34 protein-coding genes and 1 pseudogene are annotated in these 44,857 nt (G+C 38.0%); 26 read left to right on the plus strand and 9 right to left on the minus strand.

Translation table 11 applies throughout. The annotated features are described in order from the left end of the window. A partial coding sequence (locus F596_RS0106820) for a transposase (RefSeq protein ID WP_019036362.1) occupies nucleotides 1-252 on the plus strand: 252 nt, incomplete at its 5' end. Nucleotides 253-341: 89 nt separating this feature from the next. On the opposite strand, the gene F596_RS0106825 is transcribed toward F596_RS0106820, so the two are convergent. Next, nucleotides 342-2,720 carry a mechanosensitive ion channel family protein gene (locus F596_RS0106825; RefSeq protein ID WP_019036363.1) on the minus strand — a complete coding sequence of 793 codons (2,379 nt, stop codon included), beginning with the start codon at nucleotides 2,718-2,720 and terminating at the stop codon, nucleotides 342-344. Nucleotides 2,721-2,884: 164 nt separating this feature from the next. Between F596_RS0106825 and F596_RS0106830 the strand changes: the two genes are divergently transcribed. The 4 genes from F596_RS0106830 (at nucleotide 2,885) to F596_RS0106845 (ending at nucleotide 8,870) form a co-directional block, all read left to right on the plus strand. Continuing rightward, nucleotides 2,885-3,772 (plus strand): ATPase, encoded by an 888-nt coding sequence (locus F596_RS0106830; protein ID WP_019036364.1) that lies wholly within the window; start codon nucleotides 2,885-2,887, stop codon nucleotides 3,770-3,772. A 312-nt stretch (nucleotides 3,773-4,084) separates the two neighbouring features. Further along, the gene (locus F596_RS0106835; protein WP_008446780.1) at nucleotides 4,085-4,378 is read left to right on the plus strand and encodes a glutaredoxin; all 294 of its coding nucleotides are present in this window, start codon (nucleotides 4,085-4,087) and stop codon (nucleotides 4,376-4,378) included. A 74-nt stretch (nucleotides 4,379-4,452) separates the two neighbouring features. Next, nucleotides 4,453-7,041 carry an endonuclease MutS2 gene (locus F596_RS0106840; protein WP_019036366.1) on the plus strand — a complete coding sequence of 863 codons (2,589 nt, stop codon included), beginning with the start codon at nucleotides 4,453-4,455 and terminating at the stop codon, nucleotides 7,039-7,041. Between the two features lie 92 nt (nucleotides 7,042-7,133). Beyond that, nucleotides 7,134-8,870: an LTA synthase family protein gene (locus tag F596_RS0106845; RefSeq protein WP_019036367.1), complete on the plus strand. Its 1,737-nt coding sequence runs from the start codon at nucleotides 7,134-7,136 to the stop codon at nucleotides 8,868-8,870. 6 nt (nucleotides 8,871-8,876) lie between these two features. Here the strand turns inward: F596_RS0106845 and F596_RS0106850 are convergent, their stop codons facing one another. Then, on the minus strand, nucleotides 8,877-9,491 hold the full coding sequence (locus F596_RS0106850; protein ID WP_019036368.1) for a DUF4738 domain-containing protein: 615 nt from the start codon (nucleotides 9,489-9,491) through the stop codon (nucleotides 8,877-8,879). A gap of 338 nt (nucleotides 9,492-9,829) precedes the next feature. Here F596_RS0106850 and F596_RS0106855 point away from each other — a divergent pair, with 338 nt between their 5' ends. After that, on the plus strand, nucleotides 9,830-10,435 hold the full coding sequence (locus F596_RS0106855) for a riboflavin synthase (protein ID WP_019036369.1): 606 nt from the start codon (nucleotides 9,830-9,832) through the stop codon (nucleotides 10,433-10,435). Between the two features lie 123 nt (nucleotides 10,436-10,558). Here F596_RS0106855 and F596_RS0106860 read toward each other — a convergent pair whose 3' ends face one another. Both F596_RS0106860 and F596_RS0106865 read right to left on the minus strand, forming a co-directional pair. Further along, nucleotides 10,559-12,508, minus strand: a complete 1,950-nt coding sequence (locus F596_RS0106860) for a polysaccharide biosynthesis protein (protein ID WP_019036370.1) — start codon at nucleotides 12,506-12,508, stop codon at nucleotides 10,559-10,561. Between the two features lie 160 nt (nucleotides 12,509-12,668). Further along, nucleotides 12,669-13,856 carry a toxin-antitoxin system YwqK family antitoxin gene (locus F596_RS0106865; protein ID WP_019036371.1) on the minus strand — a complete coding sequence of 396 codons (1,188 nt, stop codon included), beginning with the start codon at nucleotides 13,854-13,856 and terminating at the stop codon, nucleotides 12,669-12,671. A 142-nt stretch (nucleotides 13,857-13,998) separates the two neighbouring features. Between F596_RS0106865 and F596_RS0106870 the strand changes: the two genes are divergently transcribed. From F596_RS0106870 to F596_RS11885, 14 genes are all read left to right on the plus strand, one after another. Next, nucleotides 13,999-14,922: a phosphate acyltransferase gene (locus F596_RS0106870; protein WP_008451246.1), complete on the plus strand. Its 924-nt coding sequence runs from the start codon at nucleotides 13,999-14,001 to the stop codon at nucleotides 14,920-14,922. Beyond that, nucleotides 14,912-15,976, plus strand: coding sequence for a butyrate kinase (gene buk, locus F596_RS0106875; protein WP_019036372.1), 1,065 nt, complete (start codon nucleotides 14,912-14,914; stop codon nucleotides 15,974-15,976). The genes F596_RS0106870 and buk overlap by 11 nt, the downstream gene beginning before the upstream one ends. A 36-nt stretch (nucleotides 15,977-16,012) precedes the next feature. Beyond that, entirely contained in the window at nucleotides 16,013-17,146 is a 1,134-nt protein-coding gene (sucC, locus tag F596_RS0106880; RefSeq protein WP_019036373.1) for an ADP-forming succinate--CoA ligase subunit beta, read from the plus strand. A 21-nt stretch (nucleotides 17,147-17,167) separates the two neighbouring features. After that, a complete protein-coding gene (gene sucD, locus F596_RS0106885) occupies nucleotides 17,168-18,037 on the plus strand; it encodes a succinate--CoA ligase subunit alpha (protein WP_019036374.1) in 870 nt (289 codons plus the stop codon). A gap of 428 nt (nucleotides 18,038-18,465) precedes the next feature. Continuing rightward, entirely contained in the window at nucleotides 18,466-18,810 is a 345-nt protein-coding gene (gene rpsF / locus F596_RS0106890; RefSeq protein ID WP_008451230.1) for a 30S ribosomal protein S6, read from the plus strand. A gap of 3 nt (nucleotides 18,811-18,813) precedes the next feature. Next, a complete protein-coding gene (gene rpsR / locus F596_RS0106895) occupies nucleotides 18,814-19,083 on the plus strand; it encodes a 30S ribosomal protein S18 (RefSeq protein ID WP_008451235.1) in 270 nt (89 codons plus the stop codon). 16 nt (nucleotides 19,084-19,099) lie between these two features. Next, nucleotides 19,100-19,624 carry a 50S ribosomal protein L9 gene (rplI, locus tag F596_RS0106900; protein WP_008451257.1) on the plus strand — a complete coding sequence of 175 codons (525 nt, stop codon included), beginning with the start codon at nucleotides 19,100-19,102 and terminating at the stop codon, nucleotides 19,622-19,624. A gap of 113 nt (nucleotides 19,625-19,737) precedes the next feature. Further along, nucleotides 19,738-20,811 carry an AAA family ATPase gene (locus F596_RS0106905; RefSeq protein WP_019036376.1) on the plus strand — a complete coding sequence of 358 codons (1,074 nt, stop codon included), beginning with the start codon at nucleotides 19,738-19,740 and terminating at the stop codon, nucleotides 20,809-20,811. A gap of 431 nt (nucleotides 20,812-21,242) precedes the next feature. Beyond that, nucleotides 21,243-21,440 carry a helix-turn-helix domain-containing protein gene (locus F596_RS11520; RefSeq protein WP_026302375.1) on the plus strand — a complete coding sequence of 66 codons (198 nt, stop codon included), beginning with the start codon at nucleotides 21,243-21,245 and terminating at the stop codon, nucleotides 21,438-21,440. Continuing rightward, nucleotides 21,431-23,074 carry an SNF2-related protein gene (locus F596_RS10940; RefSeq protein ID WP_019036377.1) on the plus strand — a complete coding sequence of 548 codons (1,644 nt, stop codon included), beginning with the start codon at nucleotides 21,431-21,433 and terminating at the stop codon, nucleotides 23,072-23,074. Before F596_RS11520 ends, F596_RS10940 begins: the two co-directional genes overlap by 10 nt. 203 nt (nucleotides 23,075-23,277) lie before the next feature. Next, complete coding sequence (locus F596_RS0106920) at nucleotides 23,278-25,254, plus strand: site-specific DNA-methyltransferase (RefSeq protein WP_019036378.1); 1,977 nt, start codon at nucleotides 23,278-23,280, stop codon at nucleotides 25,252-25,254. A gap of 6 nt (nucleotides 25,255-25,260) precedes the next feature. Beyond that, nucleotides 25,261-26,262, plus strand: coding sequence for a virulence RhuM family protein (locus tag F596_RS0106925; protein WP_019036379.1), 1,002 nt, complete (start codon nucleotides 25,261-25,263; stop codon nucleotides 26,260-26,262). Next, entirely contained in the window at nucleotides 26,252-29,320 is a 3,069-nt protein-coding gene (locus tag F596_RS0106930; RefSeq protein ID WP_019036380.1) for a type III restriction-modification system endonuclease, read from the plus strand. The genes F596_RS0106925 and F596_RS0106930 overlap by 11 nt, the downstream gene beginning before the upstream one ends. A gap of 407 nt (nucleotides 29,321-29,727) precedes the next feature. Continuing rightward, complete coding sequence (locus tag F596_RS11885) at nucleotides 29,728-29,919, plus strand: hypothetical protein (protein WP_154648187.1); 192 nt, start codon at nucleotides 29,728-29,730, stop codon at nucleotides 29,917-29,919. Between the two features lie 104 nt (nucleotides 29,920-30,023). On the opposite strand, the gene F596_RS12235 is transcribed toward F596_RS11885, so the two are convergent. After that, entirely contained in the window at nucleotides 30,024-30,149 is a 126-nt protein-coding gene (locus tag F596_RS12235) for a hypothetical protein (RefSeq protein ID WP_262499136.1), read from the minus strand. Nucleotides 30,150-30,269: 120 nt separating this feature from the next. Here F596_RS12235 and F596_RS0106940 point away from each other — a divergent pair, with 120 nt between their 5' ends. Together F596_RS0106940 and F596_RS0106945 are read left to right on the plus strand one after the other, a co-directional pair. Then, on the plus strand, nucleotides 30,270-34,592 hold the full coding sequence (locus F596_RS0106940) for a CusA/CzcA family heavy metal efflux RND transporter (protein ID WP_019036382.1): 4,323 nt from the start codon (nucleotides 30,270-30,272) through the stop codon (nucleotides 34,590-34,592). Between the two features lie 3 nt (nucleotides 34,593-34,595). Beyond that, complete coding sequence (locus F596_RS0106945; protein ID WP_019036383.1) at nucleotides 34,596-35,756, plus strand: efflux RND transporter periplasmic adaptor subunit; 1,161 nt, start codon at nucleotides 34,596-34,598, stop codon at nucleotides 35,754-35,756. A gap of 164 nt (nucleotides 35,757-35,920) precedes the next feature. Here F596_RS0106945 and F596_RS12145 read toward each other — a convergent pair whose 3' ends face one another. After that, complete coding sequence (locus F596_RS12145) at nucleotides 35,921-36,082, minus strand: hypothetical protein (protein WP_238293006.1); 162 nt, start codon at nucleotides 36,080-36,082, stop codon at nucleotides 35,921-35,923. 366 nt (nucleotides 36,083-36,448) lie between these two features. Between F596_RS12145 and F596_RS10945 the strand changes: the two are divergent. The 3 genes and pseudogenes from F596_RS10945 to F596_RS0106965 all read left to right on the plus strand — a co-directional run. After that, a pseudogene (locus F596_RS10945) lies at nucleotides 36,449-36,833 on the plus strand (relaxase/mobilization nuclease domain-containing protein); the annotation flags it as partial. 319 nt (nucleotides 36,834-37,152) lie between these two features. Next, nucleotides 37,153-39,084, plus strand: a complete 1,932-nt coding sequence (locus F596_RS0106960; protein ID WP_026302377.1) for a peptidase U32 family protein — start codon at nucleotides 37,153-37,155, stop codon at nucleotides 39,082-39,084. 21 nt (nucleotides 39,085-39,105) lie between these two features. Further along, nucleotides 39,106-40,197, plus strand: a complete 1,092-nt coding sequence (locus F596_RS0106965; protein WP_019036387.1) for a hypothetical protein — start codon at nucleotides 39,106-39,108, stop codon at nucleotides 40,195-40,197. Between the two features lie 286 nt (nucleotides 40,198-40,483). Here the strand turns inward: F596_RS0106965 and F596_RS0106970 are convergent, their stop codons facing one another. Beyond that, nucleotides 40,484-42,796, minus strand: coding sequence for a TonB-dependent receptor (locus F596_RS0106970; RefSeq protein WP_024992781.1), 2,313 nt, complete (start codon nucleotides 42,794-42,796; stop codon nucleotides 40,484-40,486). 10 nt (nucleotides 42,797-42,806) lie between these two features. Further along, a complete protein-coding gene (locus F596_RS0106975) occupies nucleotides 42,807-43,556 on the minus strand; it encodes a ThiF family adenylyltransferase (RefSeq protein ID WP_019036389.1) in 750 nt (249 codons plus the stop codon). A gap of 301 nt (nucleotides 43,557-43,857) precedes the next feature. Between F596_RS0106975 and F596_RS0106980 the strand changes: the two genes are divergently transcribed. Further along, nucleotides 43,858-44,397, plus strand: a complete 540-nt coding sequence (locus F596_RS0106980) for a hypothetical protein (protein WP_008451232.1) — start codon at nucleotides 43,858-43,860, stop codon at nucleotides 44,395-44,397. 176 nt (nucleotides 44,398-44,573) lie between these two features. On the opposite strand, the gene F596_RS0106985 is transcribed toward F596_RS0106980, so the two are convergent. Further along, nucleotides 44,574-44,857, minus strand: a 284-nt coding sequence (locus tag F596_RS0106985) for a transposase (protein WP_019036391.1), incomplete at its 5' end; no start/stop codon positions are given.

The following is a 44,857-nucleotide window of genomic DNA, read 5'->3' on the forward strand; positions in this document are numbered from 1 at the left end:
TACTACCAAAAGAAAAAGAAACACAAACTATTTTGTAAACGAGCAGGTATAGAACCAACAATAGGACATCTTAAAGCAGACCACCGATTATCTCGCAACTTTTATAAAGGTGTGAAAGGAGATGCTATCAATGTATTATTAGCTGCGGCAGCATATAACTTCAAAAGAGCTATGAGAGCTCTTTTGTGCCTTATAAAAAGAATCAGCATAAAGCTTGTCAGTACAAACTTTATGCTGAAATATAGTTTTTAAGGGACGACTATATATGTATATGCTTTTTTTTTAGTGAGTGAATATTTATGGTTTTGTCAACGTGTTGTATTTGTTAGTAAAATAGCTTATTAGTCATTGACGTTAGGCTCTTCAGAAATTTTTTTAATGGTAATCTCACGTTGTGGGAATGGTATTTCTATGTTGTTAGCATTGAGCGTTTCATATATACATTCCATAACCATACTGTCGGCAGCAAAATGTGTAAGTACGCTAACCCAAACATAGATTTGTAGAGTTATTGAGCTATCATCAAAACTTTTAACTCCCACAACTGCAGGCTTATTTTTGCGCACACAAGGTAGTTTGGAAATAGCATCTATAAGTAGCTTTTTAACCTCTTTTAAGTTAGAGCCATAAGCAATGCCCACCTGCATACCATCTAATTCATACCCATGATTTTTTGTCATGTTTTTATAGCTTTTCGTAAATAATTGAGAATTTTGGAAAGCTATAATTGAGCCATCTGTGGCTTCAAGTAGGGTAGAGGTGTAACTAATGGAGCTAACTCGTCCGCGTATGCCATCGCATATAATATAGTCGCCTATCTTAATACGCCCTGCCATTAAAGATATACCATAGTAAATATTTTCAAGTATATCTTTCATAGCAAATCCGATACCTGTAGACAAACCACCAGATACGACAACTATCCACGTACTGCTTATTTCAAGAATGTTTAGGGAAATAAGTAGCCAGCCACCCCATACTATTACTTGCACTACGTTTATAAGCATAACACTGCGTGAGGAAGCGGAGGTAGGATATTTTATTTCAAGATATAGCCTAACACCATCGCATATTGTTTTATTAATGTAGTTGAATAAAAACCACAGTGATGTTACTATGGCAAGAGAATAGAAACTTACTTTAAAATTAGAGCCATTAATAAAGTTTACATTAAATAGATGTTTTGAAATTTCGCCCAGATTGAAAACATCAGCAGCCCATAGTATAGACACGATGAAAGAAATAATTAAAGCTATAGGTAAAATGACATAATATATAAAGCGTAAAGCCCATCTTTTTTGCACAGGAACGTTTTTAGAATCGTATTTTTCTCTGTATATATCGAGATAATTGCGAAAGCAAGTTAATGTAAGAATACATGTTTGCTGCATCATCCACCATATAATACATTGTACGGCTAAGAAAGAATATCCTATCCATGAGCAACAAAGAGCAAACACAAAGACTGCTTGTGATGTATATGCTAAATAAAGATCTTTGTTAGAAACATGAGAATGGTATCTATAAAGTAAGGTAGCTTGCCAAAGTGTAGCAATAGCAAGGATAATGGGGAAAGAAAAAATAACTAACGCACTGGGCATAAAAGTTATGCGGTAGATAATAACAACACCACTAACGAGCATGACCGGGAAGTAAAGCCTGTTAGTATATCTTACTTCTTTTGATCTTACGCGTAGTAGTAGTGAGCCAAAGATGACTGCAGTTAGCCAGATAAATTCTAATAACAAGCCACTTGCCATGTATACTAAATCATTAGTTGCTAAAAAGCGTACGATTAGCAGTATAACACCAAAAAATATTAAAGTGGATGTTATAAGTATGTCGCGTCTTCTTGTTAGAAACCCTTCTTGTAGTGATTTGAAACGTTTAAGATTAAAGAGACGTGTAAGGATATATTTTATAAATAGAAGATTGAGGATAAATATGATTATACCATATAAGGCTAAAGAAAGCAAGAACATACTTATTCGTCTTACGTCCCATTGAGAGTAGACCATATTTTGTGGGGTATACTTTTCGAGTAAGTTGTTTTTGAGCTGTGAAAGCTTATAAGTAAAGGTACTTAAGAATTTGATATAGTTTTGTCCATTACTTGTAAAAATGCTTGCTTGTATTTCAGAATAACGTTTCTGTGCATAAGTTTCAAGTGATTGTAATTGTCCTTTATTGTAGTCATAATATTGTATAAATTCGCGATAAGAGTCGTTGCGTTCGATGAGCATTCTTCTATTGCTTGTTGCAAGAGTAAGGCACACATTACGATCTATCTTCATGTGTTTATCCATATTAAAGGTGTACATTGTACTAAGTACATTTATAAGAGAGTCGTAGCGGGCAATATCTTCATTGCTTTTTATAACAACCTCATGGAAAGGGTGAGTTTGTATTTGGAAATTTTGCCAAAGGTCTATGGCTTTTTGGCAAGCATAAGTAAGGTCAAAGATATTATCATTACTTTGAGAATATAACATCAGTGAGACTTGAGAAGACATATCTCCAAACTCTTTAAGCTGACTTATGACGCGTTCATTAAATATTTTAGATGTGTTTAACTGCTTTGTTAGCTCTAAATGTTCGTTGATAAGCTCATGGCGAAGTACAGATAGCGAATTTTTTAAAGAATCCTCCTGTAATACAGCCTTAGAGGGCAAACATAGTAGTGTTATAAAAAAGCAAAGAATATATAAACGTCTTAGCATAACTGAATGTGGTTTTAAGTAAGTTGCAAAGGTAAGCAAAGTATTATTTTTAGTCTTTCTATTTTGAAAATATTTTTTATTTTAACAACAAAATGCCGTTTTGCAAAAGGTAATATAGCAAAATAAAAAAAAATGTGTAGCTTTGTGTCTAAAATTCAGATAATATGATATTAATAGCCGATAGCGGTAGTACAAAAACCGATTGGGTTTTATGTCCTAAAACTATAGATTATAAAGCAAAAGATATGACTTGTGTTCGTTTTAAGACACAAGGTATAAATCCTTTTTATCAGGAAAAAGAAGAAATAGTAAGTATTTTGCAAAACGAATTATTTTGCAAATTTAGCAATGAGATAAGTGATATAGATGAGGTTTATTTTTATGGTGCAGGTTGTACAGGTGATAAAGCTATTGTATTGGAACTTGCTATAAAGGAGTCGTTTACATATCCTTTTATGCAAAATATAGATAGAGAGATAAACGTTGCAACCGATTTGCTTGGAGCTGCACGTGCGGCTTGTGGTAAGCTGCCAGGTCTTATCTGTATAATGGGAACAGGCTCAAACACAGGGATATATGACGGATATAAAATAGTTAAGAATATTCCTCCATTAGGTTTTATTCTTGGCGATGAAGGAAGTGGGGCTGCATTAGGAAAACTTTTTTTAAATGCTCTTTTTAAAGAGAAACTTTCCTCAAAGATAAAAGATGTTTTTTTAGAAGAAACACATCAAACTTACTCTGAAATAATAGAACGCGTTTATAGCAAAACATTACCTAACAGGTATCTTGCAAATATATCTAAATTTATAGCCAAATATTTGTATGAATTTGGTTTACATGACATTGTAAAGCAAAATTTTGATGCTTTTTTTGAGAATAATATCCTACGTTATGAAAAAAGTAAGGACTATAACATAGCAGTAGTTGGGAGTATAGGAAAAGTGTTTGAGAATATTTTAAGGGAATGTGCTGAAAAGTATGGTTATAATTTGACAAATGTATTAGCAGCACCTATAGATGGATTAATAAAATATCATTTAGATAGATGAAAAAAATGCCCTTAGCTTCACAGCTATGGGGCATTCATTTCAATAGGTATTAGCTTTTTAAGGCAAAAAGATTGTATTCAGGATAACAATACAAAGGTAATAAATTGTTTTTATAATTCCAAACAGAGGTGTTTCTTAAAGTTGTAAAAAATATTTATAAGATAAGATTTTAACATATCATACATATCTTATATGAAATAAGTAGCAAAACAAACTTTTAAGATGTGAAATATTCTTCATATACTTTTATAGATTAAAGTGGAAATTGTAACTTTGTATATTCTAAAGATAAAAAAAGAAGATAAAAAAAATATGATAAAAGTATATAGTATGCCAACATGCCCTGATTGCGAGGCTATAGATAAGCTTGTGGCAGGAAATCCAAAGTTTCAAGTAATTAATATAGGTGAGCATGTGCGTTATCTTAAAGAGTTTCTTAAGTTAAGAGATAGTAGGAAAGAGTTTGATAGATTAAAAAAGATAAATGACGTTTGTATCCCTTGTTTTGTTTTAGAAGATGGTAGTATTACGTTTAATCCAGAAGAAGTGGGTCTTCATGTAGAGAGTAAAGGTGCTTCGTGTAGCTTAAATGGTAGTGGCTGTTAGGTTGTAATGTTATATAATAGCATTAAGATAACTATCTGTTTCTATATATTTATAATATATATTATTCATCTGTTATGATTTATCCTAATAATTTTGAGAATAAGATAGGGTTTCATGAGGTTCGCTTAAAGCTCCGTGCGTGCTGCTTGTCGCCTTTAGGAGAAGAACAAGTAGAGGCTATGGAGTTTTCTACAGATGTTGCTATTATTAATAAATGGTTGGCAGAGATACGTGAGTTTAGAAGTATAGAGAAAGGTAATGAGGAATTTCCGCTAAGCTATTTCTTTGATATGCGCCAAAGCGTATCACGTATACGTTTAGAAGGCACTATGATGGAGATAGAAGAGCTGTTTGACCTGAAGCGCTCTTTAGAAACTATTATAGCAATAGTTGCTTTTTTAAGTCGTAGCAATTCTACTGAGGGTGGAGAAGAAAAACACCTTTTTCCAGCACTTTATAATTTAGTAGATGGCATTTCTACATTTCCATTGCTTGTTAAAAGAATAGCACAGATTATAGATAGGTTTGGTAAGATGCGAGACGCGGCATCTCCAGAGCTATTGCGTATTCGTAGAGATTTGGAACAGACAGAGAGAAGTATTTCAGGAGTATTATATAATATATTACGTACATCGCAAGCAGAAGGCTTAGTTGACAAAGATGTTGTCCCTACAATGCGCGATGGTAGGTTAGTAATACCAGTGGCTCCGGCTCTTAAGCGACGGTTATCTGGCATTGTTCATGACGAGAGTGCTACGGGTAAGACCGTCTTTATAGAGCCTGCAGAAGTAGTGGAAGCTAACAACAAAGTGCGTGAATTGAAAAACGAGGAGCGTCGTGAGATAGTGCGTATTTTAAAGGAATTTGCTAATAATGTACGTCCCTATGTTTCAGAAATATTAGATAGTTATAGTCTTTTAGGGCAGATAGATTTTATTCGTGCTAAAGCTCAACTGGCTAATATCTTTAATAGCTATGAGCCTGAAGTAAGCGAGAATCCTATTATTGATTGGATACATGCTTATCATCCGCTCCTTGAGCAAAGATTGGGTAAAGAGAAGATAGTCCCCCTTGATATTCATCTTACTGATGAGGGGCATTTACTTATAATTTCAGGTCCTAATGCTGGTGGTAAATCGGTGTGTTTGAAGACAGTAGGTCTGTTACAATATATGTTGCAATGTGGCTTATCTGTTCCCATAGGTGATAGGTCTAAGGTAGGTGTTTTTCATGATATTATGATAGATATAGGCGATGAGCAGAGTATAGAAAACGATCTTAGTACTTATTCTTCTCATTTAATGAATATGAAGCTGATGATGCGACAATCTTCAGAACGAACACTTATACTTATAGATGAGTTTGGTACAGGCACAGAGCCACAGATAGGTGGAGCTATAGCGGAAGCAGTATTAAAGCAGTTTTGGAAGAAAAAGGTATGGGCCGTTATAACTACTCATTATCAGAATCTTAAGCATTTTGCTAAAGTGCATAAAGGGGTTATGAATGGTGCTATGCTTTATGATCGTCATGAGATGAAGCCTTTGTTTCAGTTGTCAATAGGGCGTCCTGGCTCTTCATTTGCCATAGAGATAGCACGTAAAACGGGTCTTTCAGAGGAAGTAATAAAAGATGCATCTAAGATAGTTGGTTCCGATTATATTCAAAGCGATAAGTACTTGCAAGATATAGTGCGTGATAAGCGTTATTGGGAAGGTAAGCGACAGGAAATACATGCGCATGAAAAAGAACTGGAAAAGCGTATAACGCAATATGAAAAGGATATAGCACTATTAGAAAAGAGTAAGAAGGAAATTCTTGATAAAGCTAAGAAGCAAGCCGAAGAGATTATTCGTCAGAGTAATAAACGAATAGAAAACGTTATAAAGGAAATTCGTGAGCAACAAGCAGATAAGAAAGAGACAAAGCGTATCAGAGAGCAATTGGCACAATATGCGGCTAATCTTTTAGAAGAACCTCTTTCTGTAGTAAAGAGCGATAGAAATAACAGAACAGGAGCTTCTATGGTTAAAGCTCATGGGCTACTTACTGATGATGAATTCCAAAAGAAAGCAGACAGTATTAAAAGCCGTAAAGAGCGTCATAAACAACATCTTTTAGAGAAAAATATTAAGCAGAATGTTACTTTAAGTGGGAATAAGGAATCTGTTTTGCGACATTGTTCAGACGAAGAAATTACTATAGGTAGCACTGTACGTATAAAAGGGCTTACCACAGAGGGTAGGGTAGAGACTATTAAAGGTAAGCAGGCAGTGGTTGTTTTTGGAGGAATGCGTTCTACGATAGCTATCAATCGCCTCGAAAGAGTTTCGTCTTCTGTTTCTGGTAAAGAACAAAAAGAGTTGCAATCTTATCATTATAGCAAGCTAACGCGCAATACTATTGATGAACATCGTAATAACTTTCGACAGGAGATTGATGTACGGGGAATGAGAACAGATGATGCTATTCTTCGTGTACAGCAGTTTATAGATGATGCTATTCTTGTGGGAGGAGGCCATTTTCGTATTATTCATGGCAAAGGAAATGGTATTTTGCGCATAATGATTCGTAAATATTTACAGACTATTCCTAATGTGTTATCATTCCGTGATGAGCATATACAGTTTGGTGGTACTGGTATCACTGTAGTAGAAATATAAATGTTATAATTTAAAAATAAATATCCTTGAAACGTCTTATTTTACATTATATTATTTGGCTTTTTCTTTTTGTGTTGCAAAAGCCATGTTTTATGTTATTTAATTATGGTATTTTTAAAAATTGTAGCATAACTAATTATTTTCAGGTGATGTGGCATGGCATTTCGCTTGATATGTCAATGGCAGGTTATTTTTTATTGTTGCCTTGCTTGCTTTCTGTTTTTTCAGTATGGTTTTCAGGTAAAATAATGCTATGGATATGGCGTATAGTGATAGCTTTTCTTTCATTAATTTTTTCGTTATCTTTTTGTCTTAATCTTGCTCTTTATCCATATTGGAAGTTTCCTCTTGATACTACTCCTTTCTTTTATTTTATATCTTCACCTACTGATGCCTTTGCAAGTGTTAGTTTGTTGAGAGTTGTTTTAGGTTTTGTTATAGTATTTGTTTTGGCAAGTGGTATATATGTGCTTTTTGTACGTATAATTCCTATTTTTAAGGTAAGAGACAGTTTGCAAAAGGTGGGGCAAACGTTTGTTGTCTTGTTATTTATGGGAGTACTAATAATTCCTATTCGTGGTGGTGTGAAGGTGTCGGTAATGAATATAGGTGAGGCATATTTCAGTACAAATATGAAGCTAAACCATGCGGCTGTAAATCCACTTTTTAGTTTGATGGAGAGTTATAGTAAGGAAGAAAATTTTGCTTCTCAATATCGTTTTATGGATAAAGAAAAGGCAGATAGCATTTTTAAGACAATGGTAAGTACTGTTAGTAAAAATACCAAACCATTATTAAAATCGAAGAAGTTAGACATTTATATTTTTATTTTAGAGAGCTTCTCTATAAAGGTAATGCAAACAGAGGCGACTCCTTGTCTTAATAGATTAAAAAAAGAGGGCATTTTCTTTGATAATTTTTATGCAAATAGTTTTAGAACAGATCGTGGTGTAGTGTCTGTTTTGAGTGGTTATCCTGCTCAGCCTACAACAAGTATTATGAAGTTTACAAAGAAAGCAGGTACGCTTCCATCTATATCCAGTGTTCTAAAGCAACAAAAATATCGTTTAAAATATTATTATGGAGGAGATGCTAACTTCACAAATATGCGTTCATATCTTACAAGTCAGGATTTTGTAAATATTGTTTCGGATGTTGATTTCCCTTTAAAATATCGTCTAAGTAAGTGGGGAGTTCCTGATGGATATGTATTTGATAAGTTAATATCTGATATTAAGCACCGTAATCCTTCTGACGAACAACTTACTTTTCAGGTGTTACAAACGAGTAGCTCGCATGAGCCTTTTGATGTGCCATATCATCATTTGAAAGATAAGGTGCTAAACGCTTTTGCGTATACCGACAATTGTATAGGAAAATTTATAGATTTTTTAAAGAAAAGTGGTCGTTGGAACAAGTCTCTTGTCGTCCTTGTGCCAGATCATCTTGGTTGTTATCCTGAAGATATAAGTAGTTCTACTCTTGAGCGTTACCAGATACCTATGCTCTGGTTAGGAGGATCTATTAAGGAGCCTCAACGTATTAGTGTTTATGGTTCTCAGCAAGATATTGCGGCTACCTTACTTGCACAGTTAGGCTTATCTCATAAGGAGTTTTTGTTCTCTAAGGATTTACTCGACACAGAGAGTCCTCATTTCGCTTTCTTTACTTTCCCTGACCTTTGGGGTATAGCAACATCTACAAGTAAGATTATTTATGATAATACTTCTAATAAGATGATTCTTAAGCGCGGTATAAATATTAGGCATTACAATAATATGGGTAAGGCTTATTTGCAATGTCTTTATGATGATTTGGCAGAAAGATAATTATTTTTACACGCCATCTTCTTCTGTGTCTTTGGCTTTTTCAGTAGCTTTACTATTATTTTTATCCTTCTGTTGATCGCCGTCTGTATCTAATGTTTGTGCTTTTGTCATGGATAGATGTCCTAAGTTGTCTATTACGATATCAATAGGAATATATTCATCGCTCGATGGAGCAGGCGAGCCAATGCTGGCTCCGAAGCGTAAAGTTTTAAGATATACACTGTCGAACATAAAACCTAACAAAGCTCCATTTTTACCATATTGCTCATTAGAAAATTGGATAAAATCTTTCTTTGTAAATTCTTTTTGGTAAAACTTTGTACCATCTTCACGCTTTATGTTTATTATAATCTTATTATCGTAATATTTTTTACCGTCTTCATCATAAGCTAAAGGTAATCCTTTATCAGCTTTGCGAATAATGGTAATGATGTATTGCGTACCAAGCCAATCTATCTTTTTAGTATAAGTAAAGCCTTGTAGCTCAATAGGACCTTTTGGTAGTTTAGGTTTTGGAGCTATCTTTGTAATAATGTCATGTGTATGCTTTTCTTTTTTGCAACCTGTAAGCGAAAAGAGTGCTATCCCAAGCACAGTGAGTAAAATATATTTCTGTATCATAAAATTTTATGTTATTGTGAGACAAAAGTACTTAAAAAAAATCAGACTTCATAAAAAAAACATTATCTTTGCACTGTTGAAGGATTAAAATACGGGTCGTATCGATAGATTGGGATAGTCTTCAAATAAATTAGAAAAACCCGAGATGACTTCTTTTGTTAATGGCGGGCCACAAATATCATGAAATGATAAAGTCGTAAGACCAGTGGATTACAAAGGCAAGAAGCTCTCTTATCATTGATACTCGGACTTTTCATCATATCATCGATGCGGCTCTTTTTCCTTTTTACATTTTGTTTTAATTATACTATACATATTTCTAAACAATTTTTTATACTATGTTTTCAGGTATTATAGAAGAAATGGCCACTATAGTTGCCATTAAACATGAAAAAGAAAATATACATCTTACTCTTACTTGTTCTTTTGTTAATGAGTTAGGCATTGATCAAAGCATTTCTCATAATGGTGTATGCCTTACGGTAGTGTGTATTGAAGGAGAGTGCTATACCGTTACGGCAATGAGGGAAACAATAGAACGCTCAAATTTAGGCTTATTAAAAGTAGGAGATAGCGTAAATGTAGAACGTTCAATGATTATGAATGGTAGGCTCGATGGACATATAGTTCAAGGTCATGTTGATGAAACTGCTACGTGTGTTGAAATAAAAGATGCTAAAGGTAGTACTTATTATACATTTGAATATCCTTTTAATAAAGCTATGGCTGCGCGTGGTTATTTTACCGTTGATAAAGGTTCTGTAACGGTTAATGGAGTTTCTCTTACTGTATGTCAGCCTACGGATAATACTTTTACTGTAGCTATTATTCCTTATACAAAAGAAAATACTAATTTTAAATATATTAGTGTAGGTACTATTGTAAATATAGAGTTTGACATTTTAGGTAAGTATATAGCTCGATTACAATCTATAATAAAATAAGTGAACGTTTTTATTTGTATTTTATATCATTAATATTATAATATATATAAAAAACGTAGATAAAAATAATTGCCATAAGTAGTGCTTATAAGATATAAGGCTGCTTATGGCAAATTATTTTATTTATGCTTTAATATCAGAAGAGGGAATGTCGAGCGAAGAATAAACACTATTTTTACTAATATATTCTGGTACTATAGCTTTCATCTTTGCTACAATAGCCATATCATCATAAGTATGAGCAATAGAAATTAAATCGTTAATATCTTTCTCAATTTCAGCAAAACTATATTCGCGTACCTTTGCAATACGAATTTTGTTATGGAAACTTGGCAATGTGTTTTCTGTAGAACTTAAAACCTCCTCGTATAGCTTTTCACCAGCGCGTAATCCAGTGTATTCTATTTTTATGTTTTTAGCTCCTGAAAGGTTTATCATTCGTTTTGCCAAATCTGATATTTTAACAGGCTTACCCATATCAAATACAAATATCTCTCCTCCTTTACCATGTACTCCAGCTTCTAATACAAGTTTGCAAGCCTCTGGAATTAACATAAAGAAACGTATAATATTAGGATCTGTAACTGTGACAGGACCGCCTTCTTTTATTTGTTTCTCAAATAATGGAATAACAGAACCATTTGAGCCTAATACATTGCCAAAGCGGGTAGTTACAAATTGAGTAGCACTTTCTTTATCCTTGCTTTTATTAATGTATTGATTAAGACTTTGGCAATAAATTTCACAAATACGCTTAGAGCAGCCCATAACATTAGTAGGATTTACAGCTTTATCAGTAGAAATCATTACAAACTTTTTAACACCATACTTAACACTAAGGTCTGCTATGATTTTTGTTCCACGAACATTATTTAATATGCTTTCAGATGGGTTATCCTCCATCATAGGGACATGTTTGTAGGCTGCTGCATGAAAAAGATAGTGTGGCTTATACTTGGCAAAAATATTATCCATACGCTCTTCGTTAGTAATACTTGTTACTATAGTTTCTGCTGCAATGTCAGGATAATCATTGCGCATCATTAAACGTATATCATGTTGAGGCGTTTCTGCTTGGTCTATTAATATAAGTTTAGCAGGTTTATAAACTGCTATTTGGCGTATCATTTCAGACCCTATGCTACCAGCTGATCCTGTTATAATAATATTTTTGCCATTAAGCAAAGCACCTATAGCGTTCATGTCTACTTGAATTTGGGTACGAGGCAATAAGTCTTCTATGTTGATTTCTTTTAAATCTATATTAGAATAGTCGTCATTAGGAGTCCATATACGTGTGTCTGAACTCATGTAAATCTTTACACCTAAATTCAGAAGAATATCTTGTAGAGCTACATCATTGCGAAACCTATCATTTTGAAGAGGTGAAACAAGTACAGCTTGAATATTAAGTTCTTTAATGATATTAGAAAAGTTTTTATTGTAAATAAAAACTTTTTCTCCCATTAGAACATGACCTTTCATTTTGTCGTCATGAGAAATAAAACCTTTTAAGATGAAACGTCGTGGCCTCTCATCACGAATATTTTTAGCTAACCCTATACCTCCGCTATTCATTCCATAGATAAGTGTACGAATACCATTTTTATTAGAATATATAGTATCATAAAATGATTTTACTAAAACACGAAATAATATCATGCCAATCATAGCAAGTATATACATTACAAATATTTGCTTGCCATTCATTGGATAAAATTCTATACCAGCAAAACGCCAATTATAAATGACATAATGCATAGCTTCAGCAATTATTAAAGATAGTAATATAGCAAAGAAGACTCTACGAATATCTACAAAAGAAGAATATCTTACTATACCAGAATAGGTCTTAAAAGCTCTAATACCTATAAGGACAAATATCATATAAATAATTATAGAGCACGAAATACTTTTGAAATTTGTTAGGCTTATAAAATTGCCGCGGTAAGATAACCAAAAAACTATAAGCCCAGAAAGGTAACATATTATACCATCTATTATAAGTATGACCCAATAAGGCAAGGCATTTGCAGAAAAATACCAATTAAAAATTTTCTTTAAAGCTTTCATTTTTCAAAATAAATTGACTCTATAAAAGTGTGGTAGCATTAATGTAATAACCACATCATAATGATTTTATATGGCAAAGGTACTAAAAAATGAGGATTAAATATTATTCTTTTAATTTAAAAATTGTTTAAACAGCAAATAAACGTTTGTTTGTTTTTTATTATTTTAAGTCCATTTGTATATGATATAATCCAGCATACAGATTACTTTTGTGTATAAAGCTAATGACGATATGGCTTGTTCCGCTGCTTTTATTAATCCTTTTAGGTTCTAATACGAAATTACCATCTAACATTAGATAATTATCTCCCCCTAAAACATGATAGCCTTCCTTTATAGCATCATTAGCAAAACATAGCATTTCTTCTTTTGACCATGTGAATAGGTTTATTCGTTGAATGGTTAGTTGGTTGTTAGTAAACGTTCCATAAAATCCTATTTGCCTTGGATAGTTACCAGTAATTCTATCTACTCCTTTATTTTCATCATAGTCCATGTTATAGTGATATATTAATTCTTTTTGAGACCCAAAACCTTTTATAACTTGAGCTATGTTAAGATTATAACTTAGTGCAATATTATCATATACTTGAAAGCTATTAGTTTGATATTGTGTATTAGAAATAAGGTTATAAAGATATGAGAAAGAAAATGGTTTAGCTTTATTATTATGTGATATAACGTTTTTATTAACAGAGCGTTGAGGCTCTTTTAAATGAGAAAAGCTATTTTGTTTTGTCGTAATAGATTTGGCTTGTTTCATGATTAAAGGTTCATCAGCTTTATAACGATTACAAAATAAATCAATTTTTGTGGTTTTATTAATGTAAGAATCTTCTCCTCCATTTTTACTATCTATCATTCTACCTTTATACCACTTAGTGGTATTTTCTATATTACCATTTTTATTATAAATAAAGACGTTACCGTTTAACACTCCGTTTTCATAATTAAGTTTCATACTAATCTTGCCAGTAGGATAAAAAGAAACAGCTCTTCCATGTGCAATTCCTTTTTTATATTGCATAATAGATTCTACTCTGCCCGATTTAAAGAATGTACGACAAATACCGTCGAGTATAGTTTTTCTGTCATTTATTTTATCAATAGTAATATATTGTTTTTCTGCCTTGAGCTGACCTGTAATGTAATAATCATAAAAAACTTTTTTGCCAGCATCGTTTCTTCCAGTAAGGCGATAGTAAGCTGCTTGTGTAGCATGAGTAACGCCATACCCATTGATGTCATAAAATAAAGCATTTGGCGGTATGTTTAAACTTTTGTGTTGTTGAGCAAAGACAAAAACAACACTTGTTAATATGTAAGTAATGAGAAATATCTTTTTCATGAGCTTTTTTGTGGAGCAAAAATACATTATGTTAGTGTAAAAAACAAATTTATTAATAATTTTTCTATATCAAAATACGAATTACAAAACTAATTTGTATCTTTGTTTCTGAAAATACTAACTTGCTAATACATAAAATATAATGTTTAATACATCTGAAGAGATTGTTAGTTTTAAAGAACTTATAAACCTACTTCTAAAAAGGAATATAAAAAAGCGCATAGCCATAGTATGGCCTGAAGAAAAGCATACTCAAGAGGCTGTTATATTAGCGGTAAAGAAAGGATTTATAGATCCTATTCTAATATGTTCTCAATCTGTCGCTAATAAGTTTTCTACAGATAATTTATTTAAATGTTATGTGGAAACCGATCCTATCAAAGCTGCACGAAAGGCAGTCGACTTAGTAAGAATAGGAGAAGCAGAAGCTATTATGAAAGGGTTTGTTTCTACTGATATTTTATTAAAAGCTATTTTAGATAAAGAGAGTGGTATCTTGCCTAAAGAAACTGTAATGACACATATAACTGTAGCAGAAATACCAAATTATAAAAGGCTTTTAGTATTTACTGATTCTGCTGTAATTCCTTTTCCAACAGATAAACAACGTGAGCAGCAGATTAAATATGTTGTAGAGATATGTCATAAATTTCAAATTAAAGAGCCTAAGATATCGCTGATTCATTGCTCTGAAAAGGTAGATAAGCGTCATTTCCCTTATACTGAACACTATGTTATATTAAAGGAAAAATGTCAAAAGGGTGAGTTTGGTAGCTGTATTATAGATGGACCACTCGATCTAAAGACATCTTGTTCGTTAGAAGCACTACAGTATAAACTTATTAAATCACCTATAAATGGTGAGGCAAACGCATTAATTATGCCAAATATAGAAGCGGGTAATATTTTTTATAAGACGATAACACTTTTCTCTAAAGCTGAAACAGCTGCTATTTTGCAGGGTCCGTTAGTACCTATAATACTTACAAGTAGAGGAGATTCGATAACAACTAAGCTTAATAGTTTAGCATTAGCTACTTTAATATCTGATAAGCATGGGATATAAGATTCTTGCAATTAATCCAGGGTCTACATCAACTAAGATTTCTGTATCTAATGATGATAAGTTTATTCTTGTAGAAGATATTGTTCATACACAGGAAGAATTAAAATCTTTTGCGCGAATTAGCGATCAGTTGAATTATCGTAAGGAAGTAATCTTGGAAAAGTTAAAAAAGAAAGGGATACCATTTAAGTTTGATGCTATAATAGGAAGAGGAGGGTTAGCAAAAGCTGTAGAAAGTGGTGTGTATAAAGTTACTACAGAAATGATTAATGCCCAACTTACGGCTTTTCATCAGCATGCTTGTGATTTAGGTTGTGCTATTGCATATGAAATAGGTAAGGAAGTAGGTTGTTGTAATTGTTTTATTGCTGATCCTGGCGTTGTAGACGAAATGCTTCCAGAGGCTCACATATCTGGAACACCACTTATTTCGCGAGTTTGTATCTGGCATGCACTTAATCAGAAAGCCATTGCTCGTCGTTTTGCAAATGACATAGGTAAACGATACGAGGAACTTAACCTTATAGTATGTCATTTAGGTGGTGGTATTTCTATTGCTGCTCATGAGAGAGGCAAGGCGGTAGATGCTAATAACGCATTAAATGGGGAAGGTCCTTTTTCGCCAGAGCGTACAGGTAGTTTGCCAGTAGCAGATCTAATACATTTATGTTATTCTGGGAAATTTACAGAACAGGAGCTAATTACTTATATTTCTAGTAAAGCTGGTCTTACAGCGCATCTTGGAACAAATAATTGTTTAGAAATAGAAAGACGTATAAAATGTGGTGATAAGCATGCAGAGCTGATATTTAAAGCCATGGCTTATCATATTGCTAAAAGTGTGGCTGCTGAGGGAGCTGTACTCTGTGGGAACATAGATGCTGTTATATTTACAGGAGGTATAGCACGTAGCACTTATATGATGGATATATTTAAGAAGCGTTTATCATATCTTGCACCTATATATATATATCCAGGTCAAGATGAAATGCTTGCTTTAACTGAAAATGCAATAGCAGTCCTTAAAGGAGATAGAGATGCAAAAGACTATTAGATTTAGATATACTTTTAACATAAAAAATAAAGGCCTATGAAGGTACATGAATTTCAAGCAAAAAAAATTTTTGCTGATTATGGATTACCAGTTGAAAGGAGTATTTTGTGTAAAACTCCTGATGAAGCTGTAGCTGCTTATAAACAACTATGTGTTAAAAAGGTTGTTGTTAAAGCGCAAGTACATATTGGCGGACGTGGTAAAGCAGGAGGTGTAAAGCTATGTTCAAATGAGAAAGAAGTTAGGGAGCATGCTACTGCTATTTTAGGAATGAATATCAAGGGGTATACCGTTGAGAAGATTCTTGTGGGTGAAGCTGTAGATATTTCTGCAGAATATTATACAAGTATATTAGTTGATCGTACAACAAAGTGTCCTATCTTAATGCTTAGTCGTTCAGGAGGTATGGACATAGAACAGGTAGCTAAAGATACGCCAGAGAAGATAGCTAAAATCGTTATTGACCCATTGATTGGTTTGAGCGATTATGTAGCTCGCGAAGCTGCTTTTAAGCTATTTGATAACATGGAACAAGTAAAACAAGCGGTTCCATTATTTAAAAATTTATATAGGCTCTTTGTAGATAAAGATGCATCATTGGCAGAAATTAATCCACTTGTAAAGTTAAATGATGGTACTTTAAAAGCTATTGATGCTAAAATGACCTTTGATGATAATGCTCTTTTCCGTCATTCTGATGTAGCAGAGCTGTTTGAACCAACAGAAGAAGAGAAAAAAGAGCGTGCTGCTAAGGAAAAAGGATTTAGTTATGTTAATCTTGGTGGTAATATAGGTTGCATGGTTAATGGCGCAGGTCTTGCTATGGCTACAATGGATATGATAAAGCTTTACGGTGGAGAGCCTGCTAACTTCTTAGATATTGGTGGTAGTTCTAATCCAGAAAAGATAGTAGAAGCAATGAAATTATTGCTTAGTGATAAGCATGTGAAGGTAGTCCTTATCAATATTTTTGGTGGTATTACTCGTTGTGATGATGTAGCAAAAGGTTTGTTAGAAGCTTTTAAAATTATTCAAACAGATATTCCTATAGTTATTCGTCTTACAGGTACAAATGAGAAAGAGGGTAGAGCTTTATTAGAAGGTACCCATTTTACAGTAGGTAAAAGTATGGCAGATGCTGGTCATAAAGCAGTAGAGCTTAGTAAGTAACATTAAAAATAATCGAAAGCTATGAGTATTTTAATAAATAAGAATACACGATTAATAGTGCAAGGTATAACAGGTAGAGATGGAAGTTTTCATGCTACCAAGATGAAAGAATATGGTACTAATGTTGTAGGTGGAACTTCACCAGGTAAAGGAGGGCAAAAGGTTAATGACATACCTGTTTTTAATACTGTAAAAGAAGCCGTAAAAGCAACAAGAGCGAATACTTCTATAATATTTGTTCCTGCAGCATTTGCGAAGGATGCAATGTTTGAAGCCATCGATGGTGGTATAGAACTTGTTGTTTGTATAACAGAGGGTGTACCTACTTTAGATGCAGTAGCTGCGCAGCGCTATGCTAAATTACGTGGAGTTAAGGTTATAGGTCCTAATTGCCCAGGGCTTATTTCTCCAGATGAAAGTATGGTAGGTATTATGCCTACTAATATTTTTAAAAAGGGTCATACAGGTGTTATTAGTCGTAGTGGTACACTTACTTACGAGGTGGTTTATAATCTTACTCAGGAAGGTTTAGGATTGTCATCAGCCATTGGTGTAGGTGGCGACCCTGTAGTAGGGCTTTATTTTGAAGATCTTCTTCAGATGTTCCAAGACGATCCTGAAACAGATTCCATTGCGCTTATTGGTGAAATAGGTGGTGATGCAGAAGAACGTGCTGCTAAATTTATTAAAGAACATGTAACAAAGCCTGTTGCAGTCTTTATATCTGGTCAGCAAGCTCCTCCTGGAAAACAAATGGGGCATGCAGGTGCTATTATATCAAGCGGGTCAGGTACGGCTAAAGAAAAAATAGCAGCATTTGAAGCTGTAGGAGTGCCTGTGGCTAAGGAAACTAAAGAAATACCAATATTATTAAAGAAGCAACTAAGATAAGAAAAACTTCTTTTTTGTTTAAAGCCCTAACTTGAAAATGTTAGGGCTTTATTATGGCAGAATGTTAGCTAATGATAGTATATACGCGAGTTTGGGATAAGAAAGGGGCAGCCGTAAAACCCAGTTGCATCTCCTTTCTCATGCACATAATTTTATAAATATTTATTATTTTTGTCCCCATGAATACTATCGAACAACTATTAGAGAGAAAAGGATAAGTCGAACAGTATACTTTTTTTCAACTATTTGTTTTAAATGCATAAAGCACCAATTGATAATAGTTAAGAAGTTTTAATATCTTTAGAATGACATTATTATTTTACATCTAAACATTTGATAACTTAACAAAAAACATTACCTTTGCATCGCTTTATGCACAAAGCTAAGGCAAATGTCAAACAAAATATTAATTATTTATTTTAGGTAGTATGAATCAATACGAAACCGTTTTCATTTTAACTCCCGTTTTATCTGATGATCAGATGAAGGAAACGGTCGCTAAATTCAAAACATTGCTCACCGATAATGGTGCTGAGATTTTGAATGAAGAGGCTTGGGGTCTGAAAAAGTTAGCTTATAACATTCAGAAAAAATCATCAGGTTTTTATGCTTTATTAGAATTTAAAGCAGAACCTTCAGTTGTTAATACTCTTGAGACAGGTTTTCGCCGCGATGAGAGAGTTATTCGTTACATTACCGTTAAGCAAGATAAATATTCTGCAGCATATGCAGAAAAACGTCGTGCTAAGTGGTTAGCTAAAAAGGAGGCTTAATTTATGGCAGAGCAAAAAACAGAAATTCGTTACTTGACAGCTCCTTCTATTGACACAAAGAAGAAGAAATATTGTCGTTTTAAGAAAAGTGGTATTAAGTATATCGATTACAAGGATCCTAATTTCCTTAAGAAATTCTTAAACGAGCAAGGTAAAATACTTCCACGTCGTATTACTGGAACTTCATTGAAGTATCAGCGTCGTGTAGCACAAGCTGTAAAGCGTGCTCGTCAGATAGCACTTCTTCCATATGTAACCGATTTGATGAAATAAAAGAGGAGGGCAATAGATGGAAATTATATTAAAAGAAGATATTATTGGTCTTGGATACAAGAACGATATAGTTAATGTAAAAGGTGGTTATGGCCGCAACTATCTTATTCCAACAGGTAAGGGTGTAGTTGCTTCAGTTTCTGCAAAGAAACAATTAGCAGAGGATTTAAAGCAACAAGCTGCTAAGCTTGCAGCTTATAAGGCTGAAGCTCAGAAAAGAGCAGCTCAGCTTGAGGGTGTTGTACTTACTATAGTTGCAAAAGTATCTGCAACAGGCGTAACTTATGGGTCTGTAAATACAGCTACAGTAGCAGAAGAGCTATTAAAGCAAGGTATTGAAATAGATCGTAAGATTATTACAATGCGTGATATAAAGAAGGTAGGTACTTCTGAGGCTACTGTTCACTTTCACAAAGAGGTAGAGGTAAAGATTCCTGTAACTGTTGTTGCAGAAAATCAGCAAAATCCTGTTGCTGCAGAAGAAAAATCTGAAGAGCTTGTAGCTGATACTGCTTCTGATACAGTCGCAGATAAGAAGTAAATAAATTAGTTGCAAAGCAAGTCAGTAAATATTTTGTTAGTCCCTTTCACTCCGTGGTGATAGGGACTTTTATGTTTTTGTTAAGTTTATTTTATATATCAAGATTCATGTAAATGAAACGAATAGTTCTTACAGGTGGTCCATGTGCTGGAAAAACCACAGCTTTAGTAAAAGTAATAGAACATTTTTCAAGTATTGGTTATAAGGTTTTTGTTATCCCTGAGGTTCCAACTCTTTTTAGCCAAGCTGGTATGGATTACCTTACTAAAAACAAGCATTTCTTTTTTGAAGGCGAAAAGGCCACACTCGATACTCAAATAGCCTTAGAAGATCATTTTAGTCGTATAGCAAAAACTATAAAAAAACCTACTATCATTGTTTGCGATAGAGGTACAATGGATATTTCTGCTTATATGAATAATGAAATGTGGCAAGAAATTATATCGGGCTTAGGAATAACTTCAGATACTCTTAGGTCTCGTTATGATGCAGTTTTACATCTTGTAAGTGCTGCAGATGGAGCTGAACAATTTTATACTACGGCTAATAATAGTGAGCGTACTGAAGGTATAGAGCTTGCTCGAAAATTAGATAAGAAAGTTATTCAAGCATGGTCTGAGCATCCTCATTTACGTGTGATAAATAATCATGAAGACTTTGATACAAAGATAAATAGGGTATTACAAGAAATATCCAGTGTCCTTGAGATACCTCAACAGGTAATTGAAGAACGAAAATACATTGTACGTACTTTAAGCGATATACCAGAAGCAATTGAAAGCGAAATATATCAAACCTACCTTACCTCCGAACCACGAAGTGAAGTACGGTTACGCAGACGCACCTTAAATGGTATTTCCATTAACGTTAGAACTACAAAAAAAATATTGCCTACAGGCGAGCAAGTACAAACCGAGCGTCAAATAGATAATAATCTTTATGAATCGCTAATGCGCCAAGCAGATCCTTATCGTAAGACTATACATAAAATAAGGAAAACCTTTATTTGGAAAGGACAGTTTTTCGAATTAGATACCTATTTAGATGATAATGAAAATTTACAGATACTAGAAACAAAAGGTATTGTAGATCACGAAAAAGTAAAGTTTCCTCCTTTTATAAAAGTAGTTAAAGATATTACAGGAAAGACGGAATATTATAACTATAATCTTGCATTAACAAAATAGTTCGATCTCAATAAAATAAAATACTTTATTTACATAGTTTGAGTATAATAAGATAAAAAAAATAGATTAATAGTCATAATATGTTTTACTACTGTAAAAGATATGCTTAAAAAGTTTTATTTTAATATTTCTAACTATTATAATTATCATAAATATATTATTCTATTAATTATTGCTGTCCGGTAAAATGACTATATTTGCTTATGGTTATATATTTTTAACAAAACAAAGATAACCAAAAGGGCTGATACTTTGTGAGAAGTGTCAGCCCTAAATTTGTATCTTACCCAAAAGTTTTGTGGATAGTAATTATTCAATTTAAAGAATCATTTATCCATTAAAAAGTTATTGTATGCTAATGATAGTCCAATTATAATTATTAAATTTGCATAAAACGCAATGAAAATGATAAAATGTAAGACTTCAATCGTATAAAAGTAGTGTTAGCAGAGAAGAAAAGAACCAATAAAAGGTTGGCAGAACAATTAGGTAAAGACCCTGCAACTGTTTCAAAATGGTGTACCAATGTTTCTCAACCTGACCTTGCGACATTGAATAGGATTGCAGCAGAGCTCGATGTTGATGTCCGAGATTTAATCACACTTTCAAAGTCTTCAACATGGAGATAATAGATAATGTTCATAAAACTTGGCGCGATGACTTTGCCCTGACCATCAAACAGGGCAGTAAGTTGTCTATTGCCGCGTCGTGTTTCTCTATCTATGCCTACCAAGAGTTAAAAAAGGTCTTGGAGGGCATAGATGAGTTGCGTTTTATATTCACATCCCCCACCTTTGTAACTGAAAAGGCTGACAAGCAGAAACGTGAGTTCTATATTCCGCGCATAAATCGTGAACGCAGTTTGACGGGTAGTGAGTTTGAAGTGAAACTTCGTAATGAGCTCACTCAACGTGCCATTGCCAAGGAGTGTGCTGAATGGATACGCAGGAAAGTGTTGTTCAAGTCTAACCGAACAGGCGAGAATATGGCGGGGTTCGGCTTGGTTGACGATACGGCATACGCACCCATCGGTGGCTTTACCACGGTAGAGTTGGGCAGTGACCGAGGCGACAATGCCTATATGATGATCAATAAGTTGGAAGCCCCAATCTCTCAAAATTATCTGCAGCTCTTCAATCAGCTTTGGAATGATGAGAAGCGTTTGCAAGACGTAACCGATGAGGTGGTAGAAAGCATCTCCAACGCTTACAAGGAGAATGCACCTGAGTTCATTTATTTTATCACGCTTTATAACATCTTCCGTGAGTTTCTCGACGACTTGTCCGAAGATGTGTTGCCCAATGAGGCTACAGGCTTTAAGGACACGCTGATTTGGAAGAAACTTTATAACTTCCAAAAAGATGCTGCTCTTGCCATTATCAATAAGTTGGAAAAATATAATGGTTGTATCTTAGCAGATAGTGTTGGATTGGGTAAAACCTTTACGGCGCTGAGCGTGATTAAATATTATGAGAATCGAAATAAATCAGTGTTGGTACTCTGTCCTAAAAAGCTATACGACAACTGGGCAACTTATCGCAGCAACTATATCAATAATCCGCTGGCTGGCGACCGTTTGCGCTATGATGTTCTTTTTCATACAGATTTGGGGCGTACTCACGGCGAGAGTAATGGACTCGATTTAGAGAAAATCAACTGGAGCAATTACGACCTTGTCGTGATTGACGAAAGCCACAACTTCCGTAATGGTGGCAAGGTAACAACTGACGAAAACGACGAGAACCCAAGAGAAAATCGTTATCTATACTTATTAAACGAAGTTATCCGTAAAGGAGTGAAGACCAAAGTACTAATGCTCTCTGCCACCCCCGTAAACAACCGCTTCAACGATCTTAAAAATCAGTTACAGTTAGCATACGAAGGCAAAGCAGAGCGTTTTGATAAACTTCTTAATACCACTAATTCTATTGATGATATTTTCCGTCAAGCGCAGTTGGTTTATAATCGCTGGAGCAAGTTGCCAGAGATAGAGCGCACCACAGAGAGACTCTTGTCTGAATTGAGCTTCGACTTCTTTGAGGTACTTGATAGCGTAACCATTGCTCGCTCACGCCGACATATTGAGCAGTACTACGATACTGCCGATATAGGCTCTTTTCCCGAACGGCTGCCCGTCATATCGCAACGTCCACACCTCACCGACCTTGATGGGGCAATATCATATAACGAGATTTTTGAACAGATCAATAATCTGAATCTTGCAATATACACACCTTCTGATTTTATCTTGAGTAGCACATAAAAGACTTATATTCATTGCGGATATTCGCTTTCCAAACATCTGTCAGTCAATGAGTTATAAAAGCACATGTTTTACCCTCTAAAACATCACCTTTTACCCTCTAAAACATCAACTTTTGCAGACTAAAAGCATACCTTTTACTAAGAGATATCTAAGCGTTAGCTTAACAACCATAATAATTACAAAATAAAAAATAAGATATGATGAAGCCTATCAGAATAGAAAGAACATCTGCCAATGGTAGCAAACTCAACCTTGAAGCACTCTACCAGATTGCCCCCTCGTGCTTTACCGAAGAGAAAGACGAAAAGACGGGTACTGTCAAGCATGTCGTGAATTTTAAGACCCTGCGCCAAATTCTTGGCGACGACGCTGTGGAAGACAGCGAGGAGATGTATCAGTTTACATGGCCAGGCAAGCAGGCTGCACGGTACGAGGCAGCCACACCCATTGCCGACACGCTAAGACCGGTAACCGAAGACTCTGTGGATTGGGACACAACGGAAAACCTCTACATAGAGGGCGACAACCTGCGTGTGCTCAAGCTCTTGCAGAAGAGTTATATGGGCAAGGTGAAGATGATATACATCGACCCTCCTTATAACACTGGTAACGACTTTGTGTACCATGACGACTTTAAGACCTCTCTTGCCGACGAAGAGCTTGCTGCTGGTAATATCGACGAAGAGGGGCTGCGCTATCGCAAGAATCTTGATGGCAATGGACGCTTCCACTCCGACTGGTGCTCAATGATGTATAGCCGCCTGCTCGTGGCTCGCTCGCTGCTAACGGAAGATGGGGTTATCTTTATTTCTATTGATGACCACGAAGTGCATAACCTCCGCAAGATTTGTGATGAGGTGCTTGGGGCGGGGAATTTTGTAGCGGAGTTTGTTTGGGTTAATTCTTTACGTAATGAGTTAGAAGAGGATACTAAATTTGCAGGTGCTAACCTTGGTAAATTGAAAAAGTCTCATGAATATGTTCTTGCATATAAAAAAAATAATTACTCAATTAATTTAGACCGCGGAGAAACCTTATATATAGATAAACTTATAACCAATGGAGGCAATAATATATCTCAATGTTTAATAAAGAAGGGTGTACGTTGTGTTGAGAACATTACTAAGACAATTACAGGACATGTAGGCGGAACAAAAGATTACTATAATATTCTTTCGGAAGAAGGAATGTTAATAGTCGATGGTGTCTTACAAAATGATGTTCTTATTGAAGGACCTTTGCGTAATCCTATTACTTTATCAAGATACTTTGCTGGTGAAGAAGTAATTGATCGAAAGGGACAACGCCTCATAGAAGTTTATCTTTCTACATCTGGGATGCTACATACAAGAAAGGAGCGTGCAGGGAATACACCTGCATCAGTTCTTGTAGGGAAAGGAACAACAAAGAGAGGGACACTTTTGTTGGAAGAGATTTTAGGTGGCAAGTTCTTTGATTATGTAAAACCAATTGAGCTTCTAAAATATTTAGTAGACAAAGTAGAGGACAAAAAAGCCCTTATCCTCGACTTCTTCTCTGGCTCTGCCACAACGGCGCATGCAGTGATGAAGCTAAATGCAGAGGACGGTGGTAAGCGTAAGTACATCTGTGTGCAGCTTGCCGAAGAAACGCCCGAACAGAGCGAAGCTCGAAAGGCAGGCTATAAGAATATTTGTGAGATAGGGAAGGAGCGTATCCGCCGTGCGGGAAAGAAGATAAAAGAAGAAACGCCACTATCCACACAACACCTTGACACTGGCTTTCGTGTGTTCCGCCTTGATGGCAGCAACTATGAGGACGTAACGAAGCAACCCGGAGAATACGACCAGCGGACGCTCGACCTCTTTGCCAACAACATAAAAGCCGACCGCACCGACCTCGACCTTCTCTTTGGGGCTATGCTCTCATGGGGCGTGCAGCTATCTCTGCCCATGACTACCGAAGAGGTGGACGGCTGCAAGATATACACCGTAGACGATGGCGGCTTGGTGGCTTGCTTTGCAGAGAACATCACCGAGAATGTGGCAAAGGCTATGGCTGACAAGCTACCCGTGCGCGTACTCTTCCGCGACAGCTGCTTCGGCGAGGACAAAACCAAAATAAACATCTTTGAGCTATTCAAGCAGAAATTAAACTGGGACGATAAAGAGGCAAAAGAGAATATCAGAGTGGTTTGATTGGCTATGGACGAGAATAACAAGATATTGATATATACTGGTCAAGATGGTTTGATCAAGATAGATGTGAAACTTGAGGAGGACACGCTGTGGCTAACTCAAGCACAGATGTGCGAACTGTATCAGACGAGCAAGTCGAATGTAAGCGAGCATATTAAGCACATCTTCGAGGAGGGGGAACTTCAGGAAGGGGCAGTTGTTCGGAAATTCCGAACAACTGCTGCCGATGGTAAATTGTACCTGACGACCTTCTACAATCTCGATATGATTATTGCCTTAGGCTATCGTGTGCGCAGCATCATTGCTACACGTTTCCGCCAGTGGGCAACTATCAGGCTGAAAGAATACATCACCAAAGGCTTTACGCTCGATGATGACCGTCTGAAGAAATTGGGTGGTGGCGGCTATTGGAAAGAACTGTTGGAACGCATTCGCGACATTCGTTCCACAGAGAAGGTGATGTATCGGCAGGTGTTAGAGATTTATGCCACCAGTATCGACTATGATCCTCGCGCATCGGTATCGCAGAAGTTCTTTCAAAAGGTGCAAAACAAGATACATTATGCCATTCATGGGCATACGGCAGCTGAACTCATTGTGGAGCGTGCAGATGCTGAAAAAGATTTTATGGGATTGCTCACGTTTAAAGGCAATCAGCCCACGCTAATAGAAGCTCGCACGGCAAAGAATTATCTCAACGAGAAAGAACTTCGCGCTATGGGGCAGTTGGTATCGGGTTATCTCGACTTTGCAGAGCGTCAAGCCGAGAAAGAACAACCTATGACGATGAACGACTGGGCAAACTATCTGGACAGAATACTCACTATGTCTGGTGAACAATTGTTGCAAGATGCAGGCAAAGTGTCGCACGAAGACGCCATGGAGCACGCCACAACCGAATATCGTAAATACAAGCAACGCACCATCAGCGACGCTGAGCGAGATTATCTCAATACTATCAAACGCTTGGGGAATATCAATAAAAAAGAAAGTGAGCATGAAGATTAAATACAAACATCAAGGATTTCAAGTAGAGGCTGCGCGCAACGTGGTGCGCGCCTTTGAGGGACAGCCCTATCAAGACAGTGCTAACTACATTATGGACTGGGGCACACAAAAGCAATTGTTCGAAACAGGGTTTGGTAATGCACCTCTTAAGCTCGATCGCGCTGACATCAAAGAGAATGTGCGCACTATCCAGATGGAGCAAGGACTGAAGCCTATTGACCACCTTGAGGGCGAAGGCATAAACCTTACTATAGAGATGGAAACAGGTACGGGTAAGACCTATACCTACATCAAGACCATGTACGAGCTTAACAAGCATTATGGCTGGAGCAAGTTTATCATTGTGGTGCCCAGTGTGGCTATTCGTGAAGGCGTGTATAAGAGTTTTGAGACCATGCAAGACCACTTTGCCCATGAATATGGCAAGCGCATGCAGTACTTCATTTATAACTCTAAGCAACTCACCAAGATAGACAGCTTTGCCAGCGACAACAACCTGCACGCCATGATTATCAACACGCAGGCTTTCAACTCGTCTTTCAACGAAGACAAGAACAAAGAAGGGCGCAGTGGGGACGCCGCCGCACGTATCATCTTCTCAAAGCGAGAAGAGTTTGGTTATCGTCGCCCAATAGACGTATTGGCAAAGACTAATCCGGTAATGATTATCGATGAGCCACAGAGTGTGCTCGGTGCCAATGTTCACAATTCCACTCGAAAAGGTATCAAGCTTTTTAATCCTCTCGCCTTGCTGCTCTATTCTGCCACTCACCGCGAGGTAATGAATATGGTGTACCGCCTTGATGCCATTGATGCCTACAACAAGAAGTTGGTGAAAAAGATAGAGGTAAAGGGCATTCGTCAAGTGGGAAGCACTGCTACCAATGGTTTTCTCTATCTTGATGAGATTGTGGTAAGCAAAGGTAAGAATCCGCAGGCACGTATCACATACGATATTATGGGCAGTACGGGCAACGTGCGTCAGACTACCAAGCTGGTGGACGAAGGTTTCGACCTCTATGAGCAGAGCGGACAGATGGCAGAGTATCGTGATAACTATGTAGTGGAGCGTATAGACGGACGTGCAGGCAGCGTGAAACTTCTCAATGGCATGACTCTCTATGAGGGAGATTCGCAAGGAGAGGTTACTGAAGATATTATGCGCAGAATACAGATACGCGAAACCATCAAGACACATCTTGAGCGTGAGCGTCAGCTGTTTCCTAAAGGTATTAAAGTGTTGAGCTTGTTCTTTATCGATCATGTGGAGAACTATCGTACATACGATGAAGAGGGCAATGGCAAAGGCAAGTTTGCTAAGATGTTTGAGGAAGAGTACCAGCGTATGCTGCAAGAGCTGATGCCTACCTTTACCGATGAGGCTTATACACGCTATCTATCACGCTTCTCTATAGAGCAGGTACACAACGGATATTTTTCACAAGACAAGAAAGGGAAGTTTATCGATTTGAAGGTGAAGCGTGGCGAAACAGGTTGTAGTGATGATAGTGCCTACAACTTGATAATGAAGGATAAGGAACGGCTGTTGAGTTTTGACGAACCTACACGTTTCATCTTCTCTCACTCAGCCTTGCGTGAAGGCTGGGACAACCCTAACGTCTTTCAGATTTGTACATTAAAGAATACCGCAAATGAGATAGGTAAACGTCAGGAAGTGGGACGTGGTATGCGTCTATGTGTGAATAAGAATGGAGAACGACAAGATGCAGATGTGCTTGGTGATACGGTATTTGATACCAATATATTAACCGTGATTGCCAGTGAGAGCTATGAGCAATTCTCCAAACAGCTGCAACACGAAATAGCCGAAGTGGTGAGCGACCGCCCGGTGGTGATTACCCCAACACTATTTGTTGATAACGTGTTTGAGACGGTAGAGGGTACGAAAATGAAAGTAACTGTTGATGAGGCACGCAAAATTTATAATCAACTCATCAAGCGAGATTATGTAGACGATGACGGTAAACTGACCAATACCTATTTTGAAGCAAAGGAGGCTGGGACACTCTGTTTTGGCGAACAATTTGAGTCTGTTAAAGCAGGTATTATACAAACTTTGGACAGGGTGTTCAATCCTCAAACTATCAAGATAGAAGATGGACGTAAACCTAAGGAAGCTAACTTCCAAGAGGAGCGGTTCAAGAAAAAGCAGTTTCAAGAATTGTGGAAGCGCATCAACGTTAAGACATATTATAAGGTGGACTTTGAAACTTCGGACCTTATTCACAAGTCTATAGATGCCATCAACAAGCATCTCAGTGTAACAGAAATACGCATGGTCGTGGAAGAAGGACACATGGAGGAGATACGCGATAAGGAATCGCTTGAAGCCGGCACGGCAATGGTGCAAAACACAGCTCACACCTACCATGTGCGTGAGACGGTGGGAGCTGGTGTGGCATACGACTTGATAGGTAGGCTCGTGGCTGCTACAGGACTAACCCGTAAAACTATTGTAGCCATTCTAAAAGGTATTAAGCCAGCAACGTTCCATCAGTTTAAGATGAATCCCGAGGAGTTTATCCGTAAGGTGGGCAATATCATTTACGATGAAAAAGCAATGGCAGTAGTACAGAAAATATGCTACCAGCGCACGAGCAATACCTACGATGTAGATATCTTTACAAAAGATACCTTGCGTGGAAAGATAGGTATCAATGCTATAGAGAGCACAAAGTCGCTGTACGACCTTGTGGTGGTGGATAGCGAGGGCGTGGAGAAACGTTTTGCCGAGGCTTTGGAGACCCACGACGAAGTAGCAGTCTATACCAAGCTGCCTCATGACTTCTATATAAACACTCCGATGGGACATTACAATCCAGACTGGGCAATTGCTTTCAACGAGGGAACAGTAAAGCATATCTACTTTGTTGCCGAGACCAAGGGCAACGAATGGCAACGCTCACAACTTCGTGGTGCTGAAGATGCCAAAATCGAATGCGCTGCCCGCCACTTTGAAGCCATCAGCCATAATAATAATATAGTGTACGGTGTTGTTAAGGACTACAAAACTTTATGTGATAAGGTAATGAAATAATTTTTCAATCTCTTGTCTACAATTTTTCGAAGTCTTAAAATGAAAAGGTTTTCTCTGAAAGAGGATGATATTAGGATAGAAAGTTGACAGTCTTAGCCATATTTTTGTTTAATGAGCAACCTCGGCTCTTACGTTAAAGCAATACAAAAAGTGTCCACACATTTAACGGAAGAGCCATTAAAACGGTTGCTTGTTAGCAAAAACAATCATTTGTTGTTCAACCTCAGTACCCTTAGAGGAAATGGCGGTGTTATGTGAATGTGCTGGTGGCAAAGCCTATTTTTTTATGTCCAAGGACACGGTTAGTGTTTTGACAATCAACACGTTCGACGAATAGCCGTATAAGATAGGTGCGCAAGCGCATCTACATTGAAAACCAAAGTTAATGCAATTGAAAAAACAGGTTGATGAGCACTTTGCAACTGAGTTGCAACAAAATTTTGCCATCTTTGCATCATGATGCGGAGAGAAGCACTCATAGTAAGTCTTTGGCTGGCAATGCTCATGGTGTTGCTGGTGTTGGTCGTGCCCCATCATCACCACCTGAGCAAGGTTTGTTTCGTGGAAGAAAGGTGCGAGACAGACGGTCAAATCAATGACCGCCACACCCACCATAATTCTTCCGGACAGGAATCGCAGGCAGACAACTGTCCTGTAGAGCAAATCAGGCACATTGTTAAGGACGACGAGCATGCGCAGCCAGTCATACAAGTGGCGCAGCAGCAGCCTCATTGGCTGTGCGCCCACGCTGCCGACATGCACCCGCACGTGCAGATAGTTTCGCCAGTTGGCGAAACGCCCGACCCCATCGTCCGATTGCTTGAGGCACATATAGCCTCAAGTGGACGAAGGGGTCCTCCCGCTTTATAATACCCATTGTTTTTATATAGTGGCAGAGCAGTTGTCAACAACTGTTCCGCAGTAAGTCGTACATGTTCATACTAAGGTTATGATTAACAAGATTATCTATTTTTCTATTCAACACAAATTTCTGGTGGTACTCCTGTTGGTGGCCATCATCGGCGGCGGAGTGTATTCATTGCGAACCATTAACGTAGACTCCACGCCCGACATCACAAACAACCAGGTGCAGGTCATCACGGTTTCTGAAAATCTTTCGACGGCCGACATCGAGCAGTTCGTCACCTATCCCGTAGAGCTGGCCATGTCTAACCTGCCCGGCGTTGAGGGCATCCGTTCCATCTCACGCTTTGGCCTGTCTGTTGTTACTATCGTTTTCAAAGAGGATATGGGTACTTACCTGCCTCGCCAGTTGGTGCAAGAGAAGCTGGAAGAGGTGCGCGAAAACATTCCGGAGGGATTCGGAACGCCCGCGATGGGTCCCATCAGCACGGGACTGGGCGAGATTTTACAGTACACCCTTGTTCCCAAAGACACCGCCCGTTACAGTACGCAGGAGCTGCGCACCATTCAAGACTGGATAGTGAAGCGCCAGCTGTCCATGATTCCGGGCGTGGTGGAGGTCAACTCGTTTGGCGGAAGCATCAAGCAATACGAGGTGGCCCTCAACCCCCAGCGGCTCAACGCCATGCGCGTGAGCGTGGGCGAGGTGTACGAAGCCCTGAGAAAAAATAACGTCAACATGGGCGGCGCCTACATAGAGCGTGACCACATGGCCAGCTTCATCCGGGGTGAAGGACTGGTGAAGTCGGTTAACGACATTGAGAACATCGTGGTGAAGAATGTCAACGGCACCCCTGTTCTCGTGCGCGACGTAGCTGATAAGGTGGGCTTTGGCTCGCAAGTGAGGTACGGCGCTTTCACTCAAGATGGTCATGAGGCAGTCGGGGGCATGATCATGATGCTCAAGGGTGCCAACTCTGACAAGGTGGTCAGAGCGGTGAAGGAGCGCATGGAGAGTGTCAGAAAGTCGCTGCCCGACGGCATCGACATCAAACCTTTTCTCGATCGATCCAACCTTATAGAGCGTACAACGAGTACCATTGCGCGCAATTTGACAGAAGGGGCGCTCATCGTGATATTCGTGCTGGTGCTGTTATTGGGAAGTTTGCGTGGAGGTTTCATCGCCGCATCGGTCATTCCGCTGTCCTTACTGTTCGCCCTCATCATGATGCGGATTTTCGGCGTGAGCGCCAACTTGATGAGCCTGGGTGCAATCGACTTTGGAATTATCGTCGATGGGGCGGTGATTATCGTAGAAGGCACGGTGTTCGAAATGGAGAAAAGAATCAAGAAACACAGCCAACTGGGGCGGGGCGGCATGAACGCCGTCGCCTTCGAGGCCGCCTCTTCAATGATGCATTCGGCCTTCTTCGGTCAGCTGATTATCCTCATCGTGTTCACCCCCATCATCTTTCTCTCTGGCGTCAGCGGAAAAATGTTCTCCCCCATGGCCTACACCTTCTCGTTCGCTGTACTGGGAGCCATCATTCTGTGTCTGACGTATGTGCCGATGATTTCATCTTTGCTGATTCGTCCATTGAGCCACCAGAGCGGCTGGATGGCGCGGATGGAACGCCGTTTGCAGCACATGGGCAACCGTGTGACGGGGCGCATCATACATGTTTATCATCCACTGCTGTTGTATGCCCTGCGTCATAAAAAGACGGTACTTGTTTCTGCCGCTGCTTTGTTTCTGGCTGTCGCATTCGCTTTCACGCGGATGGGAGGCGAATTTGTGCCTGAACTCGATGAGGGCGACATCTCCATGCAAACCTTCCTCCGCCCCGGCAGTTCGCTCTCGGAAACCATCAAGCGAGAGGAAGAGGTGGAACGCCTGCTGCTTCAGAGCTTTCCGGAAATCAAAACTGTATGCGCACGCATTGGGGTGGCCGACATACCCACTGACCCGATGGGCTTTGACTATACTGACAGCTTCATCATTCTGGAAAAAGATCGTAGCAAATGGACATCGGCCAAGACCAAAGAAGAATTGATAGAAAAGATCAAAGAAAAGTTGCAAATCCTGCCGGGGCTCAACTTCTCGTTCTCACAGCCGGTGGCCCTCCGTTTCAACGAGCTGCTCACGGGTGTGCGCCAGGATGTGGCCGTGAAACTTTATGGCGACGATCTCGACAAACTTAGCGAACTGGGTGAGCGGATGGTGAGCATCATCAGTAGGATAGAGGGAGCCGAGGATGTGACCCTTGAGCGCACGGACGGATTGCCGCAGATTACGGTGAAGTACGACAGGCAGCGGGTGGCGCAATACGGTTTGCACATCGATGACCTCAATTCCTATGTTAGCAGCGCATTTGCCGGAAGTTCCGCAGGGTCGGTGTTTGAGGGTGAGAAACGGTTTGACCTTGTCATCAGGCTCTCTGACGCTTACCGGAAGAGTATCAACGACCTGCGCCAACTTTACATACCGCTGCCCAGCGGGGCACAGATACCCTTGAGCGAGGTGGCACAAATTGATTATGAGTCGGGGCCCATGCAGATTTCCCGCGAACAAACCTCGCGTAACATCTATGTCGGCGTGAGCGTCAGAGGACGGGATGTGCAGTCGGTTGTGGATGAGATACAGGACAAACTCGATCAGCAACTGCGCCTGCCGGCTGGCTATCGATTGGCGTATGGTGGTGAATTCCAGAAACTTCAGGAGGCCAAGAATCGCTTGATGATCGTCTTGCCTATCGCCCTGCTCCTGATTTTTGTGCTACTTTATTTCGCCTTGAAATCGCTCAAGCAGAGCCTCATGATTTATATGGCGGTTCCGCTGGCCACGGTAGGCGGCGTATTGGCATTGCTGTTGCGGGGCATGCCCTTCTCCATTTCGGCCGGAGTGGGCTTTATCGTCCTCTTCGGAGTGGCCGTACTCAATGGTCTGGTACTCATCAATCGTTTCAACTCGTTAAAGAAAGAAGGTATGAACAACATCAACCGCAGAATCATTAAGGGTACGCAAGAGCGCATCCGCCCTATACTTCTCACGGCTACGGCCGCCATGTTGGGCTTCCTGCCCATGGCAGTGTCGGGGTCGGCAGGTGCTGAAGTGCAGCGACCTTTGGCCACTGTGGTCATCGGCGGACTGTTCACGGCTACGCTGCTTACCTTGCTTGTCGTTCCTTTATTGTACGCCTTGGAAGAGAAAGCGCAGCGAAAAACTGCCAATAGGATACCCAAAGCGGCCTTTGCCCTGATGCTGACACTGCTGGCACCATGCGGTATGCAGGCTCAACAGCCAGTGAGTTTGCAACAAGCCTTGCAGCTGGCTGAGCAATATCATCCAAGCATTCGTCTGGCGCGAATGGGTGTCAATCGTGAAGAGACCATGGTCAAAGGCGTAAGCGAGGTGGGACTTACTGAGCTGTCGGCAGGGGTAGAAGATCTTGGAAGAGGCAACGATGTCACCTTTACTCTGTTGTCTGTCAGGCAAAACATTGACGTGCTGGGGAACAAACAGCGCGTGCGCACCCAGCGGCAAAAGGTGAATGTGGCTCGTGCGGAGATGAATCTCACCGAACATCAATTGCGCAAAGCCGTTTACCGCGATTATGCGCAGGCTTATATTCTAAGGCAAAGGATGAACGTGCATGCCATGATAGATTCTATCTACCAGAACTTCGAGCATGCGGCGAAAGTGCGTTACGAGGCAAGAGAAACGTCGAAGTTGGCTTATCTGGCCGCTAAGAAGAAGGCTGTTGAAACCAAAGAAAACTTCAAGCAGTCGGTGTTTGATTACCAAGTGGCGTTGAAGGCCTTGTCACGGTGGCTGGGAGAGGGGCTCTATGAACCCACTACGGCTCCAGACGAGACGCTTGGAGAGGTAGGAAGCAGTGCAAATCCCGTATTGACTTGTCAGTCGGAGAGGATTAAATTGGCCGAAGAAAACATCCGACTGGAAAAGTCCAAAGGGCTTCCGGCATTCTTCATAGAGGGTGGTACACAGCGCATTGGCGACAAAAACGGCTACTGGACATTCGGCGTAGGCGTGAGTGTTCCGCTGTTCAGACGTTCGTATAAGGCCCGACAAAAGGCTGCCGCCCTGGACAGGGACATCGAAAACATGCAGTTTGACTTGCTGAAAAAACAGCTGGATGACAACCAAGCACGCTTGCACACTGCGTACAAGAAGTGGCGTCACAAACTGCAATATTACCGGGACACAGCTCTTCCCACGGCCAGGGCGCAGCAACGTGGCGCGTCTTCTGCTTACAAGCTGGGTGCAACCGATTACATCGGGTTCATTCAGACCATGGGTGATGCCGTACAAACCGAGCTTGATTATTGGGAAGCATACGAACAATTCATCGACACAATCATCAATTTACAATATCCAACCATATAAAAAATGAAAACAAAAGCATATCTCATCCTTTCGCTCATCGTCCTTTTAGCAGCTTGTGGCAAGCAAACTAAGAACGCTGGCGAACAAGAAAAACAGTCATCGGACAGCATGACAAAGGTGAAACTCACCGATGAACAGGTGAAAAAGTTAGGCATCAAGGTGGGGAACATCGCCGACACGATGCTCATCAGCAATGTGGACGTCAATGGAAAGCTGGCAGTTGGCCCCCAGAGCGAGGCAACCATAACCCCGCAAATGGGCGGTAACGTCAAACAAATATTGGTTCATGAAGGGCAATCTGTGACCAAAGGAATGGTGGTGGCCTATCTGTCTCATCCTGATTTGGTAAACCTTCAGACGGATTATTTCTCGGCATTGAACCGACAGAGATACCTGAAAAAGGAGTTTGACCGCCAGACCGTGATGATGAACGAAGGTGTAGGAGCCGGCAAAGACTACGACCGTACGAAGTCGGAGCTGCAAACTGTGAGCGGTCAGGTGCAGATGCTTGCCGCCCAACTCAAACAACTGGGCATCAGTACGTCTGCCCTTCGCAAGGGAAAACCAATGCTGGTCATTGCATTGACAAGTCCCATCAACGGCACAGTGGAACAAATCAACGTGCAAACGGGGCAATATGTATCGCCCGAAATGGCCATGATGAAGATTGCTAACACCAGCAACATGTATGCTGAATTGCAGGTCTTCCAACGTGATGTGCCGAAAATTAAGGTGGGACAGGATGTAGCACTGAAGATTGTTCATGCTGACGGAACCGCCTGCAAGGGCAAGGTGTACTCCATAGGCAAGATTTTCAGAGCCGAAACGCAAACGGTTGAGGTGCGTGTTCGTTTGGATGGACAGCACACGGGACTGATTGTAGGGATGTATGTTCAGGCGAAGATTGCAACAAGCAGCGAAAGGACGAGAGTCGTTTCGTCTGATGCCATCGTTGAAGTGGATGGAAAATCTTATATCTTCACGGCGGCAAAGCAAGGGAACAACTGGCAGTTTGTCCCCACTATGGTCAAGAAGGTGAAGGAAGAAGGTGACCTCGTGGGCATAGAGACCAAGGGGCCGGCAGATCGTCTTTCACGCATTGTGCAGTCAGGTGCTTACTACCTGCTTTCTGAGATGAAGAAAGACGAGACGGGAGAGGAATAAAACATGACCGAAACGGAATGGATGTTTGGTAGGCAGGAAATTGCCCGGCTACCAAACATCCATCATGTTTTCAATATTATTACTGTCCGCTAAACATAGAAATCCTTATTCCAACTCATTGAGACACAATAGTTCGGATGGCAGCATGTTAGCGACAAGCCCCCTTATTCATTTTCTGTTACCTCCGGTGGCGATTCAGCCGCTGCTTCAAGCATGAGTTTCATGTCGGCATCCGGCATGTTGAAGAAATTATTCATGTTGAGGTATTCTATAAGTACAATGCGCACCATAGTAGCCAGCCCTGAGAAACTCCACCGCCTCCGCAATGAGCTTTGCAGCAGTGACAGTAATAGATTGGCAATGAGTGTGCCCCAAATCTGTATCTTGATGGCGTTGGCACTCTCGCCATAGAAGTATCCTTCTTTCCCGTCTTGGGATGCCGTCCCACGCCCTTGAAGATGACGTTAGAGAACAGGGTTATCGTGGTGGAATCGATGATTCTCAGACGTTTTATCCATTCCTCCGTACCATTGTGTAGGCTGTCCGAAGAAATGTGTACTTTTGCCTATGTTATCTAAGTTTGGGAACAAAAGCAAAGATAACAAAAAGGGCTGATACCTCGTGAGAAGTGTCAGCCCTAAATTTGTATCTTACCCAAAAGTTTAGCGGACAGTAATAAAATCTAACAAGAAATGATAGGAAAATGTAAGGCAATAGCGCACGGAAGCACAGCTTTGGACTATATCTTCAGGGAAGGCAAGCTCGGCTATCGGCTTGCCTTCCACAATCTTTGCAGCAGGGAGCCAAAGACAATCTATGAGGGAATGAAAGTGGTCAGTGACTACAACAGCCGTTGCAGGAACAAGTTTCTCCGCATAGAAATTGGTATCGCACCACAAGACGAAAGAAAGCTACCTGTGTTAGAACTTATGTGGATAACTCATTTGTTTGCCAAGCAAATGGGACTTGACAACCACCAATGGGTGGCAGTAACGCACAAGGACACCGACAACACACATATTCACATAATTGCTAACCGTATCAGTCTGTATGGAGAAGTCTATGACGCCAACTTCGCAAGGCGATGACTATGCAGAAACAGCATGGCAGCGCAAACTCAGATACCAAGCTAACAGAAAGAAGAAACGTGGAAGGGGAATATAAACATAGCAGCATACAAAAAGTGCAGAATAAAGAATATCTCATCAAAAACGCTTGTTATTCGGTAACAAAGTATTATCTTTGCAAACGGAATAATAAGCGTTCTTTGTTAGGCAGAAAACAGCGAAGCCGAGTAGCTCGCTCGTTTCTAAATAGTTACCTGTTTAGTTTTACCAATATGGTAACTTCTTTATTTTCAACAAGTTGTGTTTTAAGAATTATCTTCATGAGCAATATGAGAACAATAGAGCTTCTTGCTCCTGCTAAAAATGTAGAATGTGGTAAAGCTGCTATAGATCATGGGGCTGATGCTGTATATATCGGGGCACAAAAATTTGGTGCGAGACAAATGGCAGGGAATAGTGTAGAATCTATAGCCGATCTATGTTCTTATGCTCACCGCTATGCTGCTAAGGTTCATATTACGCTTAATACCATTATCTATGACGAAGAGCTGCCTGACACATTAGCACTTGTAGATGCATTAGTAGAAGCAGGAGTAGACGCTTTCTTAGTGCAAGACATGGGGTTATTTGAAGAAATTAAGAAAAGATTACCTTCTTATATAGCAATCCATGCTAGTACACAATGCGATACGCGCACTTTAAACAAAGCTAAATGGCTTCAGCAGCAGGGTTTTAACCGTGTCGTATTAGCGCGTGAATTATCTGTAGAAGAAATAAAAACTATCCACACATCATTACCTGATTTAGAACTAGAGGTCTTCGTACATGGTGCGTTATGTGTCAGTTTTAGTGGAGTATGTTATGCTTCTCAATATTGTTTTAATCGTTCGGCTAATCGTGGAGCCTGCTCACAGTTTTGTCGTTTACCTTTTGACCTTATAGATAATAAAGGCTTATTAATAAAGCAAAAATCTCATCTACTATCATTAAAGGACATGAATCAAATTAACAATTTAGAATCTTTAATGAGGGCAGGAGCGTGTTCTTTTAAAATAGAAGGTAGATTAAAAGATGTAAACTATGTTAAAAATGTGGTTTCTGCTTATTCGCAAAAATTAGACTCTATAATAAATAAATATCCAGAAGAATTTTGTAGAGCTTCACTTGGTAAAACAAAGTATCTATTTACCCCGAACCTAAACAAGACTTTTAATCGTGGCTATACAGATTATTTTGTGAAAGGTAGACAAATAGATATCTTTTCTCCAAATACGCCAAAAGCCTTGGGAGAAGATGTTGGCAGAGTGAAAGAATTACGTAATAATAGTTTTAATGTAGCTGGTACAGCAACTTTTACTAATGGAGATGGATTGTGCTTTTTGCATAAAACAATAATAGAAGGCAAAGAGAATATAAAATTAGAAGGTTTTCGAGTAAATAGGGTAGATGGTAATAGGCTTTACCCTTACAAAATGCCACTAGGTTTACAAGCTGGTATGAAGCTATATAGAAATCAAGATCAGGCGTTCGAAAAAGAGTTGAGTGGGCAAACTTCAGATAGACGTATACCTATAAGTTTATATCTAAATGGGGATAAAGACGGTTACACTTTGATTGCAAATATTATATCTGAAAATAAGAAAAAATATCAAGTTAAGACGAAACTGTCTTTTGAACACCAACAAGCAAAAAAAACGCAAGTCGAAAACATCATAAAGCAACTTACAAAATTAGGTAATACCCACTATATATGTGATACTGTGCAGATTGGAAAAGAAGTTGAACAATGTTTTATCCCTAACAGCGTATTATCAGAACTTAGACGTATGATAGTTATAGAACTTAATGATATGATAAAAAACATACGAAAACAAAGATCTTATCAACATTATACATTAAAAGAAGATAAAGTTTCTATACTTGATGCTAATAGTCTACTATATCGTAATATGCCTTATTTATATAATATATCCAATCAGAAATCTTTCAATTTTTATAATGCACAAGGACTAAAATATAAGGATATGGCGTATGAGTTAGAAGATAAATTAAATAGAATAAATAATAAAAAAGCAGGTGTTCCTAATATACTCTTGATGCAATGCAGATATTGTATCCGATACTCATTAGGCTATTGTGTAAAGCGAGGTGGAAAACAACCTACATGGTGTGAACCACTCCATTTGCGTTTATCCGATAATCGCCAGTTTAGGATAGAATTTGATTGTAAAGATTGCCAAATGAATATTTTTTCAGAATAGCTAAAAAGGAGATATAGAGAAATGAAAAATGAAAAAAATATATATTTGTTGTTTTTCGTCTTTTTAAATATTCTGTTTACAGGATGTTATAGACAAAGAACTCGTTCTTTAGTTCAGCTCCCAGATAGTATTCAAGATGCGCAGATTTTTCATAGATTATCTAACAAATACGATTCTATTATTAAGCAACAAGGGACAGACACTTCTACTTATTGGGGAGGTAAAAATGCACAAATAGACTCACTTAATTTTAGAATAAAACATCATTACTCAACAGGTTTTAATTTTGTAGTAAAATCAGATTCCTTATCTATTATCCGTCAACAGCCAGAAGAAACTATTAATAATTTATCTACTGACTCTTTTTCTGTTAATAAGGGTAATGTTATTGTTGTTGCAGATATACGTATTTTACCTGTAGATTCTATAGATTCTGTATGGGTACATATAGCTACAGAGAACGCACAGTTTGGGTGGATACACGAAAGTAAACTCCTTAAAAACGTAGTTCCTGCTGATCCTATATCACAGTTTATATCTATTTTTTCAAATATTCATCTACTTATATTCCTAATAGTTATTTCAATAATAGCTGTGGGGTATATGTTAAGAAAAATACGAAGACATAATGCAAAAATAGTACATTTTAATGATATTAATAGCATTTATCCTACATTGCTTACTACGGTTGTAGCTTCTGCTGCAACTTTTTATGCTAGTATTCAGCTTTTTGCACCTGAAACTTGGCGAGAGTTTTATTTTCATCCTTCGCTAAATCCTTTTTCCCAACCATTACTACTAAATATTTTCCTTTTATTAGTATGGTTAATGCTTATTGTTGCTATAGCTACGATAGATGATGTTAAGCGCTTATTAAAGTCGACAGATATTGTTCTATATCTAAGTGGTACGGCAGGTATTTGTGCAGTAAATTATATAGTTTTTTCTATTACTACTTTATATTATATAGGTTATTTATTACTTATTTTATATATTTATTTTGCTTTTAGGCAATATTGGTTACATCATAGCGAAAACTATTATTGCGGTAATTGTGGAATGCACTTGCATCGTAAAGGCAGATGTCCTCGTTGTGGAATTATGAATGAATAAGATACCTTTAAATATTATTGCTAAAAGGGAATACTAAAAACAGTAAAACAAACGGAAACGAAAGAGTAGAAAACAAGTCCGGACTATATATTACTAATAAGTAAAATCGTCATCTAAAGACATCTTCCTTAAAATATTAATCTTTTTATAGCTGTTTCATAAAAAGAACTATCTTTACTCATAGTTGTAAATTTTTTACAAAGCAAAAATAACTAAAATGGTTGATACCTAATAAAAAGTGTCAACCCTATTTTGAAAATTAATAAAAGTTTTACTGGCTACTTAACTAGAATGTTGGAGAATCTATATCTCTATTATTCAACCTGCGGGTATATGATTTGTTTTTCCCTGCATTGAAATTATACTCTACCCCTATTGCAAACATCGAATGGTTGTCTTTTATTCTGCGCTCTTCGTTATAGTTTACAAAAGAAGAAGAATTCGTCTTTGTAATGTATTTCGCGTCTTTGCCAATAAAAAATACTGATGCTGAGAATTTCCAATTATTTACTCTATAGCTTGCTGTAAAATCATTATTATTTTCAGTACTACTCTTAAAGCTTCCGTTGGCAGTGTATACAGGAATTACCAAATGATAATGTGCATTGAAATTCTTATAATTAAAGTCTACGTCGAACAGATTGTCTACGGAGAAGATTTTATTAACATCATCCTCATTGTATACTTTCTCCATTTGAGGTACACCAGCCAAAGAGAAAGACAACAAGTCATTTCCAAATGGCTTATACTGGAGCATAATGAATCCCCCATAGCTATTTACATGCTTACAATTTTTATAACCTGATATCAGTTTATTTTCATCATCGGTATAAAAATATTGATAGATAGCTTTTGACTGATAGGAATATGTAGCCCTTATCATTAAGTCTATATAATCATTATTATGATTCAGCATAAGCGTTGCTCTGGTATCCTTTCCATTCTTCAAATGAGGGTTACCTTTCTTATAAATATCTCTTGTTAGCATGGTAACATTACTACTAAGCATATTTAAAGAAGGAATAATTGGGTTAGAAGTAAATTCAAATCTCAGTGATGTGTTATTCGACACATTATAACCTAATTCTGCCTTAGGGGTAAACACAATCTCTGACTGAGACGCAAGTGATGAATTAATTTTTAATGTTGAAACTCCAATATTTACTTTATACATAAGTTTATCTTTACCCCCTACTAATTCTGTATAAAGATAATGTTGAGACTGGTTGGTAGAATATATAGATTGACCTGATAAATTATTTAAGTTGGATCTTGAATATGAAAATTCTGTACGGTAACCTGTATTCAGTTTAATATTTGCAAACTGATGCGAATAATCAATCTCACCGATGATACTATTCTTTCTATTCTTCAGCCTCATATTATCTATATATGATAGCACTATCCCATTTGAAATTTTCTCATCTTCATAGGAAGTGCTATTAGTACCAAAGGTAGCTGCATTAATATTTACAGCTAAATTATTTTTATCATCAAACTGCCTATCAAAGTAGAGATCTAAAGAAGGATTAAATGTATGAATATTATCACGAGAATTACGAATAATACCGTCTTCATGTCCTAGCTCTCCATACTCGCCATTTTGAATACTGTTACTATGTTCCCAGAGAATATTAGGGTCAAAGGAAATCTGAAAGATAGACTTCATATTTGGGATATAAGCATATTTCACACTAATATCTTGATTAATATATCCGAATTTTTCCTTTCCAGAAGACTTATCGATATAATTATCCACACCCTTCGTATATTCATACGAACGGCTATTTACCACATTCTTGTAATCACGTAAGCTAAAATCGTAAGAAAGATCAAACTTACTCTTACCTTGTGTGATAGAGAGGTAGACCTCACCATCTGAGAATCCTGTGCTGAATGCATCTCTCGTCTTTAGTCCGAAGCTGTAACCTTTTTCTAATGTTTTTGTAACAACATTTATAACAGAACTAGCTGTAGCATATCGAGCTGGTGGTATATCATAATATTCTATATACTTGATATTACTTGGTTTTAAGGCTTTAAGATCCACTTCAGAAGAACGAATGCTATTGATAAGGATAAGAGGAGCTTTTCCATCAACATTCTTTAAAGTTCCTGTTAAGGCATCTTCTCTTATTTCTGGAATATCCTTGACCAAGTCTCTACCCACCTGAGCATGCTTTATTTGCTCACTGGTAAAAGTGATTGATCTATGATCGATATGTTGTATATTTCTATTTGCCGTTACTACTATCTCCTTTAATTCTACAGCTAATGGTTGTAAAGAATAATTTCTGTTTAAACGAGAGGAGTCTGATAAAGCGATATTTTCTTTTATTGTCTTATACCCCAAATAGGACACGACAATTCTATAAGATTTCGTAGGAATATTATCTAAAGAGAAATTTCCTTCTAAATCCGTTAAAGATCCAGAATAGTTCTTTGTTGTATCAGCCTGTAACTGCAAAATCACATTTGCAAAAGCAATATTCTTACCCGTCTGAGAATCCTTCACATTGCCTTCTATTTTCCTTTGAGCATGTATCCACATACTACAAAGGAAAAAACAAATCAAAGAAAATATTATTTTATATTTCATAATGCTAAACTTAAGGCAAAAGCGAAGAGAGATAGAATTTTGGGAAATAGTTTACAGGTTTCCCTGTAGCAAGATTGTACATTGCCGTTGTACATAAGCCTGCTGTAATCCATGCTGCTATGGACAGTTGTGGAGGTGGTAGCGTTTCACTTTCTTCTCGATATTGAGTAACGATTTTATCCAACCACTCTTTAGGTTGATTCCAAAAAGCCCCGTGTCCAGTAACATACTCAGCTACCTTTAATTCAAATCCCTTTGGCTCTTCGGTCAGTTCAGATAAAGAATGCCCCAATGGGTCTACAACCGTAACAAAGCCAGCCCAACCAAAGTTGTATGGGTGCAGTACAGGGATTTTTCTTTCTTTGCAAATATTATCAAATACGAAAGGCGTATCGTCCTTAAAGTCCAATGCATTGATAGCCACATCATGCTCATTCAATAAATTCTCAATGTTACTCGGAGTTAAGAACTCCGTATAAAAGTCTATCTGCGCGTTGGGATTGATATTTAGCAAACGTTCAGCCAAACACTCTGCTTTGTATCTGCCAATGTCATTCTCCGTATAGTTCTGCCTGTTAAGGTTGTTTTCCTTCACCTTATCACCATCAATGATGGTGATATGCTCAAAACCAAACCGCAAAGCACATTCAGCCACTATGCTGCCTATACCTGCACCACCAAGGAAAATTTTATAATCTTTGATGCTGCCTTGTTCTCTTTCGTTCACATAGAGCCTGTTTCTATTATATCTGTCTTCCATAACGAAATAATTATTTTTGGCAAAAGTATAAGCAACAATAAAAATATGCACTACACAAAAGTGTAAAAAACTCTCATTCCACTTGTTATTTTAGATTTTATAACATATTCAGAAGATAACATGTTTGCTACTCATGATAATGTTCGTCCAAAAATCTCTCCAAATCCGACTCTTTATAGAATAATAATATATACCGCTTTACATCAAAAAGTTAACAAACTGTAAGAAGAACTTTTTTGCTTATTTTTTATGTAAATTTGCAAAATTGTTATTTATGTTTAATTCTAAAACTATAAACCTTATGAAAAAGTTTTACTTACTCGCTATTGTTTTATTAAGTTTAGCATCTTGTCAAATAGCAGGACTGACATCAGGTTATTCCCACTTGTCAAAAAAGGAACAAGCAAAAATAATTAACTACAAAGGAAAAATAGATGAAATCCACGACTACTCAAACATATACACTGTCACTGTAGAACAAGTAAAAGAATACCTTTCAAATCATAACAACGTTATCATATATGATTATACACCATTTTGTAAGTCTTCTTTTTGTTTACTTCCAAACATATTAGAAGATATATGTAAGAAAAACAATACAGATTTACTTGTTATTTCAAATATTTATGATGACATTTTTTTAGGTGTCACAAATAAATTTCCTATTTTAATGATAAAAACAAGTGTATATAATACTAAATCAAGGGCAAAATATATCGATAAATTTTATCATTCTTTAATCGGCTTAAATCTAAAAGAAATTGATTATGCAAGCTACCATTATTTCTCAAATGGTAATTACATAAAAAGCTTTAAGAATCCTCAAGATATAAGTTTATAACAAAAACCTTATAGACTCCATAACACATAACCATTTGTACCTGATACAAGATCATATCCACCACATGCAAAATTTGTAGCTGGTGGATTTTTGTTTGACTAGCATGCATGCTGTCTAGCGGGTGTAAGGGGCTCAGTAGAATTTTTCTGGGGAATAATTTGTTATTTAGTCGTCCCTTAAAAACTATATTTCAGCATAAAGTTTGTACTGACAAGCTTTATGCTGATTCTTTTTATAAGGTACAAAAGAACTCTCATAGCTCTTTTGAAGTTATATGCTGCCGCAACTAATAATACATTGATAGCATCTCCTTTCACACCTTTATAAAAGTTGCGAGATAATCGGTGGTCTGCTTTAAGATGTCCTATTGTTGGTTCTATACCTGCTCGTTTACAAAATAGTTTGTGTTTCTTTTTCTTTTGGTAGTAGCTGTCTTTAGCTTTAGGAACGTCTGGAATGA

It is taken from the genome of Prevotella amnii DSM 23384 = JCM 14753 (assembly GCF_000378745.1).
Lineage (GTDB): Bacteria > Bacteroidota > Bacteroidia > Bacteroidales > Bacteroidaceae > Prevotella > Prevotella amnii.

Excerpts from the sequence above, each read along its gene's own strand:
- F596_RS0106825 (WP_019036363.1), bottom strand. The coding sequence starts at position 2,720 with ATGCTAAGACGTTTATATATTCTTTGCTTTTTTATAACACTACTATGT.
- F596_RS0106830 (WP_019036364.1), top strand. The coding sequence starts at position 2,885 with ATGATATTAATAGCCGATAGCGGTAGTACAAAAACCGATTGGGTTTTA.
- F596_RS0106835 (WP_008446780.1), top strand. The coding sequence starts at position 4,085 with ATGATAAAAGTATATAGTATGCCAACATGCCCTGATTGCGAGGCTATA.
- F596_RS0106840 (WP_019036366.1), top strand. The coding sequence starts at position 4,453 with ATGATTTATCCTAATAATTTTGAGAATAAGATAGGGTTTCATGAGGTT.
- F596_RS0106845 (WP_019036367.1), top strand. The coding sequence starts at position 7,134 with ATGTTATTTAATTATGGTATTTTTAAAAATTGTAGCATAACTAATTAT.
- F596_RS0106850 (WP_019036368.1), bottom strand. The coding sequence starts at position 9,491 with ATGATACAGAAATATATTTTACTCACTGTGCTTGGGATAGCACTCTTT.
- F596_RS0106855 (WP_019036369.1), top strand. The coding sequence starts at position 9,830 with ATGTTTTCAGGTATTATAGAAGAAATGGCCACTATAGTTGCCATTAAA.
- F596_RS0106860 (WP_019036370.1), bottom strand. The coding sequence starts at position 12,508 with ATGAAAGCTTTAAAGAAAATTTTTAATTGGTATTTTTCTGCAAATGCC.
- F596_RS0106865 (WP_019036371.1), bottom strand. The coding sequence starts at position 13,856 with ATGAAAAAGATATTTCTCATTACTTACATATTAACAAGTGTTGTTTTT.
- F596_RS0106870 (WP_008451246.1), top strand. The coding sequence starts at position 13,999 with ATGTTTAATACATCTGAAGAGATTGTTAGTTTTAAAGAACTTATAAAC.
- buk (WP_019036372.1), top strand. The coding sequence starts at position 14,912 with ATGGGATATAAGATTCTTGCAATTAATCCAGGGTCTACATCAACTAAG.
- sucC (WP_019036373.1), top strand. The coding sequence starts at position 16,013 with ATGAAGGTACATGAATTTCAAGCAAAAAAAATTTTTGCTGATTATGGA.
- sucD (WP_019036374.1), top strand. The coding sequence starts at position 17,168 with ATGAGTATTTTAATAAATAAGAATACACGATTAATAGTGCAAGGTATA.
- rpsF (WP_008451230.1), top strand. The coding sequence starts at position 18,466 with ATGAATCAATACGAAACCGTTTTCATTTTAACTCCCGTTTTATCTGAT.
- rpsR (WP_008451235.1), top strand. The coding sequence starts at position 18,814 with ATGGCAGAGCAAAAAACAGAAATTCGTTACTTGACAGCTCCTTCTATT.
- rplI (WP_008451257.1), top strand. The coding sequence starts at position 19,100 with ATGGAAATTATATTAAAAGAAGATATTATTGGTCTTGGATACAAGAAC.
- F596_RS0106905 (WP_019036376.1), top strand. The coding sequence starts at position 19,738 with ATGAAACGAATAGTTCTTACAGGTGGTCCATGTGCTGGAAAAACCACA.
- F596_RS10940 (WP_019036377.1), top strand. The coding sequence starts at position 21,431 with ATGGAGATAATAGATAATGTTCATAAAACTTGGCGCGATGACTTTGCC.
- F596_RS0106920 (WP_019036378.1), top strand. The coding sequence starts at position 23,278 with ATGAAGCCTATCAGAATAGAAAGAACATCTGCCAATGGTAGCAAACTC.
- F596_RS0106925 (WP_019036379.1), top strand. The coding sequence starts at position 25,261 with ATGGACGAGAATAACAAGATATTGATATATACTGGTCAAGATGGTTTG.
- F596_RS0106930 (WP_019036380.1), top strand. The coding sequence starts at position 26,252 with ATGAAGATTAAATACAAACATCAAGGATTTCAAGTAGAGGCTGCGCGC.
- F596_RS11885 (WP_154648187.1), top strand. The coding sequence starts at position 29,728 with ATGAGCACTTTGCAACTGAGTTGCAACAAAATTTTGCCATCTTTGCAT.
- F596_RS0106940 (WP_019036382.1), top strand. The coding sequence starts at position 30,270 with ATGATTAACAAGATTATCTATTTTTCTATTCAACACAAATTTCTGGTG.
- F596_RS0106945 (WP_019036383.1), top strand. The coding sequence starts at position 34,596 with ATGAAAACAAAAGCATATCTCATCCTTTCGCTCATCGTCCTTTTAGCA.
- F596_RS0106960 (WP_026302377.1), top strand. The coding sequence starts at position 37,153 with ATGAGAACAATAGAGCTTCTTGCTCCTGCTAAAAATGTAGAATGTGGT.
- F596_RS0106965 (WP_019036387.1), top strand. The coding sequence starts at position 39,106 with ATGAAAAATGAAAAAAATATATATTTGTTGTTTTTCGTCTTTTTAAAT.
- F596_RS0106970 (WP_024992781.1), bottom strand. The coding sequence starts at position 42,796 with ATGAAATATAAAATAATATTTTCTTTGATTTGTTTTTTCCTTTGTAGT.
- F596_RS0106975 (WP_019036389.1), bottom strand. The coding sequence starts at position 43,556 with ATGGAAGACAGATATAATAGAAACAGGCTCTATGTGAACGAAAGAGAA.
- F596_RS0106980 (WP_008451232.1), top strand. The coding sequence starts at position 43,858 with ATGAAAAAGTTTTACTTACTCGCTATTGTTTTATTAAGTTTAGCATCT.